We start from the raw sequence: 52,436 nt of genomic DNA, 5'->3' as shown, positions 1-52,436 counted from the left end.
AACGGATCGCCGCCTTTCAGACGTACCACGCGTTTGCCTTGTTGCGCTTCACGCAGCAGGATTTGGTTGATCTCGTCCTGCGGCACGCAGTGATAGCCTGCGCGTTTGCCGACAAATACGCGATTGGCATCGCGACGCACCAGATTCATAATATCGTCGGAAACCAGACGGTCATACACGACCACGTCCGCCTGTTGGATCTGCTGTAGCCCCTTAAGCGTCAGCAATCCGGCGTCCCCCGGCCCGGCACCGACTAGGACCACTTCACCCCGATGGTCCAGCGGGGTATTCAGTAACTGTTCGGTTTCGTCTTCTACTGCCTTCTGATCCTGGTTCGCCAGCGACTGCGCCAGACGATCGTTCACAAAGAGTTTTTCCCAGAAACGGCGGCGTTCACCCATTGTGGCAAACTGCTTTTTCACCCGCGCGCGCAGCTGGCCGGCATAGTGCGCCACCTGGCCCAGATGTTGAGGTAGCATCGCCTCGAGCTTTTCGCGCAGCAGACGCGCCAGCACCGGGGAAGTGCCGCCGGAGGAGACGGCGACCATCAGCGGCGAGCGGTCAATAATCGATGGCATGATAAAGCTTGCGGCTTTCGGGGCATCGACCACGTTACAGAAAATACGGCGTACTTCCGCTTCGTCGCTCACCTGCTGGTTTACCGCGTCGTCGTCAGTGGCGGCGATCGCGAGCCAGCAAGGATCAAGCAGCGCTGGCTGGAAGTCGCCCTCGACGAGCGTCAGCATCCCCGCATCTGCCCAGACGTGGAACTGCGGAACGTAATCCCGCGCGTTTACCGTCAGGCGCGCGCCCGCGTCCAGCAGCAGACGCGCCTTGCGCTCGGCAACATCGCCGCCGCCGACCAGCAAACAGTCGCGATCGCGCAGTTGGCAAAAGATGGGTAAGTGATCCACGGGGCAACCTCACGGAATTAACAATAGAAATGCGGGGAATGAATAATGCGGGTAAGGATAACAGCAGACATCGTATGGAATACACGATTTTTCCTGCTGTTACCCCGTTAAGGTCATAAGTTTTTGCTATTACTTATGCCGAAAACGATCAGGCCTTTAGCTGTACCAGACCGTCTTTGACGCGCACGTCGTAATGGGCGACGGAATGGCTTTCGTCTTCCATGCACAGGCCGTCACGCAGGCGGAAGCGCTGCTTTTTCAGCGGGCTGGCGACCCACAGTTCGCCCTGGTGTTCGGCAATCAGGCCGCGGGACAGCACGCTCGACTCGAAGAAAGGGTCGATGTTGCTGATGGCGAACACCTGATTATCGGCGTAGGGGCGGAACACCGCCACCTGCTGGTCGCCCAGCAGGGCGCAGACGCCGGTGGCTGGCACAATCGCGTCAATCTTGCAGATATTTACCCACTGGCTCATGCGTTTTCCTCCACCAGAGTTACCGGAATGCGTTCGTACGGCGTGGCCGGGCGGTGCTGGGCACGTTCAGGAACCACCTGCACGTTCGGGTCACGCTGCTCGCTGTTGATAAAGTGTTTGAAACGAACCTGAGCGGCCGGGTCGTTGACCGTTTCGGTCCATTCACAGGCAAACGCGTCGCGCAGGCGAGCGATCTCTTCTTCCAGATGCTCGTTCAGGCCCAGCTTGTCGTCGATGATCACGGAACGCAGGTAGTCGATACCGCCTTCCATGTTATCCAGCCACGGCGCGGTACGCGTCAGCTTATCGGCGGTGCGGATGTAGAACATCATAAAGCGGTCGAGGTACTTGATCAGCGTGTCGCGATCGAGGTCCGCCGCCAGCAGATCCGCGTGGCGCGGTTTCATGCCGCCGTTGCCGCAGACGTACAGGTTCCAGCCTTTTTCTGTCGCGATAATGCCAACGTCTTTGCCCTGCGCTTCCGCACACTCGCGGGTACAGCCGGAGACGCCAAACTTCATCTTGTGCGGCGTACGGATGCCCTTGTAGCGGTTTTCCAGCTCAACGCCGAAGCCGACGCTGTCGCCGACGCCGTAACGGCACCAGGTGCTGCCTACGCAGGTTTTCGCCATACGCAGCGCTTTGGCATAGGCGTGACCAGTTTCGAAGCCGGCTTCAATGAGCTGACGCCAGATTTCCGGCAGGTCGTCTTTCTGCGCGCCGAACAGGCCGATACGCTGGGAACCGGTGATTTTGGTGTACAGGTTGAATTCACGCGCGATACGGCCCACAGCTACCAGACCTTCCGGGGTGATTTCACCGCCCGCAGAGCGCGGAATAACGGAATAGGTGCCGTCTTTCTGGATATTGGCGAGGAAGTTGTCGTTGGTGTCCTGCAGCGGCGTATGCTGCGGCTTCAGGATGTATTCATTCCAGCAGGAGGCCAGCAGGGAACCGACGGTTGGTTTACACACTTCACAACCGTAGCCTTTGCCGTATTTCGCCAGCAGTTCGTCGAAGGTTTTGATGCCTTCTACACGAATCAGGTGATACAGCTCCTGACGGGTAAACGCGAAGTGTTCACAGAGGTTGTTGTTCACTTCGATGCCCTGTTTCGCCAGCTCGGCGTTGAGCACCTGGGTGACCAGCGGGATACAGCCGCCGCAGCCGGTACCGGCTTTGGTTTCGGCTTTCAGCGCCGCGACGGTATGGCAGCCTTTGTTGATGGCGGCGACCAGGTCGCCTTTGGTCACGTCAAAGCAGGAGCAGATTTGCGCGCTGTCCGGCAGTTTATCCACGCCGATAGACGGCTTACCGCCGCTGGCATGCGCGGGCAGAATCAGCGCGTCCGGGTTTTCCGGCAGCTCAATCGCGTTCAGCGCCAGCTGCAGCAGGTTGCCAAAGTCGCTGGTGTCGCCCACCAGAACCGCGCCGAGCAGCGTTTTGTTGTCCTGGCTGACGATCAGGCGTTTGTAGACCTCTTTGCTTTCATCGAGGTAGACGTAGCTGCGTGCGCCCGGCGTACGGCCATGCGCATCGCCAATGCCGCCCACGTCAACGCCCAGCAGCTTCAGCTTGGCGCTCATATCCGCGCCCTGGAAGCTGTTTTCGCTGCCGAGGATGTGGTCAACGGCAACCTGAGCCATTTTGTAGCCCGGCGCAACCAGACCGTAGACGCGGTTTTTCCAGCTGGCGCATTCGCCGATAGCGTAGATATCCGGGTCGGAGGTCTGGCAGCGGTCGTTAATCATGATCCCGCCGCGCTGGGCGACTTCCAGACCGCACTGGGTAGCCAGTTTGTCACGCGGGCGAATACCGGTGGAGAAAACGATAAAGTCGACTTCCAGCTGGCTGCCGTCGGCGAAACGCATGGTTTTACGCGCGTTTTCGCCTTCCTGAACGATCTCTTTGGTGTTTTTGCTGGTGTGAACCTTCACGCCCATGCTTTCGATTTTGCGCTTCAGCTGCTCGCCGCCCATCTGGTCGAGCTGTTCGGCCATCAGCATGGGTGCGAATTCGATCACGTGGGTTTCGACGCCGAGGTTTTTCAGCGCGCCAGCCGCTTCGAGGCCAAGCAGGCCGCCGCCCACTACCGCGCCGCGTTTGCTACGGCGCGCGCAGGATTCAATGGCGTTCAGATCTTCAATCGTACGGTAAACGAAGCAATCCTGAGTTTCAGACCCTTTGATAGGCGGGATCCACGGGTAGGAGCCGGTTGCCATAATCAGTTTGTCGTAAAAAACGGTACGACCCGCGCTGGAATGGATCACCTTCTCTTTACGGTTGATGGTGATGGCGCGCTCGCCGACCAGCACCTTCACGCCGTGCTTCTCATAGAAGCCTTCGCGCACCAGCGACAGCTCTTCCGCCGTGTGGTGTGAGAAGTAGGAAGAGAGGTGTACGCGGTCGTAGGCGATGCGGGGTTCTTCACAGAAGACGGTAATATCAAACTGGCTGGCGTCGGATTTATCGAGAAGATCCTCGATAAAGCGGTGGCCGACCATGCCATTACCGATAATTGCGAGTCTGACTTTGCTCATTTTTGCCTCGATTTCTATTCTAATACTGCCTACCTTAACGATTCAGCTAGTGGGATTATTGATTCAAATCAATTTAGCCTTTGCCTACCCCTTAATGAGTAGGGTGATGATTTTTAAGTGTTTTTGTAAGTTGCGGAAAATACTCAACTTTATTTGCTGTTTGTTTTTTGTGCGGAAAGGGTAAATAAACGGCGATTTGGCAGGCGCGGAAAACGAGGACAAGAAGCGCCCCTTTTCATGGTGAAAAGGGGCGAAGCGGATTAGTGAGAGGCTGACGCCGCGTGCTGGCGATGACGGCTCACAAAGCCGAGGATTAGACACATGACGAACACCACGGCGTACAGACCGTTTGCGGTCGTCAACGCCGCCAGCGGGCCGCTATGGGCAACGATAGGCCCGGTAACCACGAAGGTCAGCATGGTGCCGATGGTGCCGCAGGTCAGCACAAAGTTAACCAGTTTTGGTGAGGCGATTTTGGTCTGCAGGGAGCCCAGCGTAATAATTGAGGTATAGATAGCGCTGGAGAAGAAGCCCAGAGTCAGGATAAACCATGCCAGGTGCTGCGGTTCGCCGTGGTTGAACAGGTACATCATCACGGTGGCAATACCGGCCAGCACGGTCAGGATGCGCTGCAGATCGAAGAAACGCAGGATAAAGCTGAAGGCCCACATACCAAACATGTAAGACATCCAGAAGTCGCTGACCAGTTTGCCGGCATCGTTCAGGCTCATGCCCAGGCCTTTGGCGTATTCCGGTACCCAAGAGATAAAGCCCAACTGGCCGAGGATGTAGCACAGCGCGGCGATGGACAGGAACAGCACACCAATGCCCCACTTCTCTTTCACGATCGGCTGGTCGTTGTTCTGCGCTTTTTTACCCAGAACCGGGAAGTCGCAGCCGAGGGTCAGCACGAAGATGGCCACGTAGATCAGGCCAATGCAGGCGTATACCCAGTACCACTCAATGGTACGGGCCAGCAGCCAGGCGGCGAGCATTGGGAAGATCATCCCCGCCATGCTGAAGAAGGAGTCGGTAAACAGCAGACGCGCGCCGCGCTGACGCCCTTCATACATGTGGGTGATGAGGAAGGTACCAATCGACATGGTGATCCCGCTGACCAGCCCCAGTACGAACATGGCGGCGGAGAACAGCGCCAGGCTATGGCTGGTCATCAGACCAATGACCGCCAGCACCATCAGGATAAAGCCAAAACGCAGCTGCGTTTTCAGCGGAACGATTTCCATCAACCAGGCGTTGAGGAAAATCGAGATCAGGATCCCAGCGTTCAGGAAGGTAAAGGTGTTACTCATGCTGGAAACGGGCAGATTGAAGTAATCGGCGATGTTTCCCATCACCATCCCGGTGACGATCACCAACGCACCGGTAAGGGCGTAGGAGAAGAAGCTGATCCATGTGAGCTTGATACGATTGCTGTTAGTCATGACTGGCCTGTGAATAGTTGTGTAAAGCGCGTTGACACTGCGCTGAGCGGGCAGATTTTAGTCACTGAGGTGATGTATTCATAGTTTTATTACGCAAACGTTGGCGTATTACACTTTTCATTGTGATCTAGATCACAAAATCAAGCTCGTGAATTCTTACCCTGCTCATTATGAGCGTTACATCCGCGTAAACTTTGGTAAAGCACTGGCCTGAGGGGCTATCCCTCTTTAGAATCAAGCCACTCGCTTTCTCTACTGCACCTGTTAAAGGAATTCTCATGCTCAAATCAACTCTGGCGGCCGTGGCGGCTGTTTTTGCTCTCTCGGCGATGGCTCCTGCGGCTTTTGCAGCCACTACGAATCCGCACGTGCTGCTGACCACCTCCGCAGGCAATATCGAGCTGCAGCTGGATAGCCAGAAAGCGCCGGTTTCCGTTGAAAACTTCCTGAACTACGTTAATAGCGGTTTCTACAACAACACCACCTTCCACCGCGTGATCCCGGGCTTTATGGTTCAGGGCGGCGGCTTTAACGAGCAGATGCAGCAGAAGCAGCCTAACGCGCCGATCAAAAACGAAGCCGACAACGGCCTGCGTAACACCCGTGGCACCATCGCGATGGCGCGTACTGCGGATAAAGATAGCGCAACCAGCCAGTTCTTCATTAACGTGGCTGACAATGCCTTCCTTGACCACGGCCAGCGTGATTTTGGTTACGCGGTATTCGGTAAAGTGGTGAAGGGCATGGACGTGGCAGATAAAATCTCCCAAGTGCCGAGCCACAACGTTGGGCCGTACCAGAATGTGCCGACCAAACCGATTGTGATCCTGTCGGCGAAGGTGCTGCCGTAAGTCAGGCCGGGCGGCGTCAGGCATGAGGCTGCCGCCCGTATCGCTAAAGCACTCCACACTCGGTAGAATGGCGGCAGATAAATGACCGGAGCCGCCATGATCCTGCTGATTGATAATTACGATTCCTTTACCTGGAACCTCTACCAGTATTTTTGCGAACTGGGGGCCAGCGTAGTGGTCAGACGTAACGATGACATCACCCTTGATGACATCGAGCAACTGGCGCCTGAAAAAATCGTGATCTCACCCGGCCCCTGCACGCCGGACGATGCCGGTATCTCTCTTGATGTCATCCGCCACTACGCGGGCATCCTTCCTATCCTCGGTGTTTGCTTAGGTCATCAGGCCATCGCGCAGGCGTTTGGCGCGCATATCGTTCGCGCACAGCAGGTCATGCACGGCAAAACGTCGCCAATTACCCATCAGCAGCAGGGCGTTTTTCGTGGTTTGAATAACCCGCTGACCGTGACCCGCTATCACTCTTTGCTGGTTGATCCCGATACGCTGGCCGACTGCTTTGAGGTCACCGCCCGCAGTGAAAGCGGGGAAATCATGGGCATTCGTCATCGCGAGTGGGATCTGGAAGGCGTTCAGTTCCACCCGGAAAGCATTCTTAGCGAACAAGGGCACCAGCTACTGGCCAACTTTCTCCAGCGATAGTAGTTGCTATGATGTGATTTTTTATGCATATTTTGTGGATAGATTTTCACACTCATTGCTGCATCGTTTGAAGAAGGGCATGACATGGTAAACAAACAACCTGCGATCACCCGCGCGACCTTCGATCAGGTCATTTTGCCAATCTATGCACCGGCGGAGTTTATTCCGGTGAAGGGAAAAGGCAGTCGCGTCTGGGATCAGCAAGGCAAAGAGTACGTTGATTTTGCTGGCGGTATCGCGGTGACGGCGCTGGGCCACTGTCATCCGGCGCTGGTTGAGGCGCTGAAAACCCAGGGCGAAACCCTGTGGCACACCAGCAACGTGTTTACCAACGAACCGGCGCTGCGTCTGGGCCAGAAGCTGGTTGACGCCACATTCGCCGAGCGCGTGGTGTTCATGAACTCCGGCACTGAAGCCAACGAGACCGCCTTTAAACTGGCGCGTTACTACGCTTCAACCCGCCATAGTCCGTACAAAACCAAAATTATCGCCTTCCATAACGCCTTCCACGGGCGTTCGCTGTTTACCGTCTCCGTCGGCGGTCAGCCGAAGTACTCCGACGGTTTCGGCCCTAAACCTGCCGATATTGTTCACGTGCCGTTTAACGATCTGCACGCGGTGGAAGCGGTGATGGATGACCACACCTGCGCGGTGGTGGTGGAGCCGATTCAGGGCGAAGGCGGCGTGCAGGCGGCGACACCTGAATTCCTCAAAGGGTTGCGCGACCTGTGTGACAAGCATCAGGCGCTGCTGGTCTTTGATGAAGTGCAGAGCGGCATGGGGCGTACCGGTTCGCTGTTTGCTTACATGCACTACGGCGTGACGCCGGACATTCTGACCAGCGCTAAAGCGCTGGGCGGCGGCTTCCCGGTGAGCGCCATGCTGACAACCAACGATATTGCCAGCGCTTTCCACGTCGGTTCGCACGGCTCTACCTACGGTGGTAACCCGCTGGCCTGTGCGGTCGCCGGTGCGGCCTTCGATATTATCAACACGCCGGAAGTGCTTAACGGCGTCAGTGCTAAGCGCGAGCGCTTTGTTCAGCATCTGCAACAGATTAACGCGAAATACGATGTCTTCAGCGATGTGCGCGGGATGGGGCTGCTGATTGGCGCCGAGTTGAACGCGAAGTACAAAGGCCGCGCGCGCGACTTCTTGTATGCGGCAGCGGATGTCGGTGTGATGGTATTGAATGCCGGCCCGGACGTGATGCGCTTTGCCCCCTCGTTGGTGGTGGAAGAGGTGGATATCGACGAAGGCATGCAGCGCTTTGCCCAGGCCGTCGCGAAAATTGTTAGCTAGTTTGCCGCTTTAACCAGCCGCCGTGCCGTGGGCGCTGGCGCCAGGCCACCGACGAAATAGTGTGCATGGTGTTCAGGTGCCCCAGAATTCGCTGGAGATGCTGTTCCATGGTGCTTAACGGCCCGTGGGACAGTGAATCCGGCGCTTCCATAATGTTGACCTCGCCGCTGCTCCCCGCTTCATCGTATTCCAGACGCTGCTGACAGCGTTGTAGAGCAATCTCACACGACTCCAGGTACTGCTGCGCCAAATCAGGCGTCAACATATTGTGCTCGCGCGCCAGCGTCGTCATGGCATTGATGTGCTCGACGATAAACTGGCTGTGGGTCACCCACAGTTTCATATCTTCAAGATAACGTGAATTAAAGCCCGGCTCCTGCATCGCCTGGTTCAGCGTGTTGTACAGCGTGTTGTGTGCCTGGTTGACGCGCATGCGCTGGTAGGCCAGCTTCGGTGCCTGTGGGTCGGGGCTGAGGATCAGGCGGATAGCGTCCTGATCGGCCTCCAGCGCCGCCTGGGCGTTCTGGCGCAACTGGCCGCTCTGCCACTGCGGCCATAGCCAAATCATGCCGCCAAAGGCGATCAGGCAGCCAATGATGGTGTCGATAAAGCGGGCGACAATAAACTCTTCGCCATTAAGCGTCAGGATTTGCAGGGTGTATACCGCGGTGATGGTAAAGCCGACGGTCGCCCAACCGTAGCTGCGACGAATAATCAGGTAGCTCACTAACGTCACTATCAGCATGCCCGTTAGCGCCCAGCCCTGCGGCGTGTGGAAGTGCAGGGCCACGGCGGCGATCACCAGCCCGGCAAGGGTACCCGCTGCTCGGTGGAAAATTCGCACCCGGGTCGCGCCGTAACCGTTTTGCGTGACCAGCAGCACCGTCATCAGGATCCAGTACGGTTTCGGCAGATGCAGCGCCGCGCCCATCAGGCTGGCGATGCTCAGCATCACGCTGAGACGCGCGGCGTTACGCAGGGCCGGAGACTTCAATGACAGATAGCTTTTGAGCGCCGGGAACAGCGGCAGACGGCGTTCTTTGTCGGCCATCAGGTTACGCGGGTACAGCGGGCGCTGGGAGCGTAGCACGCGGGCAATGCGGCTGAAGTGCCAGGCACAGAACTGACCCACCGGGTTATCCGGGTGCTGGTCGGCAATTTTCTCCAGCGCGCCAATCTGTTTATCCATGTTGAAGCGGGTAGGGTAGCGGTGATAGAGAATATCGTCCGCCAGCACGCGCAGGCGTGCGGCTACCGTCCGGGCATTCCAGCGGATCACCGCTTCCGCATGGCTGCGTTCAACCAGCTTCTGCACCTCTTCCGGCTGGTGCAGGCTGACGGAGATATGCTCCTGCAAATCCAGCCCAACCTGGAAAGCGCGCAGCAGCCGCTTGTAGTCATTGTGCTGGTTCGCCGCCAGCATGTGCAGCTGTTGGTAGCACTGGGAAATCAGATCCACCACCTTTTGCTGGCGAGTCAGCAGCGGCGGCAGCGCGGTGGTGGGATCGGTATGCTGGGTGAGCAAGCTGTATTTGGCTTCGCAGTAGTCGGCAAGCTGACGGTAAAGCAGGCTGAGCGACTCGCGTAGCGGCTGCTCGCGCCACATCCAGAACCACCACCAGTTGAATAGCCCGTACCATAATGTCCCCAGCGCGTAGATCAATAATGGCTGCCAGATGGGCATATTCCCTGCCAGGCTGAGGGTAAAAATGGAGGCAATTAGCGAGGCGGGCAGCAGTCGTCCGTGTAGCGCGCTGATCTCTGCCGTGACGCCAAGCAGCAGCGCTAGCCCGGTCAGAATCAGTGGCAAAGGCACATCACGCGCCAGCAGCAACTGAACGGCGAGACTACATCCGGCGAACAGGCAGCCGCCGATGATCAGACGCTTGAAGAAACGCTTATGCGGGGTATCAAGCCCGGCAATGTTGCAGCAGGCGGGCACCAGCGAGAACAGCAACCCCTGCTGGAGGTGGCCGAGCAGTAGACCAATGGCAACGGGCAGACACAGCACCAGCGTTTGCCGCAGTGCATAGTTGACTTCCGGGTGGTAAATCAGCCTGCGCCACATAGGGGGAAAACAAAAACGGCGTACTGCATGACGCAATACGCCGTTTGGGCTGGATTAGCGGGTACCGTAAACGACAATGGTTTTGCCGTGTGCGGAGATCAGATTCTGATCTTCCAGCATCTTCAGGATACGGCCCACGGTTTCACGGGAGCAGCCGACGATCTGGCCGATTTCCTGACGGGTGATTTTGATCTGCATCCCGTCCGGGTGGGTCATCGCGTCAGGTTGTTTCGCCAGGTTCAGCAGGGTCTGAGCGATACGACCGGTGACGTCGAGGAACGCCAGGTTGCCGACTTTCTCAGAGGTAACCTGCAGACGACGCGCCATTTGCGAAGAGAGACGCATCAGGATGTCCGGGTTAACCTGGATCAGCTGACGGAATTTTTTATAAGAGATTTCAGCAACTTCACAAGCGGTTTTTGCCCGTACCCACGCGCTGCGTTCCTGGCCTTCTTCAAACAGGCCTAACTCACCGATGAAATCGCCCTGGTTGAGGTAAGAGAGGATCATCTCTTTCCCTTCTTCGTCCTTGATGAGTACTGCCACTGAGCCTTTTACGATGTAATACAGCGTCTCTGCTTTTTCACCCTGGTGAATCAGCGTGCTCTTCGATGGGTACTTATGAATATGGCAATGAGACAAGAACCATTCGAGAGTCGGGTCTGTTTGCGGTTTGCCAAGCACCATGCGCGGTTATCCTCTGTTATAAGCTCTTCCCGGCGGCAAAAGCATTGCGGCCACCGGTTGCAATAGTATCCTTCCCGTTACCTGGGAAGTCGGCTGTCGAATACTGTCGCAGCCTGTAATGTGATGTCCTCTGCATACATGCAGTACGTTTATGTATTACCGTAGCATCCTGACTGTTTTAGCATAGCTTTAGCCGTGTGTCTCCTGGTGTCTCGCTTCAGCATGACGTCGATCGCCTTCCATTGCGAGAATTGTTATGTGCGCGTAATCTGAGAAGAAAATTGCAACCTTGGAGTTAAAAATTATGCAAGCGCGTGTGAAATGGGTTGAAGGGCTGACCTTCCTCGGTGAGTCCGCTTCTGGACACCAGATCCTGATGGACGGCAACTCTGGCGATAAAGCGCCAAGCCCAATGGAAGTGGTGCTGATGGCGGCGGGCGGCTGTAGCGCCATCGACGTGGTGTCTATCCTGCAGAAGGGCCGCAACGACGTGACCGACTGCGAAGTGAAGCTGACCTCCGAGCGTCGTGAAGAAGCGCCGCGCCTGTTCACCCACATCAATCTGCATTTTATCGTCACCGGTAAAGGGCTGAAGGATGCGGCGGTTTCCCGCGCGGTGGATCTGTCTGCCGAGAAGTACTGTTCTGTTGCGCTGATGCTTGAAAAAGCGGTGAATATCACCCACTCCTATGAAGTGATCGAAGGGTAATTCCTCGCACGTAGCGAATCCCTCGCCCCTGTGGGGTGAGGGTTCGTGCATTAGTTTCGCCCTTCCATCATACGCTGCACCAGCGGTGTCATGATCAATTCCATCGCCAGCCCCATCTTCCCGCCGGGAACCACCAGCGTATTCATATGCGAGATAAACGAGCCTTGCAGCATGGCCAGTAGCCACGGATAGTCGATGTTGTCGAGATTGCGGAAGTGAATCACCACAAAGCTTTCGTCCAGCGACGGAATGCCCTTGGCGGCAAACGGGTTAGAGGTATCGACCGTCGGCACGCGCTGGAAGTTGATATGTGTACGTGAGAACTGCGGCGTGATGTAGTTGATATAGTCTTCCATCGAACGCACCACGGAATCCATCACCGCTTCGCGGGAGTGTCCGCGTTCGCTGGTGTCGCGGATCATCTTCTGGATCCACTCAAGGTTAACGATTGGCACGACGCCGACCAGTAGATCGACGTGGCGGGCGACATCATGCTGTGGCGTCACTACGCCGCCGTGCAGTCCTTCGTAGAACAGCACGTCGGTCGGTTCTGGCAGCGGCTGCCAGGGGGTAAACGTGCCGGGTACCTGATTCCACGGCACCGCTTCATCGTAGGTATGCAGATATTTACGCGACTGCCCTTTACCGCTTATGCCATAGTCGCGAAAGGTTTGTTCCAGCAGGCCGAAGTCGTTGGCATCCGGACCAAAGTAGCTAATATGGCGGCCCAAATCACGGGCTTTACGAATGGCCATATCCATTTCCGGACGGGTATAGCGGTGGAAGCTGTCGCCTTCCACTTCTGCCGCGCGCAGGTTGAGTTGAGCAAAGATTTTACGGAAGGCGAGGCTGGTGGTGGTGGTCCCCGCGCCGCTGGAGCCGGTAACGGCAATAACCGGATGTTTGGCAGACATGCGAATAACTCCCTGAAAAGACGACAAGGGAAGCGTGGTAAACGCCTCCTGCCGTTAGAGTATAGTTAACCGCGAAATTGGTTACGGGGCATGATGTTGACGGTCTCATGAAGCTCAGACCAGACCAGCACCGCTTCGCCTGTTTGTAGCTGGTATTTTACGTCGGCGACCTTTTGCGCAAGTGAACGTTCATATTCACCATAATCAGTGCCTTCGCGCAAGACAAAGCTTTCAATCAGGTTGTTCAGCGTCTCCGGGTCGATATCCTGCCAGGGAATAATCATGCTTTTGCTCCCAACCAGCGCATCAACCAGGCGGGAATGCGTTTTTCCAGCCACATTTCCGGGTGGCGCAAAGTGCCGCCGATAAAACCTACGTGACCACCGTATTCCGTCAACTGGTACTCCACGTTCTCCGGCAGCTCTTCCTGTGCGGGGATGGAGTGGTGATCCATAAACGGATCGTCCTTTGAGTGGATGATCAGCGTCGGCTTGGTGATTTTGCTTAAGATCGGCATCGCGCTGCACTGGCGGTAATAGTCAATGGCATCGGCAAAGCCGTGGATCTTCGAGGTAATCGAATCATCGAACTCGCGGATGCGGCGCATGCTTTTCAACTGACGCAAATCGACCGGCAAAGAGCCGGGATAGGCCTTCAGCTTGCGGGCGGCGTTGCCTTTTAGCAGGTTGAGCAGATAGCGCTGATAAACGCGTGAAAAGCCTTTATCCATGTGGTAGCTACAGGCTTCCAGCATAAACGGCGCCGAGACAATCACGGCGGCATCGATGGGCACTTCGTCGCCTTCTTTGGCGAGCAGGCAGGCGAGCATGTTGCCGCCGAGCGAGTAGCCTACCGCCGCCGTGGGGGCGTTGCCGTACTCGCGCGCTAGCCAGTGCAGGAACCAGGTGCCGTCTTCCGTTTCGCCGGAGTGGTAGATGCGGTTCAGACGGTTAGGCTCGCCGCTACAGCCACGGAAATGCATCACCACGCCCAGCCAGCCCTGCGCTTTAGCTGCATTGATAAGGCCGTGCGCGTACGGGCTATACAGGCTGCCTTCCAGACCGTGAAACACCACCAGACGCGGCTTATGGCGCGCGGCCTGCGGATCTTCGCTCCACGCCAGATCGACAAAGTCGCCGTCCGGCAGTTCAAGGCGCTGCCAGTGCGGCGTGAACTGCACCTTACGGCGGATAAGACGCGGCAGCATGGTCTGCAAATGACGATTGCTGACGCCGCGCATCGGCACGAAGTCGGCGCTGCTTTGGGTGTCGATGTTGAGATCGTGGTGGGTGGTTTCAGTCATGTCTACGCGATGTTTACTCGTTAATCTGCCGCCTACTATACCGTCACTTTGCCATTGTGTTTATGAAAATGAGGCACAGGTAGTCGTTTTTATCCCTTTGGGTTCTGATCCTTATCACAAATTGTTACTTCAATTATTACTCTCAAGCTAATGATTCTCTCCTACGCTTAATTGATGACTTTCTCACCAGGGTTCACACTCTTAGCTGTGTTAAGCAATCAAAATGATTAGCTGAATCAGGAGGTTAATAATGTTATCTGGGCAAACGCCAGCACGAGTCTGGAACACCCGCCGCACGGAAAAACAGCGCCGTCTGGCTTCCGTTCCGGTGCAGGGTAAGGTGCTGCCGACCGCAGACCTGACCGCGATGCTGGAAAAACTGATCGCGCCGGGTGACCGCGTGGTATTAGAAGGGAATAACCAAAAGCAGGCAGATTTCTTGTCCCGTATGCTGGCTGAGGTGAACCCGCAGATTGTGCACGACCTGCACATGATTATGCCAAGCGTCGGGCGCAGCGAGCATCTGGATATCTTTGAAAAAGGCATCGCCCGCAAGCTGGACTTCTCCTTCTCCGGCACCCAGAGCCTGCGTATTTCGCAGCTGCTGGAAGATGGTCAGCTGGAAATTGGCGCCATCCATACCTACATCGAACTCTATTCCCGTCTTTACGTCGACCTGGCCCCGAACGTGGCGCTGATTGCCGGTTATAAGGCTGACCGTAAAGGCAACCTCTACACCGGGCCGAGCACCGAAGATACCCCGGCGCTGGTGGAAGCCGCCGCGTTCCACGATGGCATTGTCATCGCGCAGGTGAACGAACTGGTGGATGACGAATGCGACCTGCCGCGCGTGGATATTCCGGGTTCCTGGATTGACTACGTGGTTGTCGCCGACAAGCCGTTCTTTATCGAACCGCTGTTTACCCGTGACCCGCGCCTGATTAAACAGGAACACATCCTGATGGCGATGATGGCGATTAAAGGCATCTACGCGGAACATCAGGTGCAGTCGCTGAACCACGGTATCGGCTTCAACACCGCGGCGATTGAACTGCTGCTGCCAACCTACGGCGAACAGCTGGGTCTGAAGGGCAAAATCTGTAAACACTGGACCCTGAACCCGCATCCGACGCTGATCCCGGCGATTGAAAGCGGCTGGGTAGAAAGCGTGCACTGCTTCGGCGGCGAGCTGGGGATGGAAGAGTACATCCGCGCCCGTCCGGATATCTTCTTCACCGGTTCCGACGGCTCCATGCGCTCCAACCGCGCCTTCTGCCAGCTGGCAGGTCAGTACGCGGTGGATATGTTTATCGGTTCCACCTTGCAGGTTGACGGCTACGCCAACTCCTCCACCGTGACCCGCGGTCGCCTCTCCGGCTTCGGCGGCGCGCCGAACATGGGTCACGATCCGCACGGTCGTCGCCACGCTACCCCAGCCTGGCTGAACATGATCACCGAACCGGATCCGATGCAGCGCGGTAAAAAACTGGTCGTGCAGATGGTGGAAACCTTCCAGGCCGGTGTGAAACCAACCTTCGTTGAGAAACTGGATGCGGTAGACGTGGCGAAAGCCTCCGGTATGCCGCTGGCGCCGGTGATGATTTACGGCGACGACGTGACCCACGTGTTGACTGAAGAAGGTATCGCCTACCTCTACCGCGCCAAAGATCTGGAAGAACGCCGCGCGATGGTCGCTGCGGTTGCCGGTATCACCGATATCGGTCTGGGCGTTGACGCGAAACGCGTCGCCGAACTGCGCCAGAGCGGCAAAGTGGTCTACCCGGAAGATATGGGCATTCGTCGTACCGACGCCACCCGTTCGCTGCTGGCAGCCGGTAGCGTCGCGGACCTGGTGGAATGGTCCGGCGGTCTTTACAACCCACCTGCGAAATTCCGGAGCTGGTAATGAAACTTCTGCCCCAGATTCAGGTTGAAGGCGGTGCCGAATGGCTGGCGCGAACCGCCACGCAGTGTCTGATTGACGAAGCACGATTAAGCCCGAAACCCGGTCTGGTGGACAGTCGGGGGAACGGCGCGCACCACGATTTATCGCTTGCGCTAATGGAGCGCTCTGCGCACAGCCTGACCCCCACGTTTCAGGCGCTTGCGCAACAGAGCTGGCAGCGGCCAGCCGACATTGCGCTGAGACAAACCGTAGGGCGACTCGGCCGTGAAGGTGAGAAGCAGATGATGGCCGCTACCGATGGCGTGAATACCCACCGCGGCGCGATTTGGGCGCTGGGGCTGCTGGTCAGCGCGGTGGCGATGCACGGCGGCGTGGGCAGCGCGCAGCAGGTGGCGATGACCGCCGCCGAGCTGGCAAAGCTGCCGGATGCCGCTGCGCCGAAGGTCTTCAGTAAAGGGCTACGCGCCACTCACCGCTATCAGGTGCCGGGTGCCCGGGAAGAAGCGCAGCAGGCGTTTCCGCACGTGATGCAGCGTGCGCTACCGCAGCTTCGCTTAAGCCGCCTGAACGGCAGCAGCGAAACGCACGCCAGGCTCGATGCGCTGATGGCCATCATGACCTCGCTGACCGATACCTGCGTGCTGTCCCGCGCGGGGCTGGAAGGGCTTGATGCCATGCAAGACGGCGCCCGCGCCGTGCTGAGTGCAGGTGGTAGCGCCCATCCAGCAGGTCAGGCGGCCTTAGCGGCGCTCGATAGCCACATGTTGGCGCTGAACGCCTCGCCGGGCGGCGCAGCCGATTTGCTTGCCGCCACGCTGTTTCTCGATCGCATCGAATCGCCCTATTTCAAGCATTAAGAGGATGTTATGGAACACATTACGTTAACCGTACCGGCCAGCCGCACTTTAAGCGGCAAAGCGCTGGCAGGCGTTGTGGGCTCCGGGGATATGGAGGTGTTATTCACCGCCGACCAGGGCCAGACGTTAACCATTGATATCACCACTTCCGTCGATAACAGCCGCAGCCGCTGGGAAGCACTGATTAACCGTCTGCAGACGGTCAGCAGCCTGCCGGCAGGCCAACTGATCATCCACGACTTCGGCGCGACGCCGGGCGTGGCGCGCATCCGTATCGAACAGGTTTTTGAAGAGGTGAGCTATGCGTGATGACCGCAGTTTTATCGAATTAAAAGCGCGTCAGCGCGCACAGGCGCTGCTGGACGAAGGCAGCTACCGTGAACTGCTCGACCCGTTTGAAGGCGTGATGTCGCCGTGGCTCGGCGCGCAGGGCATCGTCCCGCAGGCCGATGACGGCATGGTGGTGGCGAAAGGCACCATTAACGGCAAACCAGCTGTTGTTGTAGCGATTGAAGGCGCGTTCCAGGGCGGCAGCATGGGCGAGGTGTCCGGCGCCAAAATGGCGGCGGCGCTTGAGTTGGCGGCGGAAGATAACCGCAACGGTATTCCGACTCAGGCCGTACTGAGCCTGGAAACCGGCGGCGTGCGTTTGCAGGAAGCCAACCTGGGCCTGGCGGCGATTGCCGATATTCACGCGGCGATTGTTGACCTGCGCCGTTATACCCCGGTGGTCGGCATTGTCGCCGGGACCGTCGGCTGCTTCGGCGGGATGTCTATCGCCGCCGCACTGTGTAGCTATCTGATTGTCACCCGTGAAGCGCGTCTCGGCCTGAACGGCCCGCAGGTTATCGAACAGGAAGCCGGGATTGAAGAGTACGACTCCCGTGACCGTCCGTTTATCTGGAGCATGACCGGTGGCGAAATTCGCTACCAAAGCGGGCTGGTGGAAGCGCTGGTCGGCGACGGCGTCAACGCGGTGAAAGCGGCGATGAACGAGGCGCTGGCTAAAGGCGTTCCGGCAAAACATCGCACCGATAACTACGACTGGTATCTCGAACGCCTGACCAACTTCGACACGCGTAAACAGGCCGATACCGAACAGATTCATGCGCTCTTTGCCCGGGAGGTGAAATGATGAGTAACGCAATGAGCCGTGGCCAATTATGGCTGGAAACCCTGGCGCCGAACGCTAAACGTATCGAGGGTTTGTGCCCGTCCGTACAGGCCGCTGACGGCGAGCTGAACGGTGAAACGGTGCGTTTTATTGCCGTGGTGCCGGACGCGAACAACCACTACCCGCGTGCTGCGAAAGGCGAAGTGGGCCTGCTGGAAGGCTGGACCCTGGCGAAAGTGGTAAGCGAAACCATCGCCGCCGATGCCGATAAAGCCGTGAAGCGCCCGATTGTGGCGGTGATTGACGTGCCGAGCCAGGCCTATGGTCGTCGTGAAGAAGGCTTTGGCATTCACCAGGCGCTGGCCGGTGCCGCAGCGGCGTATGCCAACGCGCGTCTGGCAGGCCACCCGGTGATTGGCCTGATTGTCGGTAAAGCGATGTCCGGCGCGTTTCTGGCGCACGGCTACCAGGCAAACCGCCTGCTCGCCTTTAACGACAAAGGCGTGCTGATCCACGCGATGGGTAAAGAGTCGGCGGCGCGCATCACCCTGCGTACCGTTGAGGCGCTGGAAAAACTGGCGGCAACCATTCCGCCGATGGCGTATGACATCAGCAATTACGCCACCTTGGGGCTGCTGGAGAATCTGCTGGATATCAGCAATCCGGATGCCCCGTCTGCTAACGATCTGACGCTGGTGTTAAACACCTTGCAACAGGCCATCAACGACGCTCGTCAGGACCCGACGCTGAAAAGCCGTCTGGGTGCCGACAATCGCCGCAGCTCTGCCCTCGTACGCGAACGCATGCGAGCAAGCTGGTAAGTAAAAAAGAGACCTGTCGGATGTACGGCTCCATGGGCGCTTTCCGCGCCCATGCGGGCAGTTGCATCTGAAAAATAATAATCATCGCGCCAGTGCTAACTTTTTTTCATTACAGGTGAAATATGACTTACGTAATTGTTCATGCTCTTGCTCCGATTTTCGTCATTATGTTGCTGGGATTCTGGGCCGGGAAGGCCAAAATGGTGGATAACAAGAATGTCTCCCTGCTCAATATCTTCGTGATGGACTTCGCGCTGCCCGCCGCGCTGTTTAGCGCCACGGTACAAACACCGTGGGCCGGCATCGTTGCGCAGTCGCCGCTGATTGTGGTGCTGACGCTGGCAATGTGGATTACCTATGCCGCCATCTACTTTATGGCGACCAAACTCTTCAATAAATCGCCACAGGATGCCGCCGTGCTGACCCTGACCGTTGCGCTGCCAAACTACGCCGCGCTGGGTCTGCCGATTCTGGGTAGCGTGTTGGGTGAAACCTCTTCCACCTCGCTGTCCGTTGCCGTTTCCATCGCCTGCGGCTCTGTGCTGATGACTCCGTTCTGCCTGCTGATCCTCGAACGTGAGAAAGCGCGTGCGGAAGGCGGTAACTCCGGTTCTACGCTCTCCATGCTGCCGGTGCTGATGTGGCGTTCGATTAAAAAACCGATCGTAATGGGCCCGCTGTTGGGGGTTATCCTCTCTGCCATTGGTATTAAAATGCCGGAGCTGGTACTGGCGGCTATTAAACCGCTGGGTCTGTCCGCGACTGCGGCCGCGCTGTTCCTGACCGGTGTGATCCTCTCTGCGCGTAAACTGCAGATCAACACCGTGGTGATCACCTCGACTATCGCCAAGCTGCTGATTCAACCAGCAATTGCGTGGGGTATCGTGCTCATCTTCGGCCTGCATGGCTCCGTAGCGATTACCGCTATCCTGATGATTGCGCTGTCTGCCGGTTTCTTTGGTGTGGTGTTCGGTAACCGCTTTGGCGTGCAGTCGCCGGATGCAGAAGCCGTGCTGCTGTTGAGCTCGGTACTGTGTATCCTGTCGCTGCCGCTGTTTATCTCGCTGACTTCAGGAATCTAAATCATGAGCACAACATTACGTCCACACGACTTAATCTGGCTGAACGCGCGCGACGCGCTCGAAGATGTCACGGAATCCTGGGTGGATACCGTCTGGCATAGCGGTCTGCCGGTAGTGGTGCGGCGTGATGTTGATGCGCAGGGGCGCATTCCCGTGGGTGTCCGCGGGATGAAACGCGAGCAGCGCGCCGCCGGTTGGGTAAAAGCGGAGACGGTCGTTCGCGTATGCTCGCCGGAATCGCTGGTGGATCCGCTGTCGCTGCTGCGTTCGCCCTTTATCTCTCAGCCACCGGTTCAGGTGGCTTTGTTATTGGCGCAGCAGGCGTGGCCGTGGACGTGGGGTATTACCGGGAGTACCGGCTATGCGTTGGCGACCGGGATCCCGGTTATCCACGCGGCAAGCGATTTGGACCTGCTGATCCGCGCGCCGCAGCCGCTCTCCCGTGAGGCGCTGGAGAAGTGGCAGCAGCAGCTGGCAGGCGGGCTGTGCCGGGCAGATACCCAGGTGGATACCCCGCGCGGCGGCTTTGCCCTTAATGAGTGGCTGCGCGATGGAAAAGCGCTGTTAAAAACCTCACAGGGGCCGCTGTTGGTCCGCGACCCGTGGGGCAGGGAGGAGTCATGAAAATTCTGTTTACCTTTCCGGGGCAGGGGACGCAGCACCCAGGGATGCTGCAAAACCTTCCGGGGACGGAGCTGACCCAGGCGCGTGAAGTGCTGGGGGCCGAGGTGGATACGCTGGATAGCCCTGAAGCGTTGAAACATACCCGAGCCGTTCAGCTGTCTCTGCTGATTGCTGGCGTTGCCTGGGCGCGCGAGCTGGAACGTCGTGGCGTAGCGCCCGATATCGTGAGCGGGCTGTCGATCGGCGCTTATCCGGCAGCGGTTATCGCGGGTGCGCTGGAATTCAGCGATGCGCTGCGGCTGGTGGCGCTGCGCGGTGACTTAATGGAGCAAGCATACCCAAATGGTTACGGTCTGACGGCCATTATGGGGCTGACGCTCAATCAGGTGGAAGCGCTGGTGGCTGATAGCGGTACTTACATCGCCAACCTGAATGCGGAAACACAGATTGTGATTGCCGGTACCGATGAAGCGATGGCGGAAGTGGCGAAACGCGCGATGGAAAAAGGGGCAAGTAAAGCGCATCGCCTGGCGGTGAGCGTGCCGTCGCATTGTGAACTGCTGGCCGAGCCCGCACAAAAGTTGGTTGAGGCGTTCAGCCATGTGACGCTTTCCCGCCCACGCTACGCCTACCTGAGCGGCAGTACCGGGCGCGTGCTGTGGCAGCCGGAACGCATTGCCGACGATCTGGCGATGAATATGGCGCGCACGGTGCGATGGCAGGAGGCGGTTATCTCCGCTAACGAACGTGAAGCGCGGCTCGCGATTGAAATGCCACCCGGTGGCGTGCTGACCTGCCTGACGCGTCAGGCTGCATGGGAAGGGGAGTCTATCGCCCTGGAACGCAGCGGTATGGATGTGGCCGTGCACCTGGCAAAACGCCTTCGTGCGTGATGTGATTGCCCGATGGCGCTGCGCTTATCGGGCCTACGGCTCGCACCTGATGTAGGCCGGATAAGACGCGTAGCATCGCCATTCGGCAATCAGGCGTTCTGGTTCAGCGTCCTGGCGTACATGCGCCCTTCGGCGGCCAGCGCCAGCAGGCTTGGGTCGCGCTCGCGGTTGCGGGCAAAGACGATGGCGATAAGCTGCTGCATCTGATACGGCTCAGCCAGTTTTTGTAGCTTCACGGTATTCTCATACATTTTCTTCATTCGCCCCGGCATCAAACAGAAACCCACTCCTGCCTGTACCAGACTGAGCATGGAGAAGATATCGTTCACGCGGGTGACAATCTCCGGCTCGAACCCGGCGATATGAAACGCTTCCTGGAAACCGGCGTAGGTGGCAAACCCTTCCGCCAGCGAGACAAACTTTTCATGGCGATAGTGGCGCAGGTCGGCCTTCGCGGTGGTATCCAGCGCGGCGGACATCGGCGCGGCGAGGTAGATATCATCGTGGAACAGGGGGAGCACTTCGAGGCTGTTGCGGTCGATTTCGCTTTCGGAAATGGAGATGAGGATGGCATCCAGAACGCCGTCTTCCAGCATTTTCAGCAGCGCCTCGTTAGAGCCCATGGTGAGATCCAGCTCCAGGTCCGGACGGCGCAGCTTCATCCCCATAATCAAGTGCGGCACCGTCTCCAGCGTCAGCGAGTAGAGCGTGCCCACACGTAAACGGCCCTGGCCCACGCCTGCCGTTTTGCGCGTCTCTTCCAGCCCGCGCTCCATCAACTGCGTGACTTCCTGACAGTATTCCAGCAGCGTCCACGCCGCCGGTTGGGCAATCAGGTTGCGGCCTTTATGGACGAACAGCGGACAACGAACGTTCTCTTCCAGCGTATGCAACGCCCGGTGCACGCTGACGCCGCTGATATTCAGCGCCTCGGCGGTACGGGCGATGTTGCCCTTCTCCATAAAGGTCATGAAGATGGTGAGCTTGCGGAAGGTAATGTCATCGGTGATTGACAGGTTCATTGTCTGCCCCGTGCGTTAGTCGTTCTGCATCATTTGCTCAAGCTGCTCCTGCGCCTCAAGCCATGCCATTTCACACTCTTCCAGCCCGGATTTGGCGCTAGCCTGCAGTTGCAGACACTCGGTCATCTCCGCTTTACGGCTTGGGTCATACAGGCTGCTGTCGCCGAGCTTCTCTTCCGCCTGCGCCAGTTGGGCGTTGAGCTTTTCCATCTCTTTTTCCAGACGGGTAATCTCTTTACGCAGCGGCTGTGTCAGAGTGCGTAGCTCGGCTTCGCGACGCTTCTGATCTTTGCGTGACTGGGCGCTGTTGGCGTTGTTTTCCTTCGGCGCGTCGTCGGCCTGGTTTTCCTGCTTCTGCACGTCGCTCAGCCACTGCTGATAATCTTCCAGGTCGCCGTCGAACGGTTCGACCTTTTTGTCGTGAACCAGATAGAGGTCGTCAGTGGTGGAGCGGATCAGGTGACGGTCGTGCGAGACGACAACCAGCGCGCCTTCGAAATCAATCAGCGCTTCGGTGAGTGCCTGGCGCATGTCGAGATCCAGGTGGTTGGTCGGTTCATCGAGCAGCAGCAGGTTTGGACGCTGCCAGACGATCAGTGCCAGCACCAGGCGAGCTTTCTCGCCGCCAGAGAAGCGGGCGGTCTGTTCGGTGACTTTATCGCCCTGGAAGCCGAAGCCGCCGAGATAGTCGCGCAGCTTCTGCTCCAGCTCCTGCGGCGCCATGCGCGCCAGATGTTGCAGCGGGGATTCATCCGCGCGCAGGAACTCCAGCTGGTGCTGGGCGAAGTAGCCGAGCTTGATGCCTTTAGCGAGGCCAATCTCACCGTGTAGCGGCTCCAGTTCGCCCGCCAGCAGCTTAATCAGCGTCGACTTACCCGCACCGTTACGGCCCAGCAGGCCGATGCGCGAACCCGGCACCAGGTTCAGCTTGATAGATTCAAGGATTGTGCGATCGCCATAGCCCGCGCTGACCTTTTCCATTTTCAGCAGCGGGTTCGGCAGGCTTTCCGGCGCGCGGAAGCTGAAGTGGAACGGGTTGTCGACATGAGCCGGGGCAATCAGCTCCATACGCTCGAGCATCTTGATACGGCTCTGCGCCTGCTTGGCTTTGGTGGCCTTGGCGCGGAAACGATCGATGTAGCTTTGCAGATGCGCCACGCGCTCCTGCTGGCTTTCGTACATTGCCTGTTGCTGAGCCAGGCGAGTGGCACGCTGCACTTCAAACGAGCTGTAGTTGCCGGTGTACTCGAACATCGTTTCCTGTTCGATATGAATAATTTTGTCCACCACCGGGTCGAGGAAGTCGCGGTCGTGGGAAATCAGAATCAGCGTGCCCTGATAGCTTTTGAGCCATCTTTCCAGCCAGATCACCGCGTCAAGGTCGAGGTGGTTAGTCGGTTCATCGAGCAGCAGCAGGTCGGAGCGGCAGATCAGCGCCTGCGCCAGGTTGAGGCGCATACGCCAGCCGCCGGAGAAGTCGCTGACCGGGCGGGTAAGCTGCTCGTTACTGAAGCCGAGGCCGTGCAGCAGGCTGGAGGCGCGAGAGCGGATGGTCCACGCGTCAATCGCGTCCAGCTTGCCGTGAACGGTAGCAATGGCGTGGCCGTCATTACGTTCGTTGGCGTCATTCAATTGAGCTTCCAGCTGGCGGAATTCGCGATCACCGTCAATGACATACTCCAGAGCGGGTTGAGGCAGCGCAGGGGTTTCCTGGTTTACCCACGCCAGTTGCCAGCTGCTGGGGTAGGTAAAGTTGCCGCCATCGGCGCTTATCTCGTTTTTCAGCAGCGCGAGCAATGTGGATTTGCCGCAGCCGTTTTTCCCCACCAGGCCGACTTTTTGCCCGGGGTTGATGGTGGCCGATGCGTTATCCAGCAGGACACGCACGCCGCGACGAATTTGTAACGAGGAGAAAACAATCATAAGGCGCCGTATGTTCTGAATATGTTAAATTGTCATTGTGGTAATGTAATGTGGTAAGCGAATCGCTAGACCGGGCCGCAATGGTAGCCCAAAACGATGACTATACACAAAATCATTCCGGTTGCGTGCCAACCAGCCAGAAAGAGGATGTGATTGACGCCCGGGAGGGGAATAATGACGCAGACAGCGAAAGTATTGCTGATCTATGCCCATCCGGAATCACAGGACTCGGTTGCTAACCGGGTTTTGCTTAAGCCGGCTTCGCAGTTAAGCAACGTCACGGTGCACGATCTCTACGCGCACTATCCGGACTTTTTTATTGATATTCCTCGCGAGCAGGCGCTGCTGCGCGAGCATGACGTTATCGTCTTTCAGCATCCGCTTTATACCTATAGCTGTCCTGCGCTGCTTAAAGAGTGGCTCGACCGCGTGCTAAGCCGTGGCTTTGCCAGCGGTATAGGGGGAAACCAGCTGGCGGGAAAGTACTGGCGGAGTGTGATCACCACCGGCGAGCCGGAAAGCGCCTACCGTCACGATGGCCTGAATCGCTATCCGATGAGCGATATCCTGCGCCCGTTTGAGCTGACCGCCGCCATGTGCCACATGCACTGGATGAACCCGATTATCGTCTACTGGGCGCGACGTCAGCCGCCCAATGAACTGGCAAACCATGCTAAAGCCTACGCTGACTGGCTGGCGGCGCCGATTGTGGCAGGGGGGCGATGATGGAAGGTTCAGATTTGTTATTAGCTGGGGTGCTGTTTCTCTTCGCGGCGGTGGCGGCGGTGCCGTTAGCCGCGAGGCTGGGCATCGGCGCGGTATTAGGTTATCTGCTGGCGGGGATTGCGATTGGCCCGTGGGGACTGGGTTTCATCAGCGACGTCGACGAAATTCTTCACTTCTCCGAGCTGGGCGTGGTGTTCCTGATGTTTATCATCGGGCTGGAACTGAACCCCACCAAGCTATGGCAGCTGCGACGCCCCATTTTTGGTATTGGCGCCGCGCAGGTCATGCTCAGCGCGGCGATCCTCGGCGGGCTGCTGATGCTGACCAACTTTTCGTGGCAGGCGGCGGTGATTGGCGGGATTGGCCTGGCGATGTCATCGACGGCGATGGCCTTGCAGCTGATGCGCGAAAAGGGGATGAACCGCAGCGAAGCCGGGCAGCTTGGCTTCTCGGTGCTGTTGTTTCAGGATTTAGCTGTCATCCCGGCGCTGGCGCTGGTGCCGCTGCTGGCAGGGGCCGGTGACGATCATGTCCACTGGCAGACCGTTGGCCTGAAGGTGCTGGCTTTTGCCGGAATGTTGATTGGCGGGCGCTATCTGCTGCGCCCGGTATTCCGTTTTATCGCCAGCTCTGGCGTACGTGAAGTGTTTACCGCGGCGACGCTGCTGTTGGTCCTCGGTTCCGCGCTGTTTATGGATGCGCTGGGGCTGTCGATGGCGCTGGGCACCTTTATTGCGGGCGTGCTGTTGGCGGAAAGCGAATATCGCCACGAACTGGAAATCGCTATCGAGCCGTTTAAAGGGCTGCTGTTGGGGCTGTTCTTTATTTCGGTGGGTATGTCGCTGAATCTCGGCGTGCTCTACACCCATCTGTTATTGGTAGTGGGCTGCGTGGCGCTGCTGGTGGCGGTGAAGACGCTGGTGCTGTATCTGCTGGCGCATGTGAACGGTATGCGCAGCTCAGAGCGTATGCAGTTTGCCAGCGTGCTGAGCCAGGGCGGCGAGTTTGCCTTCGTACTCTTTTCCGCCGCCTCGTCGTTCAAAGTCTTCAAGGGTGACCAGATGTCGCTGCTGCTGGTGACGGTCACGCTGTCGATGATGACCACGCCGCTACTGATGAAGGTTGTGGATCTGGTCCTGTCGCGTCGTTTCAACGGCCCGGAAGAGGAAGATGAAGCGCCGTGGGTGGAGGATGATAAGCCGCAGGTGATCGTGGTGGGCTTTGGCCGTTTCGGTCAGGTGATTGGCCGTCTGCTGATGGCCAATAAGCTGCGCATTACCGTCCTCGAGCGTGATATCAGCGCGGTTAACCTGATGCGCAAATACGGCTATAAGGTTTATTACGGCGACGCTACACAGGTGGAGCTGCTGCGCTCGGCGGGGGCTGAACAAGCACAGTCGATCGTCATTACCTGCAACGAACCGGAAGATACCATGAAGCTGGTGGAAATCTGCCAGCAGCACTTCCCGCATCTGAACATTATGGCGCGTGCACGGGGACGTGTGGAGGCGCACGAACTGTTACAGGCAGGCGTGGTACAGTTTTCTCGCGAGACTTTTTCCAGCGCGCTGGAGCTGGGGCGTAAGGCACTTATCTCAACCGGGATGCACCCACATCAGGCGCAGCGCGCCCAGCTGCACTTTAAGCGCCTGGACATGCGCATGCTGCGTGAACTTATGCCGGTCCACAGCGATACCCAACAAATTTCGCGCGTGCGGGAAGCGCGGCGGGAGCTGGAGGAGATCTTCCAGCGTGAGATGCAACAAGAGCGACGGCAGTTGGACGGCTGGGACGAATTTGAATAGAAGGTGAGTATGGCGGTACGTAAACGTTTTATCGCGGGCGCAAAATGCCCGTCGTGTCAGGCGCAGGATTCCATGGCGATGTGGCGCGAGAATAATATCGATGTGGTTGAATGCGTTAAGTGCGGGCACCAGATGCGTGAAGCCGATAAAGAAGCGCGCGATCACGTGCGCAAAGAGGAACAAGTGATCGGGATTTTTCATCCGGAGTAGCGATCCGTGCTGTCTTTTTTTAAGCTTATGGGTACACGGGTGTAGAATTCCGCTACAATCTGCGCCACTAAAATATTCCCATGCTCAGGAGATATCATGAAAGTAGCAAAAGACCTGGTGGTCAGCCTGGCCTATCAGGTACGTACAGAAGACGGTGTGTTGGTTGATGAGTCTCCGGTAAGTGCACCGCTGGACTACCTGCATGGTCACGGTTCCCTGATCTCCGGCCTGGAAAATGCGCTGGACGGTCACGATGTTGGTGATAAGTTCGACGTTGCTGTGCAAGCTAACGACGCTTACGGTCAGTACGACGAAAATCTGGTGCAGCGCGTCCCTAAAGACGTCTTCATGGGCGTTGACGAACTGCAGGTTGGTATGCGCTTCCTGGCGGAAACCGACCAGGGTCCGGTTCCGGTTGAAATCACCGAAGTTGAAGACGACCACGTTGTGGTTGACGGCAACCACATGCTGGCAGGCCAGAACCTGAAGTTCAGCGTTGAAGTTGTGGCTATCCGTGAAGCAACGGAAGAAGAACTGGCTCATGGCCACGTTCACGGCGCGCACGACCATCATCACGATCACGGTGAAGACGGTTGCTGCGGCGGTCACGGCCACGACCACGGTCATGACCACGGCGGTGAAGGCTGCTGCGGCGGTGGCGGTAAAGGCCACGGCGGCTGCGGCTGCCACTAATCCCTCTCGTTCTCTTGAACGACAGAGACAAAAAAAGCGGGGAAACCCGCTTTTTTTACGTCTTAATAATGGGGCGGCGGCGTCTCTTCAGACTGTGACGCGATGTTGGACGGTTGGCTGGCTTTGAGTTTTTCCGTCAGCAGACGCAGATGCTCGCGCAGTTTGGCCATCTCCATTTCATGAGCGGTCACCGTCTGGTTGAGATCCTCAATGGTGATCTCCTGGAAGGCCAGTCGGCTTTCAAGCTCCTCCAGACGCGCCTCGATAGTCGTTTCCTGCATGATGTCTCTCTCTACTCTGTTATCGCCAAAAGCGTTTCCGACGCGGCGGATTCTACGCAACTTTATCCCGGCATGCAGCACTGCCGTTCGTGAGCGGAAACTAATTTAAACAAAAAGAGTCTGAAAAGGGTCGATATCAGGAGCGTTCGTATGTAGATTTCCTCTACAACGTTTTATAGTACGCTTCTCATTTAGTTAACATGGGGCGAGAGGCCCCGGCCCTGGAGAGATGGATGAAATCACTGTTTAAAGTAACGCTTCTGGCAACCACAATGGCCGTTGCACTGAATGCGCCTCTGACCTTCGCGGCTGACGCTGCGGCGAAAGCGGCCCCGGCAGCAGAAAGCAAAGCTGCATTCAAAAATGACGACCAGAAATCTGCTTATGCGCTGGGCGCATCGCTGGGTCGTTACATGGAAAATTCTCTGAAAGAACAGGAAAAACTGGGCATCAAACTGGATAAAGACCAGCTGATCGCCGGCGTTCAGGACGCCTTTGCTGATAAGAGCAAACTGTCCGATCAGGAAATTGAACAAACTCTGCAGGCTTTCGAAACTCGCGTGAAGACCTCCGCTCAGGCGAAGATGGAAAAAGACGCGGCTGATAACGAAGCGAAAGGCAAAGCCTACCGCGACAAGTTCGCCAAAGAGAAGGGCGTGAAAACCTCTAAAACCGGCCTGCTGTTTAAAGTAGAGAAAGAAGGCACCGGCGAAGCACCGAAAGACAGCGACACCGTGGTTGTTAACTACAAGGGTACGCTGATCGACGGTAAAGAGTTCGATAACTCTTACACCCGCGGTGAGCCGCTCTCCTTCCGTCTGGATGGCGTTATTCCAGGTTGGACTGAAGGCCTGAAAAATATCAAGAAAGGCGGTAAAATCCAGCTGGTTATCCCACCGGATCTGGCATACGGAAAAACCGGCGTTCCGGGTATTCCGGCGAACTCCACGCTGGTCTTCGACGTTGAACTGTTAGACGTTAAACCGGCCCCGAAGGCCGAAGCGCAGCCTGAAGCCGCACCGGCAGATAAAGCTGCTGAAGCGAGCAAAAAATAAGAGTCAGATAGCCGCCGCCCACAGGGCGGCGGCTTTTTATTATCGGCAGGATATAATTAATGCTGGAAAGCGCCTTATGCGCTGTATTACTTTAGATGCCCCTAATAGTGATGAGCCTGCCCTGACAACATAACGACAGGCTCCTGAAAAGGAGTGCTTTTTTTCATGTCCAGGTCGCTTTTAACCAACGAAACCAGTGAACTTGATTTACTGGATCAACGTCCTTTCGATCAGACCGACTTCGATATTCTTAAATCCTACGAAGCGGTGGTGGACGGGTTGGCGATGCTCATTGGTTCCCACTGCGAAATCGTGCTGCATTCACTTCAGGATCTTAAATGTTCGGCAATACGTATCGCAAACGGTGAACATACCGGGCGCAAAATCGGCTCGCCGATTACCGACCTCGCACTCCGTATGCTGCATGATATGACCGGGGCGGATAGTAGCGTTTCCAAATGCTATTTTACTCGCGCCAAAAGCGGCGTGCTGATGAAGTCGGTCACCATTGCCATCCGTAATCGTGAGCAACGCGTCATTGGCTTGCTGTGCATCAACATGAACCTCGATGTGCCGTTCTCACAGATTATGAACACCTTTATTCCGCCAGAGACGCCGGAAGTGGGCTCTGCGGTTAACTTCGCCTCCTCGGTGGAGGATCTGGTGACCCAGACGCTGGAGTTCACTATCGAAGAGGTCAATGCCGATCGCAATGTTTCCAATAACGCCAAAAATCGCCAGATCGTGCTTAACCTTTACGAGAAAGGCATCTTCGACATCAAAGATGCGATCAACCAGGTGGCTGACCGCCTGAACATCTCCAAACACACGGTGTATCTCTACATTCGTCAGTTCAAGAATGGCGATTTCCTGGGGCAAGATAAGTAATGCGTTTTGCCCTGATGGTGACCGGGCCAGCCTATGGTACGCAACAGGCCAGCAGCGCGCTGCAGTTTGCGCAGGCGGCGCTGGCAGAAGGTCACGAGATAGCCTGTGTGTTTTTCTATCGCGAAGGGGTATACAACGCCAATCAGCTGAGTTCCCCTGCCAGCGATGAGTTTGATCTGGTTCGCGCATGGCAATCGCTGCATGATACGCACGGCGTGGCGCTGCATATTTGCGTCGCCGCCGCGCTACGTAGAGGCGTGACGGATGAAACGGAAGCCGGGCAGCTTGGGCTGTCGACCTCTAACTTACAGCCGGGTTTCTCGCTGAGCGGATTGGGTTCGCTGGCCGAAGCCGCGCTGACCTGCGATCGAATGGTGCAGTTCTGATGAAACGCGTCGCGTTTGTTTTCTCCAGTGCGCCGCACGGCAGCGCCGCTGGCCGGGAAGGGCTGGATGCGCTGCTGGCGACGTCAGCATTAAGCGAAGACCTTGGCGTCTTTTTCATTGGTGATGGCGTGTTTCAGCTGCTCAGCCAGCAGACGCCCGCGGTGATTCTGGCGCGTGACTATATCGCCACCTTCAAGCTGCTGGCGCTCTACGATATTGAAAACTGCTGGATCTGCGCCGCCTCAATGCGTGAACGCGGTCTGGCGGCCGATACGGCATTTGTCGCCGATGTGGAACCGTTAGAACCGGATGCGCTGCGGGAACGGCTTAACGGCTACGATGTCATTCTGCGCTTCTGAGGCCCCTATGCTGCATACACTCAGTACTTCCCCCTGGCATTCCGATATCGCGGGTATGATCCGTCTGATGGCTGAAGGTGATGATTTGCTGCTGCTCGCCGATGGCGTGCTCGCGGCAGTGGAAAACAGCCACTTTCTTGAAATCCTGCGTGCTGCCCCCATATCCATCCATGTGTTGAATGTAGATGTGCAAGCGCGCGGTCTTTGTGCTCAAATTTCGAGCGATGTCATCATGGTCAGCTATACTGACTTCGTCAGGTTAACGGTAAAACACCCGGCTCAAATGACCTGGTAATGCCATACCGTTGTATATTTCTTGACACCCTTTCGGCATGGCCCTAAAATTTCGCGTCCTCATATTATATGAGGCGATTTATTACGTGTTTACGAAGCAAAAGCTAAAACCAGGAGCTATTTAATGGCAACAGTTAACCAGCTGGTTCGCAAACCACGTGCTCGCAAAGTTGCAAAAAGCAACGTGCCTGCACTGGAAGCCTGCCCGCAGAAACGTGGCGTATGTACTCGTGTATATACTACCACTCCTAAAAAACCGAACTCCGCACTGCGTAAAGTTTGCCGTGTCCGTCTGACTAACGGTTTTGAAGTAACCTCCTACATCGGTGGTGAAGGTCATAACCTGCAGGAGCACTCCGTGATCCTGATCCGTGGCGGTCGTGTAAAAGACCTTCCGGGTGTTCGTTACCACACCGTTCGTGGTGCGCTTGACTGCTCCGGCGTTAAAGACCGTAAGCAAGCTCGCTCCAAGTATGGCGTGAAGCGTCCTAAGGCTTAATGGTTCTCCGTTAAGTAAGGCCAAACGTTTTATATTAATGTCAAACTAAACTCTTTGAGTTTTGGACAATCCTGAATTAACAACGGAGTATTTCCATGCCACGTCGTCGCGTCATTGGTCAGCGTAAAATCCTGCCGGATCCTAAGTTCGGATCAGAACTGCTGGCTAAATTTGTCAATATCCTGATGGTAGATGGTAAAAAATCTACTGCAGAATCAATCGTATACAGCGCGCTGGAGACCCTGGCTCAGCGTTCTGGTAAAAATGAACTGGAAGCTTTCGAAGTCGCTCTCGAAAACGTTCGCCCGACTGTAGAAGTTAAATCCCGCCGTGTAGGTGGTTCTACTTATCAGGTACCAGTTGAAGTTCGTCCGGTCCGTCGTAATGCTCTGGCAATGCGTTGGATCGTAGAAGCTGCTCGTAAACGCGGTGATAAATCCATGGCTCTGCGCCTGGCGAACGAACTTTCTGACGCTGCAGACAACAAAGGTACTGCAGTTAAGAAACGTGAAGACGTTCACCGTATGGCAGAAGCCAACAAGGCGTTCGCACACTACCGTTGGTAATCCCTTCGGAGTATTAGTCACCAGGCGGGCGCTTCAGCGAAGCTGCCCGCTTTGGGTTACTTAACTGAACGCCTAAAAAGATAAACGAGGAATCAAATGGCTCGTACAACACCCATCGCACGCTACCGTAACATCGGTATCAGTGCGCACATCGACGCCGGTAAAACCACTACTACCGAACGTATTCTGTTCTACACCGGTGTAAACCATAAAATCGGTGAAGTTCACGACGGCGCCGCTACCATGGACTGGATGGAGCAGGAGCAGGAACGTGGTATTACCATCACTTCCGCAGCGACTACTGCATTCTGGTCTGGTATGGCTAAGCAGTATGAACCGCATCGCGTAAACATCATCGACACCCCGGGGCACGTTGACTTCACCATCGAAGTAGAACGTTCCATGCGTGTTCTTGACGGTGCGGTAATGGTTTACTGCGCAGTTGGTGGTGTTCAGCCACAGTCTGAAACCGTATGGCGTCAGGCTAACAAGTATAAAGTACCGCGCATCGCGTTCGTTAACAAAATGGACCGTATGGGCGCTAACTTCCTGAAAGTTGTTGGTCAGATCAAAACCCGTCTGGGCGCGAACCCTGTTCCGCTGCAGCTGGCAATTGGCGCTGAAGAAGCGTTCACCGGTGTTGTTGACCTGGTGAAAATGAAAGCCATCAACTGGAACGAAGAAGATGCAGGTGTAACCTTCACTTATGAAGATATCCCGGCTGACATGCAGGAACTGGCTGACGAATGGCACCAGAACCTGATCGAGTCCGCTGCTGAAGCTTCAGAAGAGCTGATGGAGAAATACCTGGGTGGTGAAGAACTGACTGAAGAAGAGATCAAAAAAGCTCTGCGTCAGCGTGTTCTGAACAACGAAATCATCCTGGTAACCTGTGGTTCTGCGTTCAAGAACAAAGGTGTTCAGGCGATGCTGGATGCGGTAATTGATTACCTGCCATCCCCGGTTGACGTACCTGCGATCAACGGCATCCTGGACGACGGTAAAGATACTCCGGCTGAGCGTCACGCAAGCGACGACGAGCCGTTCTCTGCACTGGCGTTCAAAATCGCTACCGACCCGTTTGTTGGTAACCTGACCTTCTTCCGTGTGTACTCCGGTGTGGTTAACTCTGGTGATACCGTACTGAACTCCGTGAAAGCTGCACGTGAGCGTTTCGGTCGTATCGTTCAGATGCACGCTAACAAACGTGAAGAGATCAAAGAAGTTCGCGCGGGCGACATCGCTGCTGCAATCGGTCTGAAAGACGTAACCACTGGTGACACCCTGTGTGACCCGGATGCGCCGATCATTCTGGAACGTATGGAATTCCCTGAGCCGGTAATCTCCATCGCAGTAGAACCGAAAACCAAAGCTGACCAGGAAAAAATGGGTCTGGCTCTGGGCCGTCTGGCTAAAGAAGACCCGTCATTCCGCGTATGGACTGATGAAGAATCTAACCAGACCATTATCGCCGGTATGGGTGAGCTGCACCTCGACATCATCGTTGACCGTATGAAACGTGAATTCAACGTTGAAGCGAACGTCGGTAAACCTCAGGTTGCTTACCGTGAAGCGATTCGCGCGAAAGTTACCGATATCGAAGGTAAACACGCTAAGCAGTCTGGTGGTCGCGGTCAGTACGGTCATGTTGTTATCGACATGTACCCGCTGGAGCCGGGTTCCAACCCGAAAGGCTACGAGTTCATCAACGACATTAAAGGTGGTGTAATCCCTGGCGAATACATCCCGGCCGTTGATAAAGGTATCCAGGAACAGCTGAAATCTGGCCCGCTGGCTGGTTACCCGGTTGTTGACATGGGTGTTCGTCTGCACTTCGGTTCTTACCATGACGTTGACTCCTCTGAACTGGCGTTTAAACTGGCCGCTTCTATCGCCTTCAAAGATGGCTTTAAGAAAGCGAAACCAGTTCTGCTTGAGCCGATCATGAAGGTTGAAGTAGAGACTCCGGAAGAGAACACTGGTGACGTTATCGGTGACTTGAGCCGCCGTCGTGGTATGCTCAAAGGTCAGGAATCCAACGTGACTGGCGTTGTGATCCACGCTGAAGTTCCGCTGTCCGAAATGTTCGGTTATGCGACTCAGCTGCGTTCACTGACCAAAGGCCGTGCTTCTTACTCCATGGAGTTCCTGAAGTACGACGATGCGCCGAACAACGTTGCTCAGGCCGTTATTGAAGCCCGTGGTAAATAATCCACAGGATTAAAACCTAAGTCCCGTGCTCTCTCCAAAGGGGAGAGCACTATAGTAAGGAATATAGCCGTGTCTAAAGAAAAATTTGAACGTACAAAACCGCACGTTAACGTCGGCACCATCGGCCACGTTGACCACGGTAAAACTACCCTGACCGCTGCAATCACCACCGTACTGGCTAAAACCTACGGCGGTGCTGCTCGTGCTTTCGACCAGATCGATAACGCTCCGGAAGAAAAAGCTCGTGGTATCACCATCAACACTTCCCACGTTGAATATGACACCCCGACCCGTCACTACGCACACGTAGACTGCCCGGGGCACGCCGACTATGTTAAAAACATGATCACTGGTGCTGCTCAGATGGATGGCGCGATCCTGGTTGTTGCTGCGACTGACGGCCCGATGCCGCAGACTCGTGAGCACATCCTGCTGGGTCGTCAGGTAGGCGTTCCGTACATCATCGTGTTCCTGAACAAATGCGACATGGTTGATGACGAAGAGCTGCTGGAACTGGTAGAAATGGAAGTTCGTGAACTTCTGTCTCAGTACGATTTCCCGGGCGACGACACTCCGATCGTTCGTGGTTCTGCTCTGAAAGCGCTGGAAGGCGAAGCAGAGTGGGAAGCGAAAATCATCGAACTGGCTGGCTTCCTGGATTCTTACATCCCAGAACCAGAGCGTGCGATTGACAAGCCGTTCCTGCTGCCGATCGAAGACGTATTCTCCATCTCCGGTCGTGGTACCGTTGTTACCGGTCGTGTAGAGCGCGGTATCATCAAAGTTGGCGAAGAAGTTGAAATCGTTGGTATCAAAGAGACTGCTAAGTCTACCTGTACTGGCGTTGAAATGTTCCGCAAACTGCTGGACGAAGGCCGTGCTGGTGAGAACGTTGGTGTTCTGCTGCGTGGTATCAAACGTGAAGAAATCGAACGTGGTCAGGTACTGGCTAAGCCGGGTTCTATCAAGCCGCACACCAAGTTCGAATCTGAAGTGTACATCCTGTCCAAAGACGAAGGCGGCCGTCATACTCCGTTCTTCAAAGGCTACCGTCCGCAGTTCTACTTCCGTACTACTGACGTGACTGGTACCATCGAACTGCCGGAAGGCGTAGAGATGGTAATGCCGGGCGACAACATCAAAATGGTTGTTACCCTGATCCACCCGATCGCGATGGACGACGGTCTGCGTTTCGCAATCCGTGAAGGCGGCCGTACCGTTGGCGCGGGCGTTGTTGCTAAAGTAATGAGCTAATTATTCATTAATTAGCTTTGAGCTTAAAAAGGGCGCTTCGGCGCCCTTTTTGCTTTTTATGGTTTTATTGCGCCTGTATTGCGCACGATTTGTTCGTGTATTTCCTCGTTGTTTTTCGTTCCGGTATTGTAATCATAATTATTCTCACTTACACTTTGTTCAGAAATTGAACGGGAGTGGGTATGTACGTTTGTTTGTGTAATGGCGTCAGCGATAAAAAAATTCGCCAGGCAGTACGCCAGTTTCATCCGCAGTCTTTCCAGCAATTGAGAAAATGTATTCCTATTGGAAATCAATGTGGTAAGTGTGTTCGTGCAGCCCGAGAGGTGATGGAAGACGAATTAATGCAAATGCCAGAGTTCAAAGAGATTGCCTGAAGCCGGATTTCTTTTTTGACATCCCTGTAGGCCGTTCTACGCTTCAATAAGTGGAAGCGGAGGGTCTATATAATGAAAGGTGATGTTAAGATTATAAATTATCTCAATAAATTATTGGGAAATGAGCTTGTCGCAATCAATCAATACTTTCTCCATGCGAGAATGTTCAAAAACTGGGGCCTGATGCGCCTCAACGATATTGAATATCACGAATCCATCGATGAAATGAAACACGCTGATAAGTACATCGAGCGTATTTTGTTTCTTGAAGGGATCCCCAATCTTCAGGATCTTGGCAAGCTGCATATCGGCGAAGATGTCGAAGAAATGCTGCAATCTGACTTAAAACTAGAACTGGACGGCGCAAAAGATCTGCGTGAAGCCATTGCCTACGCCGATAGCGTCCATGACTACGTGAGCCGCGATATGTTGATCGAGATACTCACCGAAGAAGAGCACCATATTGACTGGCTGGAGACAGAGCTGGATCTGATTGGCAAAATTGGCCTACAGAATTACCTGCAGTCACAAATTAAAGTTGAAGATTAATCGCCGCCAGGCCGGCGATAATAAAACCCGCAGCCCCCAGAAATGGACCGAACGGCAGCGGGTTTTTTATTGTCTGTGCTGACCGTCTCCAGATGGCCTGACTCAGGATGTAAGTGCCGGCCATTGCGCAGGCTGTAACAAGCAGTACCGGTAATGATTGCCACCCGTGCCACGCCCCCAGGGCCGCAAGATATTTTACATCCCCGTACCCTAAGCCCTCACACCTGCGTATTGCTCTGTATCCCCAGTAAAACATGCTCATAATGCCGTAGCCGGCAAACACCCCCCAAAGCGCATCGCTGAGAGCCGCCGGATGCAGACTGAGCTGGAATAGCACCCCAGTCCACAGTAAAGGGCAGGTCAGGCGGTTTGGCAGCAGACCGGTATGGGCGTCATGCCAGCACAGGGCGCCGCTGAGCAGCGTATAAAGAATAAAGAAGGGTAGATCGAAAAGTGTCATCATTATAAGTCCGGTATGGAAAAGTGGATGCAGTGTGCAAAGGGAGGGGGGAGGTTGGCAAAAGGGAATCTCTTTGACTGCGAGGCGTCATCCGGACAAAGAGGCGAGCTTGCAGGTTTGCACATCGTTTTGCGTAGCGCGCTGCAGGATATGGTGATTAATTTATAAACACGGCTTGCTTCACATGGGTATTTGTGTATAATGCGCGGGCTTGTCTAATATTGACAGGCGGTTCAATCTGAACCAGGTACTGCGTAAGCGATACCAGACAATGTTCCCAATTGGGGAACTCTGTAAGAACGGTTACACTCTCCCATCAATCGTAATGGGTTTGAGGAGTAACTATTTCGTCTATAAAATAATTGGAGCTCTGGTCTCATGCAGAACCAAAGAATCCGTATCCGCCTGAAAGCGTTTGATCATCGTCTGATCGATCAATCAACCGCGGAAATCGTCGAGACTGCTAAGCGCACTGGTGCGCAAGTCCGTGGTCCGATCCCGCTGCCGACCCGCAAAGAGCGTTTCACCGTTCTGATCTCTCCGCACGTTAACAAAGACGCGCGTGATCAGTACGAGATCCGTACTCACAAGCGTCTGGTTGACATCGTTGAGCCAACTGAAAAAACCGTTGATGCTCTGATGCGTCTGGACCTGGCTGCCGGTGTAGACGTGCAGATCAGCCTGGGTTAATCAGGTCATCGAGCGATTGAGAGGTTGATACAATGATTGGTTTAGTCGGTAAAAAAGTGGGTATGACCCGCATCTTCACTGAAGATGGCGTATCTATCCCAGTAACCGTTATCGAAGTTGAAGCAAACCGCGTTACTCAGATCAAAGATCTGGCTAACGATGGCTATCGCGCTGTTCAGGTTACCACTGGTGCTAAAAAAGCTAACCGTGTAACTAAGCCGGAAGCTGGCCACTTTGCTAAAGCTGGCGTAGAAGCTGGCCGCGGCCTGTGGGAATTCCGTCTGGCTGATGGTGAAGAATACACCGTAGGTCAGAGCATCAGCGTTGAACTGTTTGCTGACGTTAAAAAAGTTGACGTAACCGGTACCTCTAAAGGTAAAGGTTTCGCTGGTACCGTTAAGCGCTGGAACTTCCGTACCCAGGACGCTACTCACGGTAACTCCTTGTCTCACCGCGTTCCGGGTTCTATCGGTCAGAACCAGACTCCGGGCAAAGTGTTCAAAGGCAAGAAAATGGCAGGTCAGCTGGGCAACGAACGCGTTACTGTTCAGAGCCTGGACGTAGTACGTGTTGACGCTGAGCGCAACCTGCTGCTGGTTAAAGGTGGTGTTCCGGGTGCGACCGGTTGCGACCTGATCGTTAAACCAGCTGTGAAGGCGTAAGGGGATAGCAATGGAATTAGTATTGAAAGACGCGCAGAGCGCGCTGACTGTTTCCGAAACTACCTTCGGTCGTGATTTCAACGAAGCGCTGGTTCACCAGGTTGTTGTTGCTTATGCAGCTGGTGCTCGTCAGGGTACTCGTGCTCAGAAGACTCGTGCTGAAGTAACTGGTTCAGGCAAAAAGCCGTGGCGCCAGAAAGGTACCGGCCGTGCGCGTTCAGGTTCTATCAAGAGCCCGATCTGGCGTTCCGGTGGCGTGACCTTCGCTGCTCGCCCGCAGGACCACAGTCAAAAAGTTAACAAGAAGATGTACCGCGGCGCGCTTAAAAGCATTCTGTCCGAACTGGTACGTCAGGATCGTCTGATCGTTGTCGAGAAGTTCTCTGTAGAAGCGCCTAAAACTAAGCTGCTGGCACAGAAACTGAAAGACATGGCTCTGGAAGATGTGCTGATCATCACCGGTGAGCTGGACGAAAACCTGTTCCTGGCTGCGCGCAACCTGCACAAGGTTGACGTACGCGATGCAACTGGTATCGACCCGGTTAGCCTGATCGCCTTCGACAAAGTCGTAATGACTGCTGATGCTGTTAAGCAAGTTGAGGAGATGCTGGCATGATTCGTGAAGAACGTCTGCTGAAGGTGCTGCGCGCACCGCACGTTTCTGAAAAAGCGTCTACTGCGATGGAAAAAACTAACACCATCGTTCTCAAAGTTGCTAAAGACGCGACCAAAGCAGAAATCAAAGCTGCTGTGCAGAAACTGTTTGAAGTCGAAGTCGAAGTCGTTAACACCCTGGTAGTTAAAGGGAAAGTTAAACGTCACGGACAGCGTATCGGTCGTCGTAGCGACTGGAAAAAAGCTTACGTCACCCTGAAGGAAGGCCAGAATCTGGACTTCGTCGGCGGCGCTGAGTAAGTCGGAGGAGTAATACAATGGCAGTTGTTAAATGTAAACCGACATCTCCGGGTCGTCGCCACGTAGTTAAAGTGGTTAACCCTGAGCTGCACAAGGGCAAACCTTTTGCTCCGCTGCTGGAAAAAAACAGCAAATCCGGTGGTCGTAACAACAATGGCCGTATCACCACTCGTCACATTGGTGGTGGTCACAAGCAGGCTTACCGTATTGTTGACTTCAAACGCAACAAAGATGGTATCCCGGCAGTTGTTGAGCGTCTTGAGTACGATCCGAACCGTTCCGCGAACATCGCGCTGGTTCTGTACAAAGACGGCGAGCGCCGTTACATCCTGGCCCCTAAAGGCCTGAAAGCTGGCGACCAGATTCAATCTGGCGTTGATGCTGCAATCAAAGCAGGTAACACCCTGCCGATGCGCAATATCCCGGTTGGTTCTACCGTTCATAACGTAGAAATGAAACCAGGTAAAGGCGGTCAGCTGGCACGTTCCGCTGGTACTTACGTTCAGATCGTTGCTCGTGATGGTGCTTATGTCACCCTGCGTCTGCGTTCTGGTGAAATGCGTAAAGTCGAAGCAGACTGCCGCGCTACTCTGGGCGAAGTTGGCAATGCTGAGCATATGCTGCGCGTTCTGGGTAAAGCAGGTGCTGCACGCTGGCGTGGTGTTCGTCCTACCGTTCGCGGTACTGCGATGAACCCAGTCGACCACCCACATGGTGGTGGTGAAGGTCGTAACTTTGGTAAGCACCCGGTAACTCCGTGGGGCGTTCAGACCAAAGGTAAGAAGACCCGCAGCAACAAGCGTACTGATAAATTCATCGTACGTCGCCGTAGCAAATAATTTTAGAGGATAAGCCATGCCACGTTCTCTCAAGAAAGGTCCTTTTATTGACCTGCACTTGCTGAAGAAGGTAGAGAAAGCGGTGGAAAGCGGAGACAAGAAGCCCCTGCGCACTTGGTCCCGTCGTTCAACGATCTTTCCTAACATGATCGGTTTGACCATCGCTGTCCATAATGGTCGTCAGCACGTTCCAGTTTTTGTTACCGACGAAATGGTTGGTCACAAACTGGGTGAATTCGCACCGACTCGTACTTATCGCGGCCACGCTGCTGATAAAAAAGCGAAGAAGAAATAAGGTAGGAGGAAGAGATGGAAACTTTAGCTCAACATCGCCATGCTCGTTCTTCTGCTCAGAAGGTTCGCCTTGTTGCTGACCTGATTCGCGGTAAGAAAGTGTCGCAGGCACTGGAAATTCTGACCTACACCAATAAGAAAGCGGCTGTACTGGTTAAGAAAGTTCTGGAATCTGCCATTGCTAACGCTGAACACAACGATGGCGCTGACATCGACGATCTGAAAGTTACGAAAATTTTCGTAGACGAAGGCCCGAGCATGAAGCGCATTATGCCGCGTGCGAAAGGTCGTGCAGATCGCATCCTGAAGCGCACCAGCCACATCACTGTGGTTGTGTCCGATCGCTGAGACTCTGGAGACTAGCAATGGGTCAGAAAGTACATCCTAATGGTATTCGCCTGGGTATTGTAAAACCATGGAACTCAACCTGGTTTGCGAACACCAAAGAATTCGCTGACAACCTGGACAGCGACTTTAAAGTACGTCAGTACCTGACTAAGGAACTGGCTAAAGCGTCCGTATCTCGTATCGTTATCGAGCGTCCGGCTAAGAGCATCCGTGTGACCATTCACACCGCTCGCCCGGGTATCGTGATCGGTAAGAAAGGTGAAGACGTAGAAAAACTGCGCAAAGTCGTAGCTGATATTGCTGGCGTACCTGCCCAGATCAATATCGCCGAAGTGCGTAAGCCTGAACTGGACGCAAAATTGGTTGCTGACAGCATCACTTCTCAGCTGGAACGTCGCGTTATGTTCCGTCGTGCTATGAAGCGTGCTGTACAGAACGCAATGCGTCTGGGCGCTAAAGGTATCAAAGTTGAAGTTAGCGGCCGTCTGGGCGGCGCGGAAATCGCACGTACCGAATGGTACCGTGAAGGTCGCGTACCGCTGCACACTCTGCGTGCTGACATCGACTACAACACCTCTGAAGCGCACACCACTTATGGTGTAATCGGCGTTAAGGTATGGATCTTCAAAGGTGAGATCCTGGGTGGTATGGCTGCTGTTGAACAACCGGAACCGGCTGCTCAACCTAAAAAGCAGCAGCGTAAAGGCCGTAAATAAGGAGCGTCGCTGATGTTACAACCAAAGCGTACAAAATTCCGTAAAGTGCACAAAGGCCGTAACCGCGGTCTGGCTGCTGGCGCGGATGTTAGCTTCGGCAGCTTCGGCCTGAAAGCTGTTGGCCGTGGTCGTCTGACTGCCCGTCAGATCGAAGCAGCACGTCGTGCAATGACCCGTGCAGTTAAGCGTCAAGGTAAGATCTGGATCCGTGTATTCCCGGACAAACCGATCACCGAAAAACCGCTGGCAGTGCGTATGGGTAAAGGTAAAGGTAACGTGGAGTATTGGGTTGCCTTGATCCAGCCGGGTAAAGTCCTGTATGAAATGGACGGTGTCCCGGAAGAGCTGGCCCGTGAAGCATTCGGCCTCGCTGCAGCGAAACTGCCGATCAAAACCACCTTTGTAACTAAGACGGTGATGTAATGAAAGCAAAAGAGCTGCGTGAAAAAAGCGTTGAAGAGCTGAACGCTGAGCTGCTGAACCTGCTGCGTGAGCAGTTCAACCTGCGCATGCAGGCTGCAAGTGGCCAGCTGCAACAGACTCACCTGCTGAAGCAGGTTCGTCGTGATGTTGCACGCGTTAAGACTTTACTGACTCAGAAGGCGGGTGCGTAATGACCGATAAAATCCGTACTCTGCAAGGTCGCGTAGTTAGCGCAAAAATGGAGAAATCCATTGTTGTTGCTATCGAACGTATGGTGAAACACCCGGTATACGGCAAATTCATCAAACGTACGACCAAACTGCACGTACATGACGAGAACAACGAATGCGGCATGGGCGACGTGGTTGAAATCCGCGAATGCCGTCCGCTGTCCAAGACTAAATCCTGGACGCTGGTTCGCGTTGTAGAGAAAGCGGTTCTGTAATACAGTACTCGTTCTCGATACGAATAAACGGCTCAGCGATGAGCCGTTTATTTTTTCTACCCTTATCGTTGAAGCGGTGTTATAATGCCGCGCCCTCGATATGGGGCTTTTTAACGACCTGAATTCGGGTCTCAGTAGTAGTTGACATTAGCGGAGCACTAAAATGATCCAAGAACAGACTATGCTGAACGTCGCCGACAACTCCGGTGCACGTCGCGTAATGTGTATCAAGGTTCTGGGTGGCTCGCACCGTCGCTACGCAGGCGTAGGCGACATCATCAAGATCACCATCAAGGAAGCAATTCCGCGTGGTAAGGTCAAAAAAGGTGATGTGCTGAAGGCGGTAGTGGTGCGCACCAAGAAGGGTGTTCGTCGCCCGGACGGTTCTGTCATTCGCTTCGATGGTAATGCATGCGTTATTTTAAACAATAACAGCGAGCAGCCTATCGGTACGCGTATTTTTGGGCCGGTAACTCGTGAACTTCGTAACGAGAAGTTCATGAAAATTATCTCTCTGGCACCAGAAGTACTCTAAGGAGCGAATCATGGCAGCTAAAATCCGTCGTGATGACGAAGTTATCGTGTTAACCGGTAAAGATAAAGGTAAGCGCGGTAAAGTTAAGAATGTCCTGTCTTCCGGCAAGGTCATCGTTGAAGGTATCAACCTGGTTAAGAAACACCAGAAGCCGGTTCCGGCTCTGAACCAACCAGGCGGCATTGTAGAGAAAGAAGCAGCTATTCAGATCTCTAACATTGCACTTTTCAACGCGGCTACCGGCAAGGCTGACCGTGTAGGCTTTAGATTCGAAGACGGCAAAAAAGTCCGTTTCTTCAAGTCTAACAGCGAAACTATCAAGTAATTTGGAGTAGTACGATGGCGAAACTGCATGATTACTACAAAGACGAAGTAGTCGCTAAACTCATGTCTGAGTTTAACTACAATTCTGTCATGCAAGTCCCTCGGGTCGAGAAGATCACCCTGAACATGGGTGTTGGTGAAGCGATCGCTGACAAGAAACTGCTGGATAACGCAGCAGCTGACCTGACAGCAATCTCCGGTCAAAAACCGCTGATCACCAAAGCACGCAAATCAGTTGCAGGCTTCAAAATCCGTCAGGGCTATCCGATCGGCTGTAAAGTAACTCTGCGTGGCGAACGCATGTGGGAGTTCTTTGAGCGCCTGATCACTATTGCTGTTCCACGTATCCGTGACTTCCGTGGCTTGTCCGCTAAGTCTTTCGACGGTCGTGGTAACTACAGCATGGGTGTCCGTGAGCAGATCATCTTCCCAGAGATCGACTACGATAAAGTCGACCGCGTGCGTGGTTTGGATATTACCATTACCACTACTGCGAAATCTGATGAAGAAGGCCGTGCTCTGCTGGCTGCCTTTGACTTCCCGTTCCGCAAGTAAGGTAGGGTTACTGAATGGCTAAGCAATCAATGAAAGCACGCGAAGTAAAGCGCGTAGCTTTAGCTGATAAGTACTTCGCAAAACGCGCTGAACTGAAAGCTATTATCTCTGATGTGAACGCGACCGACGAAGATCGTTGGAACGCAGTTCTCAAGCTGCAGTCTCTGCCGCGTGATTCCAGCCCGTCTCGTCAGCGTAAACGCTGCCGTCAAACAGGTCGTCCGCATGGCTATGTGGGCAAGTTCGGGTTGAGCCGTATTAAGCTTCGTGAAGCCGCTATGCGCGGTGAAGTACCGGGCTTGAAAAAGGCTAGCTGGTAATTACCAATTGAATCACGGGAGTAAAGACAGATGAGCATGCAAGATCCGATCGCGGATATGCTGACCCGTATCCGTAACGGTCAGGCCGCGAATAAAGCTGCGGTCACCATGCCTTCCTCCAAGCTGAAAGTGGCAATTGCCAACGTGCTGAAGGAAGAAGGTTTTATTGAAGATTTTAAAGTTGAAGGCGACACCAAGCCGGAACTGGAACTGACTCTTAAGTATTTCCAGGGTAAAGCTGTTGTAGAAAGCATTCAGCGTGTTAGTCGCCCAGGTCTGCGCATTTATAAGCGTAAAGACGAGCTGCCGAAGGTTATGGCTGGCATGGGTATCGCGGTTGTTTCTACCTCTAAAGGTGTTATGACTGATCGTGCAGCGCGCCAGGCTGGTCTTGGTGGCGAAATTATCTGCTACGTAGCCTAATCGGAGGAAAAAATGTCTCGTGTTGCTAAAGCACCGGTCGTTGTTCCTGCCGGCGTTGATGTAAAAATCAACGGTCAGGTTATTACGATCAAAGGTAAAAACGGCGAGCTGACTCGTACTCTCAACGATGCTGTTGACGTTAAACATGCAGATAATGCTCTGACTTTCGGTCCGCGTGATGGTTACGTAGACGGTTGGGCTCAGGCTGGTACCGCGCGTGCCCTGCTGAACGCAATGGTTATCGGTGTTACCGAAGGCTTCACTAAGAAGTTACAGCTGGTTGGTGTAGGTTATCGTGCAGCGGTCAAAGGGAACGTGGTAAACCTGTCTTTAGGTTTCTCTCACCCGGTTGAGCATCAGCTGCCGGCAGGTATTACTGCTGAATGTCCGACTCAAACTGAAATCGTGCTGAAAGGCGCTGATAAGCAGGTGATCGGCCAGGTAGCAGCGGATCTGCGCGCCTACCGTCGTCCTGAGCCTTACAAGGGCAAGGGTGTTCGTTACGCCGACGAAGTCGTGCGTACCAAAGAGGCTAAGAAGAAGTAAGGTAACACTATGGATAAGAAATCTGCTCGTATCCGTCGTGCGACCCGCGCACGCCGCAAGCTCCAGGAGCTGGGTGCAACTCGCCTGGTGGTACATCGTACCCCGCGTCACATTTACGCACAGGTCATTGCACCGAACGGTTCCGAAGTTCTGGTAGCTGCTTCTACTGTAGAAAAAGCTATCGCTGAACAACTGAAGTACACCGGTAACAAAGACGCTGCAGCAGCTGTGGGTAAAGCTGTCGCTGAACGCGCTCTGGAAAAAGGCATCAAAGATGTGTCCTTTGACCGTTCCGGGTTCCAATATCATGGTCGTGTCCAGGCACTGGCAGATGCTGCCCGTGAAGCTGGCCTTCAGTTCTAAGGTAGAGGTGTAAGATGGCTCACATCGAAAAACAAGCTGGCGAACTGCAGGAAAAGCTGATCGCGGTAAACCGCGTATCTAAAACCGTTAAAGGTGGTCGTATTTTCTCCTTCACAGCTCTGACTGTAGTAGGCGATGGTAACGGTCGCGTTGGTTTTGGTTACGGTAAAGCGCGTGAAGTTCCAGCAGCGATCCAGAAAGCGATGGAAAAAGCCCGTCGCAATATGATTAACGTCGCGCTGAATACTGGCACCCTGCAGCACCCGGTTAAGGGTACTCACACGGGTTCTCGTGTATTCATGCAGCCGGCTTCCGAAGGTACCGGTATCATCGCCGGTGGTGCAATGCGCGCCGTTCTGGAAGTCGCTGGGGTTCGTAACGTTCTGGCTAAAGCGTATGGTTCCACCAACCCGATTAACGTGGTTCGTGCAACTATCGATGGTCTGGAAAATATGAAATCTCCGGAAATGGTCGCTGCCAAGCGTGGTAAATCCGTTGAAGAAATTCTGGGGAAATAAACCATGGCAAAGACTATTAAAATTACTCAAACCCGCAGTGCAATCGGTCGTCTGCCGAAACACAAGGCAACGCTGCTTGGCCTGGGTCTGCGTCGTATTGGTCACACCGTAGAGCGCGAGGATACTCCTGCTGTTCGTGGTATGGTCAACGCGGTTTACTTCATGGTTAAAGTTGAGGAGTAAGAGATGCGTTTAAATACTCTGTCTCCGGCCGAAGGCTCTAAAAAGGCGGGTCGCCGTCTGGGTCGTGGTATCGGTTCTGGCCTCGGTAAAACCGGCGGTCGTGGTCACAAAGGTCAGAAGTCTCGTTCTGGCGGTGGCGTACGTCGTGGTTTCGAGGGTGGTCAGATGCCTCTGTACCGTCGTCTGCCGAAATTCGGCTTCACTTCTCGCAAAGCAGCGATCACAGCGGAAATCCGTCTGTCTGACCTGGCGAAAGTGGAAGGCGGTATTGTTGACCTGAGCACGCTGAAAGCAGCTAACATTATCGGTGTCCAGATCGAGTTCGCGAAAGTGATCCTGGCTGGCGAAGTTTCTACTCCGGTAACTGTTCGTGGCCTGCGTGTTACTAAAGGCGCTCGTGCTGCTATCGAAGCTGCTGGCGGTAAAATCGAGGAATAAGTAGCAGATGGCTAAACAACCGGGATTAGATTTTCAAAGTGCCAAAGGTGGCTTAGGCGAGCTGAAACGCAGACTGCTGTTTGTAATCGGTGCGCTTATTGTGTTCCGTATTGGCTCTTTTATTCCGATCCCTGGTATTGATGCCGCTGTACTTGCCAAACTGCTTGAGCAACAGCGAGGCACCATCATTGAAATGTTCAACATGTTCTCTGGTGGTGCTCTCAGCCGTGCTTCTATCTTTGCTCTGGGGATCATGCCGTATATTTCGGCGTCGATCATTATCCAGCTGCTGACGGTGGTTCATCCAACGCTGGCAGAAATTAAGAAAGAAGGGGAGTCTGGTCGTCGTAAGATCAGCCAGTACACCCGCTACGGTACTCTGGTGCTGGCGATATTCCAGTCGATCGGTATTGCTACCGGTCTGCCGAATATGCCTGGTATGCAGGGCCTGGTAATCAATCCAGGCTTTGCATTCTATTTCACCGCTGTTGTAAGTCTGGTTACAGGAACAATGTTCCTGATGTGGCTCGGCGAACAGATCACTGAACGTGGTATCGGTAACGGTATTTCGATCATCATCTTCGCTGGTATCGTTGCGGGACTCCCGCCAGCCATTGCCCATACTATCGAGCAAGCGCGTCAAGGCGACCTGCACTTCCTCCTGTTGCTGTTGGTTGCAGTATTAGTGTTTGCAGTGACGTTCTTTGTTGTATTTGTTGAACGTGGTCAACGCCGCATTGTGGTAAACTACGCGAAACGTCAGCAAGGTCGTCGTGTCTATGCTGCACAGAGCACACATTTACCGCTGAAAGTGAATATGGCGGGGGTAATCCCGGCAATCTTCGCTTCCAGTATTATTCTGTTCCCTGCGACCATCGCGTCATGGTTCGGGGGCGGTACCGGTTGGAACTGGCTGACAACAATTTCGCTGTATTTGCAGCCTGGGCAACCGCTTTATGTGTTACTCTATGCGTCTGCAATCATCTTCTTCTGTTTCTTCTACACGGCGTTGGTCTTCAACCCGCGTGAAACAGCAGATAACCTGAAGAAGTCCGGTGCATTTGTACCAGGAATTCGTCCGGGAGAGCAAACGGCGAAGTATATCGATAAAGTAATGACTCGCCTGACACTCGTTGGTGCACTGTATATTACTTTTATCTGCCTGATCCCGGAGTTCATGCGTGATGCAATGAAAGTGCCGTTCTACTTCGGTGGGACATCGCTACTGATCGTTGTTGTCGTGATTATGGACTTTATGGCTCAAGTGCAAACTCTGATGATGTCAAGTCAGTACGAGTCTGCATTGAAGAAGGCGAACCTGAAAGGCTACGGCCGCTAAATGGTCGTCTGAGAAGTTACGGAGAGTAAAAATGAAAGTTCGTGCTTCCGTCAAGAAATTATGCCGTAACTGCAAAATCGTTAAGCGTGATGGTGTCATCCGTGTGATTTGCAGTGCCGAGCCGAAGCATAAACAGCGCCAAGGCTGATTTTTTCGCATATTTTTCTTGCAAAGTTGGGTTGAGCTGGCTAGATTAGCCAGCCAATCTTTTGTATGTCTGTACGTTTCCATTTGAGTATCCTGAAAACGGGCTTTTCAGCATGGTGCGTACATATTAAATAGTAGGAGTGCATAGTGGCCCGTATAGCAGGCATTAACATTCCTGATCAGAAACATGCTGTGATCGCGTTAACCTCGATCTACGGCGTCGGCAAGACCCGTTCTAAAGCCATCCTGGCTGCTGCGGGTATCGCTGAAAATGTTAAGATCAGTGAGCTGTCTGAAGGACAAATCGACACGCTGCGTGACGAAGTTGCCAAATTTGTCGTTGAAGGTGATCTGCGCCGTGAAATTAGCATGAGCATCAAGCGCCTGATGGATCTTGGTTGCTATCGCGGTTTGCGTCATCGTCGTGGTCTGCCAGTGCGCGGTCAGCGTACTAAGACCAACGCACGTACCCGTAAGGGTCCGCGCAAACCGATCAAGAAATAATCGGGGTGATTGAATAATGGCAAAGGCACCAATTCGTGCACGTAAACGTGTAAGAAAGCAAGTCTCTGACGGCGTGGCTCATATCCATGCTTCTTTCAACAACACCATCGTTACCATTACTGATCGTCAGGGTAACGCGCTGGGTTGGGCAACAGCCGGTGGTTCCGGTTTCCGTGGTTCGCGTAAATCCACTCCGTTTGCAGCTCAGGTTGCAGCAGAGCGTTGCGCTGACGCCGTTAAAGAATACGGCATCAAGAATCTGGAAGTTATGGTTAAAGGTCCGGGTCCAGGCCGCGAATCTACTATTCGTGCTCTGAACGCCGCTGGTTTCCGCATCACTAACATTACTGATGTGACTCCGATCCCTCATAACGGTTGTCGTCCGCCGAAGAAACGTCGCGTATAACGCTTCGTTTTCCAGGTTTGTTGGAGAAAGAAAATGGCAAGATATTTGGGTCCTAAGCTCAAGCTGAGCCGTCGTGAGGGCACCGACTTATTCCTTAAGTCTGGCGTTCGCGCGATCGATACCAAGTGTAAAATTGAACAAGCTCCTGGCCAGCACGGTGCGCGTAAACCGCGTCTGTCTGACTATGGTGTGCAGTTGCGTGAAAAGCAGAAAGTTCGTCGTATCTACGGCGTGCTGGAGCGTCAGTTCCGTAACTATTACAAAGAAGCAGCACGTCTGAAAGGCAACACCGGTGAAAACCTGTTGGCTCTGCTGGAAGGTCGTCTGGACAACGTAGTATACCGTATGGGCTTTGGCGCCACTCGTGCTGAAGCACGCCAGCTGGTTAGCCATAAAGCAATCATGGTAAACGGTCGTGTTGTTAACATCGCTTCTTATCAGGTTAAAGCGAATGACGTTGTTAGCATCCGTGAGAAAGCGAAAAAGCAATCTCGCGTTAAAGCCGCTCTGGAGCTGGCTGAACAGCGTGAAAAGCCAACCTGGCTGGAAGTTGATGCTGGCAAGATGGAAGGCACGTTCAAGCGTCAGCCTGAGCGTTCTGATCTGTCTGCGGACATTAACGAACACCTGATCGTCGAGCTTTACTCCAAGTAAAGCTTAGTACCAAAGAGAGGACACAATGCAGGGTTCTGTGACAGAGTTTCTAAAACCGCGCCTGGTAGATATCGAGCAAGTGAGTTCGACGCACGCCAAGGTGACCCTTGAGCCTTTAGAGCGTGGCTTTGGCCATACTCTGGGTAACGCACTGCGCCGTATTCTGCTCTCATCGATGCCGGGTTGCGCGGTGACCGAGGTTGAGATTGATGGTGTACTTCATGAGTACAGCACCAAAGAAGGCGTTCAGGAAGATATCCTTGAAATCCTGCTCAACCTGAAAGGGCTGGCGGTGAGAGTTCAGGGTAAAGATGAAGTTATTCTTACCTTGAATAAATCTGGCATTGGCCCTGTGACCGCAGCCGATATCACCCATGACGGGGATGTCGAAATCGTCAAGCCGCAGCACGTGATCTGCCACCTGACCGATGAGAACGCAGCTATCAGCATGCGTATCAAAGTTCAGCGCGGTCGCGGTTATGTGCCGGCTTCTGCCCGAATTCATTCGGAAGAAGATGAGCGCCCGATCGGCCGTCTGTTGGTCGACGCCTGCTACAGCCCTGTAGAGCGTATTGCCTACAATGTTGAAGCAGCGCGTGTAGAACAGCGTACCGACTTGGACAAGCTGGTCATCGAAATGGAAACCAATGGCACAATCGATCCTGAAGAGGCGATTCGTCGTGCGGCAACCATCCTGGCAGAACAACTGGAAGCTTTCGTTGACTTACGTGATGTACGTCAGCCGGAAGTGAAAGAAGAGAAACCAGAATTCGATCCGATCCTGCTGCGCCCTGTTGACGATCTGGAATTGACTGTCCGCTCTGCTAACTGCCTCAAGGCAGAAGCTATCCACTATATCGGTGATCTGGTACAGCGTACCGAGGTTGAGTTGCTGAAAACGCCGAACCTGGGTAAAAAATCTCTTACTGAGATTAAAGACGTGCTGGCCTCACGTGGTCTGTCTCTGGGCATGCGCCTGGAAAACTGGCCGCCGGCAAGCATTGCTGACGAGTAACCGGATCACAGGTTAAGGTTTTACTGAGAAGGATAAGGTCATGCGCCATCGTAAGAGTGGTCGTCAACTGAACCGCAACAGCAGCCATCGCCAGGCTATGTTCCGCAACATGGCAGGTTCTCTGGTTCGTCATGAAATCATCAAGACGACCCTGCCTAAAGCGAAAGAACTGCGTCGCGTAGTTGAGCCGCTGATTACTCTTGCCAAGACTGATAGCGTTGCTAATCGTCGTCTGGCATTCGCCCGTACTCGTGATAACGAGATCGTGGCAAAACTGTTTAACGAGCTGGGCCCGCGTTTCGCGAGCCGTACCGGTGGTTACACTCGCATTCTGAAGTGTGGCTTCCGTGCAGGCGACAACGCGCCGATGGCATACATCGAGCTGGTTGATCGTGCTGAGCCGAAAGCAGAAGCAGCTGCAGAGTAATTTGCAGTAAAGTAAAAAAACCCGCCTCGGCGGGTTTTTTTATATCCCCTCTCCCCCCATCCTATCTACAATAGCCGTATTCTTTCTGTTCAACTCAGCGGAGTGTTGTCATGTGGTTACTGGACCAGTGGGCTGAGCGTCATATTACCGATGCACAGCGTCGAGGTGAGTTTGACAATCTTCCGGGACAGGGTGAGCCACTGGTGCTTGATGATGACTCTGCTGTTCCTGAAGAGTTACGCTCTGGTTACCGGCTCTTAAAGAACGCTGGATGCCTGCCGCCAGAGCTTGAACAACGTAAAGAGGCGATAGCGCTGGCGGATATCCTGAAAGGTATTCGGCGTGAGGATGTTCGCTACCAGGAACTAAGTCGTCGATTAACGCTGTTAGAGCTCAAACTCCAACAGGCCGGTATCAATACGGACTTTCTGCGCGGCGATTATGCTGAAAAGCTGATGCAAAAAATCAATGAGGAGTAGCGATGTACCGGATTGGTGAACTGTCTAAACTGGCTGGCGTCACCCCTGACACCGTCCGTTATTATGAAAAGCAGCAGATGATGAGTCACGACGTGCGTACCGAAGGCGGCTTTCGTCTGTACACGGCGGACGATCTTCAGCGCCTGAAGTTTATTCGCTACGCACGTCAGCTTGGTTTTACCCTTGAGTCGATCCGCGAACTGCTTTCGATCCGTGTCGATCCGGAGCACCATACCTGTCAGGAATCAAAAAGCATCGTCCAGGCAAGACTCAGTGAAGTCGAGTCGCGCATCGAAGAACTTCAGTCGATGCAGCGCGCATTAAAGCAGCTCAATGATGCCTGCTGCGGTACGGCGCATAGCAGTGAGTTTTGCTCGATACTTGGGATCCTCGAGCAGGGGGCTGGCGCATCGTAAAATCGCTGTTGAAGTTTTACACAATGAGATCTACACTCGCCGCGTTTAATTAACCCAATCAGGAGATTGTTATGAGCCGCTATCAGCATACGAAGGGGCAGATCAAAGATAATGCCATTGAGGCGCTGTTGCATGACCCGCTGTTTCGCCAGCGTGTTGAGAAAAATAAGAAAGGGAAAGGTAGCTATTTGCGGAAGGAAAAACACGGTAAACAATATGGTCGGGAGGCCAGTGGCAAACAAGCGATGCGCTTTTTTACCACTGGCTTTCTGCTTTCTGTAGCCTGATTAAGAACGGTTGTTTTGTTCTTTCAGCAGATCACGAATTTCGGATAGCAGCACTTCTTCTTTTGTTGGCGCCGGCGCGGCCGCGGGTTCTTCTTTCTTACGATTGAGTTTATTCATCAGCTTAATCGCCATAAAGATAGCGAAGGCAACAATGATAAAATCAAACACATTCTGAATGAAGACGCCGTAATGCATCACGACCGCAGGGATATCACCCTGCGCATCACGTAGCGTGACGGCAAACTGTTTGAAATCAATCCCACCAATTAATAGCCCCAACGGTGGCATGATAATGTCCGCCACTAAAGACGACACGATCTTACCAAACGCCGCACCAATAATGACACCCACTGCCAAATCGACAACATTTCCTCGCATCGCGAATTCGCGAAACTCTTTAATAATGCTCATTTTATTCTCCCTTGTGCTAGCTGACGTTTATAAGTTTAACAAATGTTTATTTAATTTCCATTAGTGATAATAAATATGAAGGTATTAATTAACC

At 54.5% G+C, this 52,436-nt stretch carries 72 protein-coding genes and 1 pseudogene (1 of these 73 running past the window's edge); 58 read left to right on the top strand and 15 right to left on the bottom strand.

The window, feature by feature from the left end:
• From cysG to tsgA, 4 genes are all read right to left on the bottom strand, one after another.
• Nucleotides 1-914, bottom strand: the 5' portion of a protein-coding gene (cysG, locus tag NNN71_RS02000; RefSeq protein ID WP_271457742.1) for a siroheme synthase CysG. It extends 460 nt beyond the left edge of the window; 914 of the gene's 1,374 nt are visible here — the first part of the coding sequence; its start codon is at nt 912-914; its stop codon lies off the left edge, out of view.
• A 148-nt stretch (nt 915-1,062) separates the two neighbouring features.
• On the bottom strand, nt 1,063-1,389 hold the full coding sequence (gene nirD / locus NNN71_RS01995; RefSeq protein ID WP_163446680.1) for a nitrite reductase small subunit NirD: 327 nt from the start codon (nt 1,387-1,389) through the stop codon (nt 1,063-1,065).
• On the bottom strand, nt 1,386-3,929 hold the full coding sequence (gene nirB / locus NNN71_RS01990; protein WP_167574914.1) for a nitrite reductase large subunit NirB: 2,544 nt from the start codon (nt 3,927-3,929) through the stop codon (nt 1,386-1,388). The genes nirD and nirB overlap by 4 nt, the downstream gene beginning before the upstream one ends.
• A 260-nt stretch (nt 3,930-4,189) precedes the next feature.
• Complete coding sequence (gene tsgA, locus NNN71_RS01985) at nt 4,190-5,371, bottom strand: MFS transporter TsgA (RefSeq protein ID WP_223803761.1); 1,182 nt, start codon at nt 5,369-5,371, stop codon at nt 4,190-4,192.
• A gap of 278 nt (nt 5,372-5,649) precedes the next feature.
• Here tsgA and ppiA point away from each other — a divergent pair, with 278 nt between their 5' ends.
• From ppiA to argD, 3 genes are all read left to right on the top strand, one after another.
• Nucleotides 5,650-6,222, top strand: a complete 573-nt coding sequence (gene ppiA, locus NNN71_RS01980) for a peptidylprolyl isomerase A (RefSeq protein WP_163446674.1) — start codon at nt 5,650-5,652, stop codon at nt 6,220-6,222.
• Between the two features lie 96 nt (nt 6,223-6,318).
• Nucleotides 6,319-6,882: an aminodeoxychorismate synthase component 2 gene (pabA, locus tag NNN71_RS01975; protein WP_271457753.1), complete on the top strand. Its 564-nt coding sequence runs from the start codon at nt 6,319-6,321 to the stop codon at nt 6,880-6,882.
• Between the two features lie 84 nt (nt 6,883-6,966).
• Nucleotides 6,967-8,184: a bifunctional acetylornithine/succinyldiaminopimelate transaminase gene (gene argD, locus NNN71_RS01970; RefSeq protein WP_271457741.1), complete on the top strand. Its 1,218-nt coding sequence runs from the start codon at nt 6,967-6,969 to the stop codon at nt 8,182-8,184.
• Here the strand turns inward: argD and NNN71_RS01965 are convergent.
• Both NNN71_RS01965 and crp read right to left on the bottom strand, forming a co-directional pair.
• Nucleotides 8,177-10,252 (bottom strand): YccS/YhfK family putative transporter, encoded by a 2,076-nt coding sequence (locus NNN71_RS01965; RefSeq protein WP_271457740.1) that lies wholly within the window; start codon nt 10,250-10,252, stop codon nt 8,177-8,179. The two genes, argD and NNN71_RS01965, sit on opposite strands and share 8 nt — an antisense overlap.
• 54 nt (nt 10,253-10,306) lie before the next feature.
• A complete protein-coding gene (gene crp, locus NNN71_RS01960) occupies nt 10,307-10,939 on the bottom strand; it encodes a cAMP-activated global transcriptional regulator CRP (protein ID WP_000242758.1) in 633 nt (210 codons plus the stop codon).
• 304 nt (nt 10,940-11,243) lie between these two features.
• Between crp and NNN71_RS01955 the strand changes: the two genes are divergently transcribed.
• Nucleotides 11,244-11,648: an OsmC family protein gene (locus NNN71_RS01955; RefSeq protein WP_064541617.1), complete on the top strand. Its 405-nt coding sequence runs from the start codon at nt 11,244-11,246 to the stop codon at nt 11,646-11,648.
• A gap of 50 nt (nt 11,649-11,698) precedes the next feature.
• Here the strand turns inward: NNN71_RS01955 and NNN71_RS01950 are convergent, their stop codons facing one another.
• The 3 genes from NNN71_RS01950 to NNN71_RS01940 all read right to left on the bottom strand — a co-directional run bounded on the left by NNN71_RS01950 (nt 11,699) and on the right by NNN71_RS01940 (nt 13,865).
• Complete coding sequence (locus NNN71_RS01950; protein WP_271457739.1) at nt 11,699-12,562, bottom strand: phosphoribulokinase; 864 nt, start codon at nt 12,560-12,562, stop codon at nt 11,699-11,701.
• Between the two features lie 65 nt (nt 12,563-12,627).
• Nucleotides 12,628-12,846: a YheU family protein gene (locus tag NNN71_RS01945; protein WP_271457738.1), complete on the bottom strand. Its 219-nt coding sequence runs from the start codon at nt 12,844-12,846 to the stop codon at nt 12,628-12,630.
• Entirely contained in the window at nt 12,843-13,865 is a 1,023-nt protein-coding gene (locus NNN71_RS01940) for a hydrolase (protein ID WP_271457737.1), read from the bottom strand. The genes NNN71_RS01945 and NNN71_RS01940 overlap by 4 nt, the downstream gene beginning before the upstream one ends.
• Before the next feature lie 250 nt (nt 13,866-14,115).
• Between NNN71_RS01940 and mdcA the strand changes: the two genes are divergently transcribed.
• The 8 genes from mdcA to mdcH all read left to right on the top strand — a co-directional run bounded on the left by mdcA (nt 14,116) and on the right by mdcH (nt 21,162).
• Nucleotides 14,116-15,771 (top strand): malonate decarboxylase subunit alpha, encoded by a 1,656-nt coding sequence (gene mdcA / locus NNN71_RS01935; protein ID WP_038634792.1) that lies wholly within the window; start codon nt 14,116-14,118, stop codon nt 15,769-15,771.
• Nucleotides 15,771-16,628, top strand: coding sequence for a triphosphoribosyl-dephospho-CoA synthase (locus NNN71_RS01930; RefSeq protein WP_249022665.1), 858 nt, complete (start codon nt 15,771-15,773; stop codon nt 16,626-16,628). Before mdcA ends, NNN71_RS01930 begins: the two co-directional genes overlap by 1 nt.
• A 9-nt stretch (nt 16,629-16,637) precedes the next feature.
• Nucleotides 16,638-16,937: a malonate decarboxylase acyl carrier protein gene (gene mdcC / locus NNN71_RS01925; RefSeq protein WP_065356471.1), complete on the top strand. Its 300-nt coding sequence runs from the start codon at nt 16,638-16,640 to the stop codon at nt 16,935-16,937.
• On the top strand, nt 16,930-17,763 hold the full coding sequence (locus NNN71_RS01920) for a biotin-independent malonate decarboxylase subunit beta (RefSeq protein WP_249022666.1): 834 nt from the start codon (nt 16,930-16,932) through the stop codon (nt 17,761-17,763). Before mdcC ends, NNN71_RS01920 begins: the two co-directional genes overlap by 8 nt.
• Nucleotides 17,763-18,563: a biotin-independent malonate decarboxylase subunit gamma gene (mdcE, locus tag NNN71_RS01915; RefSeq protein WP_271457752.1), complete on the top strand. Its 801-nt coding sequence runs from the start codon at nt 17,763-17,765 to the stop codon at nt 18,561-18,563. The genes NNN71_RS01920 and mdcE overlap by 1 nt, the downstream gene beginning before the upstream one ends.
• Nucleotides 18,564-18,685: 122 nt before the next feature.
• The gene (locus tag NNN71_RS01910) at nt 18,686-19,645 is read left to right on the top strand and encodes an AEC family transporter (RefSeq protein ID WP_137397991.1); all 960 of its coding nucleotides are present in this window, start codon (nt 18,686-18,688) and stop codon (nt 19,643-19,645) included.
• 3 nt (nt 19,646-19,648) lie between these two features.
• On the top strand, nt 19,649-20,269 hold the full coding sequence (locus NNN71_RS01905) for a malonate decarboxylase holo-ACP synthase (RefSeq protein ID WP_271457736.1): 621 nt from the start codon (nt 19,649-19,651) through the stop codon (nt 20,267-20,269).
• On the top strand, nt 20,266-21,162 hold the full coding sequence (gene mdcH / locus NNN71_RS01900) for a malonate decarboxylase subunit epsilon (protein WP_271457735.1): 897 nt from the start codon (nt 20,266-20,268) through the stop codon (nt 21,160-21,162). Before NNN71_RS01905 ends, mdcH begins: the two co-directional genes overlap by 4 nt.
• Nucleotides 21,163-21,251: 89 nt before the next feature.
• Here mdcH and NNN71_RS01895 read toward each other — a convergent pair whose 3' ends face one another.
• A complete protein-coding gene (locus NNN71_RS01895) occupies nt 21,252-22,184 on the bottom strand; it encodes a LysR family transcriptional regulator (RefSeq protein WP_167574917.1) in 933 nt (310 codons plus the stop codon).
• Nucleotides 22,185-22,199: 15 nt separating this feature from the next.
• Nucleotides 22,200-24,107, bottom strand: a complete 1,908-nt coding sequence (locus NNN71_RS01890; protein ID WP_163446652.1) for an ABC transporter ATP-binding protein — start codon at nt 24,105-24,107, stop codon at nt 22,200-22,202.
• A 174-nt stretch (nt 24,108-24,281) separates the two neighbouring features.
• Here NNN71_RS01890 and kefG point away from each other — a divergent pair, with 174 nt between their 5' ends.
• From kefG to slyD, 4 genes are all read left to right on the top strand, one after another.
• A complete protein-coding gene (kefG, locus tag NNN71_RS01885; protein ID WP_167574919.1) occupies nt 24,282-24,833 on the top strand; it encodes a glutathione-regulated potassium-efflux system ancillary protein KefG in 552 nt (183 codons plus the stop codon).
• Nucleotides 24,833-26,638, top strand: a complete 1,806-nt coding sequence (kefB, locus tag NNN71_RS01880) for a glutathione-regulated potassium-efflux system protein KefB (protein WP_163446908.1) — start codon at nt 24,833-24,835, stop codon at nt 26,636-26,638. Before kefG ends, kefB begins: the two co-directional genes overlap by 1 nt.
• A 9-nt stretch (nt 26,639-26,647) precedes the next feature.
• The gene (locus NNN71_RS01875; RefSeq protein ID WP_106925165.1) at nt 26,648-26,848 is read left to right on the top strand and encodes a YheV family putative zinc ribbon protein; all 201 of its coding nucleotides are present in this window, start codon (nt 26,648-26,650) and stop codon (nt 26,846-26,848) included.
• A gap of 96 nt (nt 26,849-26,944) precedes the next feature.
• Entirely contained in the window at nt 26,945-27,541 is a 597-nt protein-coding gene (gene slyD / locus NNN71_RS01870; protein ID WP_064541588.1) for a peptidylprolyl isomerase, read from the top strand.
• A 62-nt stretch (nt 27,542-27,603) separates the two neighbouring features.
• Here slyD and NNN71_RS01865 read toward each other — a convergent pair whose 3' ends face one another.
• On the bottom strand, nt 27,604-27,822 hold the full coding sequence (locus tag NNN71_RS01865; protein WP_163446646.1) for a protein SlyX: 219 nt from the start codon (nt 27,820-27,822) through the stop codon (nt 27,604-27,606).
• Between the two features lie 233 nt (nt 27,823-28,055).
• Between NNN71_RS01865 and fkpA the strand changes: the two genes are divergently transcribed.
• The 9 genes from fkpA (at nt 28,056) to tuf (ending at nt 35,334) form a co-directional block, all read left to right on the top strand.
• A complete protein-coding gene (gene fkpA / locus NNN71_RS01860) occupies nt 28,056-28,877 on the top strand; it encodes an FKBP-type peptidyl-prolyl cis-trans isomerase (protein ID WP_163446644.1) in 822 nt (273 codons plus the stop codon).
• A 165-nt stretch (nt 28,878-29,042) separates the two neighbouring features.
• Nucleotides 29,043-29,765 (top strand): helix-turn-helix transcriptional regulator, encoded by a 723-nt coding sequence (locus NNN71_RS01855; RefSeq protein WP_163446642.1) that lies wholly within the window; start codon nt 29,043-29,045, stop codon nt 29,763-29,765.
• Nucleotides 29,765-30,151 (top strand): sulfurtransferase complex subunit TusD, encoded by a 387-nt coding sequence (tusD, locus tag NNN71_RS01850; RefSeq protein ID WP_271457734.1) that lies wholly within the window; start codon nt 29,765-29,767, stop codon nt 30,149-30,151. Before NNN71_RS01855 ends, tusD begins: the two co-directional genes overlap by 1 nt.
• A complete protein-coding gene (tusC, locus tag NNN71_RS01845) occupies nt 30,151-30,510 on the top strand; it encodes a sulfurtransferase complex subunit TusC (RefSeq protein ID WP_167574922.1) in 360 nt (119 codons plus the stop codon). The genes tusD and tusC overlap by 1 nt, the downstream gene beginning before the upstream one ends.
• Before the next feature lie 7 nt (nt 30,511-30,517).
• A complete protein-coding gene (gene tusB / locus NNN71_RS01840) occupies nt 30,518-30,805 on the top strand; it encodes a sulfurtransferase complex subunit TusB (RefSeq protein ID WP_065356483.1) in 288 nt (95 codons plus the stop codon).
• Nucleotides 30,806-30,928: 123 nt separating this feature from the next.
• Entirely contained in the window at nt 30,929-31,303 is a 375-nt protein-coding gene (gene rpsL, locus NNN71_RS01835) for a 30S ribosomal protein S12 (protein WP_000246815.1), read from the top strand.
• Nucleotides 31,304-31,398: 95 nt separating this feature from the next.
• Nucleotides 31,399-31,869, top strand: a complete 471-nt coding sequence (gene rpsG / locus NNN71_RS01830; protein WP_035894363.1) for a 30S ribosomal protein S7 — start codon at nt 31,399-31,401, stop codon at nt 31,867-31,869.
• A gap of 96 nt (nt 31,870-31,965) precedes the next feature.
• Nucleotides 31,966-34,080 carry an elongation factor G gene (gene fusA / locus NNN71_RS01825; protein ID WP_064541605.1) on the top strand — a complete coding sequence of 705 codons (2,115 nt, stop codon included), beginning with the start codon at nt 31,966-31,968 and terminating at the stop codon, nt 34,078-34,080.
• 69 nt (nt 34,081-34,149) lie between these two features.
• Entirely contained in the window at nt 34,150-35,334 is a 1,185-nt protein-coding gene (gene tuf / locus NNN71_RS01820; protein WP_003031109.1) for an elongation factor Tu, read from the top strand.
• Nucleotides 35,335-35,390: 56 nt separating this feature from the next.
• Here the strand turns inward: tuf and NNN71_RS01815 are convergent, their stop codons facing one another.
• The gene (locus NNN71_RS01815; protein ID WP_271457755.1) at nt 35,391-35,582 is read right to left on the bottom strand and encodes a hypothetical protein; all 192 of its coding nucleotides are present in this window, start codon (nt 35,580-35,582) and stop codon (nt 35,391-35,393) included.
• On the opposite strand from NNN71_RS01815, the gene bfd reads away from it, so the two are divergent.
• Nucleotides 35,517-35,711, top strand: a complete 195-nt coding sequence (gene bfd, locus NNN71_RS01810; RefSeq protein WP_035894970.1) for a bacterioferritin-associated ferredoxin — start codon at nt 35,517-35,519, stop codon at nt 35,709-35,711. The genes NNN71_RS01815 and bfd overlap by 66 nt on opposite strands.
• A 72-nt stretch (nt 35,712-35,783) precedes the next feature.
• Nucleotides 35,784-36,260 (top strand): bacterioferritin, encoded by a 477-nt coding sequence (bfr, locus tag NNN71_RS01805; protein WP_163446635.1) that lies wholly within the window; start codon nt 35,784-35,786, stop codon nt 36,258-36,260.
• Here the strand turns inward: bfr and NNN71_RS01800 are convergent.
• Nucleotides 36,244-36,723, bottom strand: a complete 480-nt coding sequence (locus NNN71_RS01800; protein ID WP_167574925.1) for a prepilin peptidase — start codon at nt 36,721-36,723, stop codon at nt 36,244-36,246. The two genes, bfr and NNN71_RS01800, sit on opposite strands and share 17 nt — an antisense overlap.
• A gap of 375 nt (nt 36,724-37,098) precedes the next feature.
• On the opposite strand from NNN71_RS01800, the gene rpsJ reads away from it, so the two are divergent.
• The 31 genes and pseudogenes from rpsJ to NNN71_RS01645 all read left to right on the top strand — a co-directional run bounded on the left by rpsJ (nt 37,099) and on the right by NNN71_RS01645 (nt 52,038).
• Entirely contained in the window at nt 37,099-37,410 is a 312-nt protein-coding gene (gene rpsJ, locus NNN71_RS01795) for a 30S ribosomal protein S10 (protein WP_001181005.1), read from the top strand.
• 32 nt (nt 37,411-37,442) lie between these two features.
• Nucleotides 37,443-38,072: a 50S ribosomal protein L3 gene (gene rplC / locus NNN71_RS01790; RefSeq protein WP_064541630.1), complete on the top strand. Its 630-nt coding sequence runs from the start codon at nt 37,443-37,445 to the stop codon at nt 38,070-38,072.
• A 10-nt stretch (nt 38,073-38,082) separates the two neighbouring features.
• Nucleotides 38,083-38,688, top strand: coding sequence for a 50S ribosomal protein L4 (rplD, locus tag NNN71_RS01785; RefSeq protein WP_000424395.1), 606 nt, complete (start codon nt 38,083-38,085; stop codon nt 38,686-38,688).
• A complete protein-coding gene (gene rplW / locus NNN71_RS01780; RefSeq protein ID WP_000617546.1) occupies nt 38,685-38,987 on the top strand; it encodes a 50S ribosomal protein L23 in 303 nt (100 codons plus the stop codon). The genes rplD and rplW overlap by 4 nt, the downstream gene beginning before the upstream one ends.
• A 17-nt stretch (nt 38,988-39,004) precedes the next feature.
• Nucleotides 39,005-39,826, top strand: a complete 822-nt coding sequence (gene rplB / locus NNN71_RS01775) for a 50S ribosomal protein L2 (RefSeq protein WP_000301859.1) — start codon at nt 39,005-39,007, stop codon at nt 39,824-39,826.
• 16 nt (nt 39,827-39,842) lie between these two features.
• Nucleotides 39,843-40,121: a 30S ribosomal protein S19 gene (gene rpsS, locus NNN71_RS01770; RefSeq protein WP_001138117.1), complete on the top strand. Its 279-nt coding sequence runs from the start codon at nt 39,843-39,845 to the stop codon at nt 40,119-40,121.
• 14 nt (nt 40,122-40,135) lie between these two features.
• Nucleotides 40,136-40,468: a 50S ribosomal protein L22 gene (gene rplV, locus NNN71_RS01765; RefSeq protein ID WP_035894978.1), complete on the top strand. Its 333-nt coding sequence runs from the start codon at nt 40,136-40,138 to the stop codon at nt 40,466-40,468.
• 17 nt (nt 40,469-40,485) lie between these two features.
• Nucleotides 40,486-41,184, top strand: a complete 699-nt coding sequence (gene rpsC / locus NNN71_RS01760; RefSeq protein WP_006817277.1) for a 30S ribosomal protein S3 — start codon at nt 40,486-40,488, stop codon at nt 41,182-41,184.
• A gap of 12 nt (nt 41,185-41,196) precedes the next feature.
• Nucleotides 41,197-41,607, top strand: coding sequence for a 50S ribosomal protein L16 (gene rplP, locus NNN71_RS01755; RefSeq protein ID WP_064541633.1), 411 nt, complete (start codon nt 41,197-41,199; stop codon nt 41,605-41,607).
• On the top strand, nt 41,607-41,798 hold the full coding sequence (gene rpmC, locus NNN71_RS01750; RefSeq protein WP_002919754.1) for a 50S ribosomal protein L29: 192 nt from the start codon (nt 41,607-41,609) through the stop codon (nt 41,796-41,798). Before rplP ends, rpmC begins: the two co-directional genes overlap by 1 nt.
• A complete protein-coding gene (gene rpsQ, locus NNN71_RS01745; RefSeq protein ID WP_035894980.1) occupies nt 41,798-42,052 on the top strand; it encodes a 30S ribosomal protein S17 in 255 nt (84 codons plus the stop codon). The genes rpmC and rpsQ overlap by 1 nt, the downstream gene beginning before the upstream one ends.
• Before the next feature lie 163 nt (nt 42,053-42,215).
• Nucleotides 42,216-42,587, top strand: a complete 372-nt coding sequence (rplN, locus tag NNN71_RS01740; RefSeq protein ID WP_000613954.1) for a 50S ribosomal protein L14 — start codon at nt 42,216-42,218, stop codon at nt 42,585-42,587.
• Nucleotides 42,588-42,597: 10 nt separating this feature from the next.
• The gene (rplX, locus tag NNN71_RS01735; RefSeq protein WP_035894981.1) at nt 42,598-42,912 is read left to right on the top strand and encodes a 50S ribosomal protein L24; all 315 of its coding nucleotides are present in this window, start codon (nt 42,598-42,600) and stop codon (nt 42,910-42,912) included.
• Between the two features lie 14 nt (nt 42,913-42,926).
• A complete protein-coding gene (gene rplE / locus NNN71_RS01730; RefSeq protein ID WP_064541635.1) occupies nt 42,927-43,466 on the top strand; it encodes a 50S ribosomal protein L5 in 540 nt (179 codons plus the stop codon).
• A 14-nt stretch (nt 43,467-43,480) separates the two neighbouring features.
• Entirely contained in the window at nt 43,481-43,786 is a 306-nt protein-coding gene (gene rpsN, locus NNN71_RS01725) for a 30S ribosomal protein S14 (RefSeq protein ID WP_064541637.1), read from the top strand.
• A 30-nt stretch (nt 43,787-43,816) separates the two neighbouring features.
• On the top strand, nt 43,817-44,209 hold the full coding sequence (gene rpsH, locus NNN71_RS01720; protein ID WP_003031127.1) for a 30S ribosomal protein S8: 393 nt from the start codon (nt 43,817-43,819) through the stop codon (nt 44,207-44,209).
• Between the two features lie 12 nt (nt 44,210-44,221).
• Complete coding sequence (rplF, locus tag NNN71_RS01715) at nt 44,222-44,755, top strand: 50S ribosomal protein L6 (protein ID WP_064541640.1); 534 nt, start codon at nt 44,222-44,224, stop codon at nt 44,753-44,755.
• Nucleotides 44,756-44,764: 9 nt separating this feature from the next.
• Nucleotides 44,765-45,118: a 50S ribosomal protein L18 gene (rplR, locus tag NNN71_RS01710; RefSeq protein WP_000358960.1), complete on the top strand. Its 354-nt coding sequence runs from the start codon at nt 44,765-44,767 to the stop codon at nt 45,116-45,118.
• Nucleotides 45,119-45,132: 14 nt separating this feature from the next.
• On the top strand, nt 45,133-45,636 hold the full coding sequence (gene rpsE, locus NNN71_RS01705) for a 30S ribosomal protein S5 (RefSeq protein WP_015962744.1): 504 nt from the start codon (nt 45,133-45,135) through the stop codon (nt 45,634-45,636).
• A gap of 3 nt (nt 45,637-45,639) precedes the next feature.
• On the top strand, nt 45,640-45,819 hold the full coding sequence (gene rpmD / locus NNN71_RS01700) for a 50S ribosomal protein L30 (protein ID WP_003863301.1): 180 nt from the start codon (nt 45,640-45,642) through the stop codon (nt 45,817-45,819).
• 3 nt (nt 45,820-45,822) lie between these two features.
• Nucleotides 45,823-46,257 carry a 50S ribosomal protein L15 gene (gene rplO / locus NNN71_RS01695; protein WP_065358279.1) on the top strand — a complete coding sequence of 145 codons (435 nt, stop codon included), beginning with the start codon at nt 45,823-45,825 and terminating at the stop codon, nt 46,255-46,257.
• A 7-nt stretch (nt 46,258-46,264) separates the two neighbouring features.
• Complete coding sequence (secY, locus tag NNN71_RS01690; protein WP_015962746.1) at nt 46,265-47,596, top strand: preprotein translocase subunit SecY; 1,332 nt, start codon at nt 46,265-46,267, stop codon at nt 47,594-47,596.
• A 31-nt stretch (nt 47,597-47,627) separates the two neighbouring features.
• Nucleotides 47,628-47,744, top strand: coding sequence for a 50S ribosomal protein L36 (gene rpmJ / locus NNN71_RS01685; protein WP_000868187.1), 117 nt, complete (start codon nt 47,628-47,630; stop codon nt 47,742-47,744).
• Nucleotides 47,745-47,890: 146 nt separating this feature from the next.
• Entirely contained in the window at nt 47,891-48,247 is a 357-nt protein-coding gene (gene rpsM / locus NNN71_RS01680) for a 30S ribosomal protein S13 (protein WP_013364454.1), read from the top strand.
• Between the two features lie 16 nt (nt 48,248-48,263).
• Nucleotides 48,264-48,653, top strand: a complete 390-nt coding sequence (gene rpsK, locus NNN71_RS01675; protein WP_001029684.1) for a 30S ribosomal protein S11 — start codon at nt 48,264-48,266, stop codon at nt 48,651-48,653.
• A gap of 33 nt (nt 48,654-48,686) precedes the next feature.
• A complete protein-coding gene (gene rpsD, locus NNN71_RS01670) occupies nt 48,687-49,307 on the top strand; it encodes a 30S ribosomal protein S4 (RefSeq protein WP_038158499.1) in 621 nt (206 codons plus the stop codon).
• Between the two features lie 25 nt (nt 49,308-49,332).
• On the top strand, nt 49,333-50,322 hold the full coding sequence (locus NNN71_RS01665) for a DNA-directed RNA polymerase subunit alpha (RefSeq protein ID WP_002919219.1): 990 nt from the start codon (nt 49,333-49,335) through the stop codon (nt 50,320-50,322).
• Nucleotides 50,323-50,362: 40 nt separating this feature from the next.
• A complete protein-coding gene (gene rplQ / locus NNN71_RS01660; RefSeq protein ID WP_064541646.1) occupies nt 50,363-50,749 on the top strand; it encodes a 50S ribosomal protein L17 in 387 nt (128 codons plus the stop codon).
• A gap of 110 nt (nt 50,750-50,859) precedes the next feature.
• The gene (locus tag NNN71_RS01655; RefSeq protein ID WP_167574926.1) at nt 50,860-51,228 is read left to right on the top strand and encodes a DUF1992 domain-containing protein; all 369 of its coding nucleotides are present in this window, start codon (nt 50,860-50,862) and stop codon (nt 51,226-51,228) included.
• Nucleotides 51,229-51,230: 2 nt separating this feature from the next.
• The gene (gene zntR, locus NNN71_RS01650) at nt 51,231-51,644 is read left to right on the top strand and encodes a Zn(2+)-responsive transcriptional regulator (RefSeq protein WP_064541652.1); all 414 of its coding nucleotides are present in this window, start codon (nt 51,231-51,233) and stop codon (nt 51,642-51,644) included.
• 71 nt (nt 51,645-51,715) lie between these two features.
• Nucleotides 51,716-52,038: pseudogene (locus tag NNN71_RS01645) on the top strand (alternative ribosome-rescue factor A).
• On the opposite strand, the gene mscL reads toward NNN71_RS01645, so the two are convergent.
• Nucleotides 51,932-52,342 (bottom strand): large-conductance mechanosensitive channel protein MscL, encoded by a 411-nt coding sequence (mscL, locus tag NNN71_RS01640; RefSeq protein WP_064541658.1) that lies wholly within the window; start codon nt 52,340-52,342, stop codon nt 51,932-51,934. The pseudogene NNN71_RS01645 and the gene mscL sit on opposite strands and share 107 nt — an antisense overlap.
• Nucleotides 52,343-52,436 lie beyond the last annotated feature (94 nt).

Source organism: Kluyvera sp. Awk 3 (genome assembly GCF_028069715.1).
GTDB classification, from domain to species: domain Bacteria; phylum Pseudomonadota; class Gammaproteobacteria; order Enterobacterales; family Enterobacteriaceae; genus Kluyvera; species Kluyvera georgiana_A.
Note: the sequence above shows the minus strand (reverse complement) of the source record. Positions and strands in the feature narration are given on the sequence as shown.

Excerpts from the sequence above, each read along its gene's own strand:
- nirD (WP_163446680.1), bottom strand. The coding sequence starts at position 1,389 with ATGAGCCAGTGGGTAAATATCTGCAAGATTGACGCGATTGTGCCAGCC.
- nirB (WP_167574914.1), bottom strand. The coding sequence starts at position 3,929 with ATGAGCAAAGTCAGACTCGCAATTATCGGTAATGGCATGGTCGGCCAC.
- tsgA (WP_223803761.1), bottom strand. The coding sequence starts at position 5,371 with ATGACTAACAGCAATCGTATCAAGCTCACATGGATCAGCTTCTTCTCC.
- ppiA (WP_163446674.1), top strand. The coding sequence starts at position 5,650 with ATGCTCAAATCAACTCTGGCGGCCGTGGCGGCTGTTTTTGCTCTCTCG.
- pabA (WP_271457753.1), top strand. The coding sequence starts at position 6,319 with ATGATCCTGCTGATTGATAATTACGATTCCTTTACCTGGAACCTCTAC.
- argD (WP_271457741.1), top strand. The coding sequence starts at position 6,967 with ATGGTAAACAAACAACCTGCGATCACCCGCGCGACCTTCGATCAGGTC.
- NNN71_RS01965 (WP_271457740.1), bottom strand. The coding sequence starts at position 10,252 with ATGTGGCGCAGGCTGATTTACCACCCGGAAGTCAACTATGCACTGCGG.
- crp (WP_000242758.1), bottom strand. The coding sequence starts at position 10,939 with ATGGTGCTTGGCAAACCGCAAACAGACCCGACTCTCGAATGGTTCTTG.
- NNN71_RS01955 (WP_064541617.1), top strand. The coding sequence starts at position 11,244 with ATGCAAGCGCGTGTGAAATGGGTTGAAGGGCTGACCTTCCTCGGTGAG.
- NNN71_RS01950 (WP_271457739.1), bottom strand. The coding sequence starts at position 12,562 with ATGTCTGCCAAACATCCGGTTATTGCCGTTACCGGCTCCAGCGGCGCG.
- NNN71_RS01945 (WP_271457738.1), bottom strand. The coding sequence starts at position 12,846 with ATGATTATTCCCTGGCAGGATATCGACCCGGAGACGCTGAACAACCTG.
- NNN71_RS01940 (WP_271457737.1), bottom strand. The coding sequence starts at position 13,865 with ATGACTGAAACCACCCACCACGATCTCAACATCGACACCCAAAGCAGC.
- mdcA (WP_038634792.1), top strand. The coding sequence starts at position 14,116 with ATGTTATCTGGGCAAACGCCAGCACGAGTCTGGAACACCCGCCGCACG.
- NNN71_RS01930 (WP_249022665.1), top strand. The coding sequence starts at position 15,771 with ATGAAACTTCTGCCCCAGATTCAGGTTGAAGGCGGTGCCGAATGGCTG.
- mdcC (WP_065356471.1), top strand. The coding sequence starts at position 16,638 with ATGGAACACATTACGTTAACCGTACCGGCCAGCCGCACTTTAAGCGGC.
- NNN71_RS01920 (WP_249022666.1), top strand. The coding sequence starts at position 16,930 with ATGCGTGATGACCGCAGTTTTATCGAATTAAAAGCGCGTCAGCGCGCA.
- mdcE (WP_271457752.1), top strand. The coding sequence starts at position 17,763 with ATGAGTAACGCAATGAGCCGTGGCCAATTATGGCTGGAAACCCTGGCG.
- NNN71_RS01910 (WP_137397991.1), top strand. The coding sequence starts at position 18,686 with ATGACTTACGTAATTGTTCATGCTCTTGCTCCGATTTTCGTCATTATG.
- NNN71_RS01905 (WP_271457736.1), top strand. The coding sequence starts at position 19,649 with ATGAGCACAACATTACGTCCACACGACTTAATCTGGCTGAACGCGCGC.
- mdcH (WP_271457735.1), top strand. The coding sequence starts at position 20,266 with ATGAAAATTCTGTTTACCTTTCCGGGGCAGGGGACGCAGCACCCAGGG.
- NNN71_RS01895 (WP_167574917.1), bottom strand. The coding sequence starts at position 22,184 with ATGAACCTGTCAATCACCGATGACATTACCTTCCGCAAGCTCACCATC.
- NNN71_RS01890 (WP_163446652.1), bottom strand. The coding sequence starts at position 24,107 with ATGATTGTTTTCTCCTCGTTACAAATTCGTCGCGGCGTGCGTGTCCTG.
- kefG (WP_167574919.1), top strand. The coding sequence starts at position 24,282 with ATGACGCAGACAGCGAAAGTATTGCTGATCTATGCCCATCCGGAATCA.
- kefB (WP_163446908.1), top strand. The coding sequence starts at position 24,833 with ATGGAAGGTTCAGATTTGTTATTAGCTGGGGTGCTGTTTCTCTTCGCG.
- NNN71_RS01875 (WP_106925165.1), top strand. The coding sequence starts at position 26,648 with ATGGCGGTACGTAAACGTTTTATCGCGGGCGCAAAATGCCCGTCGTGT.
- slyD (WP_064541588.1), top strand. The coding sequence starts at position 26,945 with ATGAAAGTAGCAAAAGACCTGGTGGTCAGCCTGGCCTATCAGGTACGT.
- NNN71_RS01865 (WP_163446646.1), bottom strand. The coding sequence starts at position 27,822 with ATGCAGGAAACGACTATCGAGGCGCGTCTGGAGGAGCTTGAAAGCCGA.
- fkpA (WP_163446644.1), top strand. The coding sequence starts at position 28,056 with ATGAAATCACTGTTTAAAGTAACGCTTCTGGCAACCACAATGGCCGTT.
- NNN71_RS01855 (WP_163446642.1), top strand. The coding sequence starts at position 29,043 with ATGTCCAGGTCGCTTTTAACCAACGAAACCAGTGAACTTGATTTACTG.
- tusD (WP_271457734.1), top strand. The coding sequence starts at position 29,765 with ATGCGTTTTGCCCTGATGGTGACCGGGCCAGCCTATGGTACGCAACAG.
- tusC (WP_167574922.1), top strand. The coding sequence starts at position 30,151 with ATGAAACGCGTCGCGTTTGTTTTCTCCAGTGCGCCGCACGGCAGCGCC.
- tusB (WP_065356483.1), top strand. The coding sequence starts at position 30,518 with ATGCTGCATACACTCAGTACTTCCCCCTGGCATTCCGATATCGCGGGT.
- rpsL (WP_000246815.1), top strand. The coding sequence starts at position 30,929 with ATGGCAACAGTTAACCAGCTGGTTCGCAAACCACGTGCTCGCAAAGTT.
- rpsG (WP_035894363.1), top strand. The coding sequence starts at position 31,399 with ATGCCACGTCGTCGCGTCATTGGTCAGCGTAAAATCCTGCCGGATCCT.
- fusA (WP_064541605.1), top strand. The coding sequence starts at position 31,966 with ATGGCTCGTACAACACCCATCGCACGCTACCGTAACATCGGTATCAGT.
- bfd (WP_035894970.1), top strand. The coding sequence starts at position 35,517 with ATGTACGTTTGTTTGTGTAATGGCGTCAGCGATAAAAAAATTCGCCAG.
- NNN71_RS01815 (WP_271457755.1), bottom strand. The coding sequence starts at position 35,582 with ATGAAACTGGCGTACTGCCTGGCGAATTTTTTTATCGCTGACGCCATT.
- bfr (WP_163446635.1), top strand. The coding sequence starts at position 35,784 with ATGAAAGGTGATGTTAAGATTATAAATTATCTCAATAAATTATTGGGA.
- NNN71_RS01800 (WP_167574925.1), bottom strand. The coding sequence starts at position 36,723 with ATGATGACACTTTTCGATCTACCCTTCTTTATTCTTTATACGCTGCTC.
- rpsJ (WP_001181005.1), top strand. The coding sequence starts at position 37,099 with ATGCAGAACCAAAGAATCCGTATCCGCCTGAAAGCGTTTGATCATCGT.
- rplC (WP_064541630.1), top strand. The coding sequence starts at position 37,443 with ATGATTGGTTTAGTCGGTAAAAAAGTGGGTATGACCCGCATCTTCACT.
- rplD (WP_000424395.1), top strand. The coding sequence starts at position 38,083 with ATGGAATTAGTATTGAAAGACGCGCAGAGCGCGCTGACTGTTTCCGAA.
- rplW (WP_000617546.1), top strand. The coding sequence starts at position 38,685 with ATGATTCGTGAAGAACGTCTGCTGAAGGTGCTGCGCGCACCGCACGTT.
- rplB (WP_000301859.1), top strand. The coding sequence starts at position 39,005 with ATGGCAGTTGTTAAATGTAAACCGACATCTCCGGGTCGTCGCCACGTA.
- rpsS (WP_001138117.1), top strand. The coding sequence starts at position 39,843 with ATGCCACGTTCTCTCAAGAAAGGTCCTTTTATTGACCTGCACTTGCTG.
- rplV (WP_035894978.1), top strand. The coding sequence starts at position 40,136 with ATGGAAACTTTAGCTCAACATCGCCATGCTCGTTCTTCTGCTCAGAAG.
- rpsC (WP_006817277.1), top strand. The coding sequence starts at position 40,486 with ATGGGTCAGAAAGTACATCCTAATGGTATTCGCCTGGGTATTGTAAAA.
- rplP (WP_064541633.1), top strand. The coding sequence starts at position 41,197 with ATGTTACAACCAAAGCGTACAAAATTCCGTAAAGTGCACAAAGGCCGT.
- rpmC (WP_002919754.1), top strand. The coding sequence starts at position 41,607 with ATGAAAGCAAAAGAGCTGCGTGAAAAAAGCGTTGAAGAGCTGAACGCT.
- rpsQ (WP_035894980.1), top strand. The coding sequence starts at position 41,798 with ATGACCGATAAAATCCGTACTCTGCAAGGTCGCGTAGTTAGCGCAAAA.
- rplN (WP_000613954.1), top strand. The coding sequence starts at position 42,216 with ATGATCCAAGAACAGACTATGCTGAACGTCGCCGACAACTCCGGTGCA.
- rplX (WP_035894981.1), top strand. The coding sequence starts at position 42,598 with ATGGCAGCTAAAATCCGTCGTGATGACGAAGTTATCGTGTTAACCGGT.
- rplE (WP_064541635.1), top strand. The coding sequence starts at position 42,927 with ATGGCGAAACTGCATGATTACTACAAAGACGAAGTAGTCGCTAAACTC.
- rpsN (WP_064541637.1), top strand. The coding sequence starts at position 43,481 with ATGGCTAAGCAATCAATGAAAGCACGCGAAGTAAAGCGCGTAGCTTTA.
- rpsH (WP_003031127.1), top strand. The coding sequence starts at position 43,817 with ATGAGCATGCAAGATCCGATCGCGGATATGCTGACCCGTATCCGTAAC.
- rplF (WP_064541640.1), top strand. The coding sequence starts at position 44,222 with ATGTCTCGTGTTGCTAAAGCACCGGTCGTTGTTCCTGCCGGCGTTGAT.
- rplR (WP_000358960.1), top strand. The coding sequence starts at position 44,765 with ATGGATAAGAAATCTGCTCGTATCCGTCGTGCGACCCGCGCACGCCGC.
- rpsE (WP_015962744.1), top strand. The coding sequence starts at position 45,133 with ATGGCTCACATCGAAAAACAAGCTGGCGAACTGCAGGAAAAGCTGATC.
- rpmD (WP_003863301.1), top strand. The coding sequence starts at position 45,640 with ATGGCAAAGACTATTAAAATTACTCAAACCCGCAGTGCAATCGGTCGT.
- rplO (WP_065358279.1), top strand. The coding sequence starts at position 45,823 with ATGCGTTTAAATACTCTGTCTCCGGCCGAAGGCTCTAAAAAGGCGGGT.
- secY (WP_015962746.1), top strand. The coding sequence starts at position 46,265 with ATGGCTAAACAACCGGGATTAGATTTTCAAAGTGCCAAAGGTGGCTTA.
- rpmJ (WP_000868187.1), top strand. The coding sequence starts at position 47,628 with ATGAAAGTTCGTGCTTCCGTCAAGAAATTATGCCGTAACTGCAAAATC.
- rpsK (WP_001029684.1), top strand. The coding sequence starts at position 48,264 with ATGGCAAAGGCACCAATTCGTGCACGTAAACGTGTAAGAAAGCAAGTC.
- rpsD (WP_038158499.1), top strand. The coding sequence starts at position 48,687 with ATGGCAAGATATTTGGGTCCTAAGCTCAAGCTGAGCCGTCGTGAGGGC.
- NNN71_RS01665 (WP_002919219.1), top strand. The coding sequence starts at position 49,333 with ATGCAGGGTTCTGTGACAGAGTTTCTAAAACCGCGCCTGGTAGATATC.
- rplQ (WP_064541646.1), top strand. The coding sequence starts at position 50,363 with ATGCGCCATCGTAAGAGTGGTCGTCAACTGAACCGCAACAGCAGCCAT.
- NNN71_RS01655 (WP_167574926.1), top strand. The coding sequence starts at position 50,860 with ATGTGGTTACTGGACCAGTGGGCTGAGCGTCATATTACCGATGCACAG.
- zntR (WP_064541652.1), top strand. The coding sequence starts at position 51,231 with ATGTACCGGATTGGTGAACTGTCTAAACTGGCTGGCGTCACCCCTGAC.
- mscL (WP_064541658.1), bottom strand. The coding sequence starts at position 52,342 with ATGAGCATTATTAAAGAGTTTCGCGAATTCGCGATGCGAGGAAATGTT.